The sequence below is a fragment of the Humibacter ginsengisoli genome, assembly GCF_054780095.1.
The window spans coordinates 226,753-281,371 of sequence record NZ_BAAGWZ010000012.1; the positions used below are offsets into that span (position 1 = coordinate 226,753).

57 protein-coding genes and 2 tRNA genes (2 of these 59 running past the window's edge) are annotated in these 54,619 nt (G+C 66.0%); 32 read left to right on the forward strand and 27 right to left on the reverse strand.

Annotated features, from left to right (window positions below):
* Nucleotides 1–400 carry the start of an alkaline phosphatase family protein gene (locus tag ACYVI5_RS18100; protein WP_460581474.1) on the reverse strand. Its footprint begins 1,277 nt before the window's first position, so the window shows 400 of its 1,677 coding nt (coding positions 1–400); it begins with the start codon at nt 398–400; its stop codon lies beyond the left edge, outside the window.
* Nucleotides 401–584: 184 nt separating this feature from the next.
* Here ACYVI5_RS18100 and ACYVI5_RS18105 point away from each other — a divergent pair, with 184 nt between their 5' ends.
* Nucleotides 585–1,100 carry a P-loop nucleotide/nucleoside kinase family protein gene (locus ACYVI5_RS18105; protein ID WP_460581475.1) on the forward strand — a complete coding sequence of 172 codons (516 nt, stop codon included), beginning with the start codon at nt 585–587 and terminating at the stop codon, nt 1,098–1,100.
* Between the two features lie 103 nt (nt 1,101–1,203).
* On the opposite strand, the gene ACYVI5_RS18110 is transcribed toward ACYVI5_RS18105, so the two are convergent.
* Nucleotides 1,204–1,674, reverse strand: coding sequence for a hypothetical protein (locus tag ACYVI5_RS18110; RefSeq protein WP_460581476.1), 471 nt, complete (start codon nt 1,672–1,674; stop codon nt 1,204–1,206).
* Nucleotides 1,675–1,845: 171 nt separating this feature from the next.
* On the opposite strand from ACYVI5_RS18110, the gene ACYVI5_RS18115 reads away from it, so the two are divergent.
* Nucleotides 1,846–2,205, forward strand: coding sequence for a hypothetical protein (locus ACYVI5_RS18115; protein ID WP_460537318.1), 360 nt, complete (start codon nt 1,846–1,848; stop codon nt 2,203–2,205).
* A gap of 24 nt (nt 2,206–2,229) precedes the next feature.
* On the opposite strand, the gene ACYVI5_RS18120 is transcribed toward ACYVI5_RS18115, so the two are convergent.
* Nucleotides 2,230–3,099, reverse strand: a complete 870-nt coding sequence (locus ACYVI5_RS18120) for a LysR family transcriptional regulator (protein WP_460537316.1) — start codon at nt 3,097–3,099, stop codon at nt 2,230–2,232.
* Between the two features lie 92 nt (nt 3,100–3,191).
* Between ACYVI5_RS18120 and ACYVI5_RS18125 the strand changes: the two genes are divergently transcribed.
* A complete protein-coding gene (locus ACYVI5_RS18125) occupies nt 3,192–4,406 on the forward strand; it encodes an MFS transporter (protein WP_460581477.1) in 1,215 nt (404 codons plus the stop codon).
* Between the two features lie 45 nt (nt 4,407–4,451).
* On the opposite strand, the gene ACYVI5_RS18130 is transcribed toward ACYVI5_RS18125, so the two are convergent.
* Nucleotides 4,452–5,381 carry an NADP-dependent oxidoreductase gene (locus ACYVI5_RS18130; RefSeq protein ID WP_460581478.1) on the reverse strand — a complete coding sequence of 310 codons (930 nt, stop codon included), beginning with the start codon at nt 5,379–5,381 and terminating at the stop codon, nt 4,452–4,454.
* Nucleotides 5,382–5,469: 88 nt separating this feature from the next.
* Between ACYVI5_RS18130 and ACYVI5_RS18135 the strand changes: the two genes are divergently transcribed.
* The 4 genes from ACYVI5_RS18135 to ACYVI5_RS18150 all read left to right on the forward strand — a co-directional run bounded on the left by ACYVI5_RS18135 (nt 5,470) and on the right by ACYVI5_RS18150 (nt 9,151).
* Complete coding sequence (locus ACYVI5_RS18135) at nt 5,470–5,964, forward strand: MarR family winged helix-turn-helix transcriptional regulator (RefSeq protein WP_460581479.1); 495 nt, start codon at nt 5,470–5,472, stop codon at nt 5,962–5,964.
* A 48-nt stretch (nt 5,965–6,012) separates the two neighbouring features.
* On the forward strand, nt 6,013–7,191 hold the full coding sequence (locus ACYVI5_RS18140; protein ID WP_460581480.1) for an NAD(P)/FAD-dependent oxidoreductase: 1,179 nt from the start codon (nt 6,013–6,015) through the stop codon (nt 7,189–7,191).
* Nucleotides 7,188–8,174 carry a sigma-70 family RNA polymerase sigma factor family protein gene (gene sigJ / locus ACYVI5_RS18145; protein WP_460581481.1) on the forward strand — a complete coding sequence of 329 codons (987 nt, stop codon included), beginning with the start codon at nt 7,188–7,190 and terminating at the stop codon, nt 8,172–8,174. The genes ACYVI5_RS18140 and sigJ overlap by 4 nt, the downstream gene beginning before the upstream one ends.
* Nucleotides 8,175–8,281: 107 nt before the next feature.
* Nucleotides 8,282–9,151, forward strand: a complete 870-nt coding sequence (locus tag ACYVI5_RS18150) for an SDR family oxidoreductase (protein WP_460581482.1) — start codon at nt 8,282–8,284, stop codon at nt 9,149–9,151.
* Between the two features lie 117 nt (nt 9,152–9,268).
* On the opposite strand, the gene ACYVI5_RS18155 is transcribed toward ACYVI5_RS18150, so the two are convergent.
* From ACYVI5_RS18155 to ACYVI5_RS18165, 3 genes are read right to left on the reverse strand one after another with little or no spacing between them, the layout of a single operon-like run.
* Nucleotides 9,269–9,880 carry a cation diffusion facilitator family transporter gene (locus ACYVI5_RS18155; RefSeq protein ID WP_460581483.1) on the reverse strand — a complete coding sequence of 204 codons (612 nt, stop codon included), beginning with the start codon at nt 9,878–9,880 and terminating at the stop codon, nt 9,269–9,271.
* Complete coding sequence (locus ACYVI5_RS18160; RefSeq protein WP_460581484.1) at nt 9,877–10,296, reverse strand: hypothetical protein; 420 nt, start codon at nt 10,294–10,296, stop codon at nt 9,877–9,879. Before ACYVI5_RS18160 ends, ACYVI5_RS18155 begins: the two co-directional genes overlap by 4 nt.
* Nucleotides 10,297–10,355: 59 nt before the next feature.
* Nucleotides 10,356–11,021 carry a cation diffusion facilitator family transporter gene (locus tag ACYVI5_RS18165; RefSeq protein ID WP_460581485.1) on the reverse strand — a complete coding sequence of 222 codons (666 nt, stop codon included), beginning with the start codon at nt 11,019–11,021 and terminating at the stop codon, nt 10,356–10,358.
* A gap of 301 nt (nt 11,022–11,322) precedes the next feature.
* On the opposite strand from ACYVI5_RS18165, the gene ACYVI5_RS18170 reads away from it, so the two are divergent.
* Together ACYVI5_RS18170 and ACYVI5_RS18175 are read left to right on the forward strand one after the other, a co-directional pair.
* The gene (locus ACYVI5_RS18170; RefSeq protein WP_460581486.1) at nt 11,323–12,006 is read left to right on the forward strand and encodes a response regulator transcription factor; all 684 of its coding nucleotides are present in this window, start codon (nt 11,323–11,325) and stop codon (nt 12,004–12,006) included.
* Nucleotides 11,999–13,087 (forward strand): sensor histidine kinase, encoded by a 1,089-nt coding sequence (locus tag ACYVI5_RS18175; protein WP_460581487.1) that lies wholly within the window; start codon nt 11,999–12,001, stop codon nt 13,085–13,087. The genes ACYVI5_RS18170 and ACYVI5_RS18175 overlap by 8 nt, the downstream gene beginning before the upstream one ends.
* Here ACYVI5_RS18175 and vanX read toward each other — a convergent pair.
* From vanX to ACYVI5_RS18190, 3 genes are read right to left on the reverse strand one after another with little or no spacing between them, the layout of a single operon-like run.
* Nucleotides 13,080–13,688 carry a M15 family metallopeptidase gene (gene vanX, locus ACYVI5_RS18180; protein WP_460581488.1) on the reverse strand — a complete coding sequence of 203 codons (609 nt, stop codon included), beginning with the start codon at nt 13,686–13,688 and terminating at the stop codon, nt 13,080–13,082. The two genes, ACYVI5_RS18175 and vanX, sit on opposite strands and share 8 nt — an antisense overlap.
* Nucleotides 13,685–14,725, reverse strand: a complete 1,041-nt coding sequence (vanA, locus tag ACYVI5_RS18185; RefSeq protein WP_460581489.1) for a D-alanine--D-alanine ligase family protein — start codon at nt 14,723–14,725, stop codon at nt 13,685–13,687. Before vanA ends, vanX begins: the two co-directional genes overlap by 4 nt.
* The gene (locus ACYVI5_RS18190) at nt 14,722–15,678 is read right to left on the reverse strand and encodes a Rossmann-fold NAD(P)-binding domain-containing protein (RefSeq protein WP_460581490.1); all 957 of its coding nucleotides are present in this window, start codon (nt 15,676–15,678) and stop codon (nt 14,722–14,724) included. Before ACYVI5_RS18190 ends, vanA begins: the two co-directional genes overlap by 4 nt.
* Nucleotides 15,679–16,344: 666 nt before the next feature.
* On the opposite strand from ACYVI5_RS18190, the gene ACYVI5_RS18195 reads away from it, so the two are divergent.
* Nucleotides 16,345–17,298 carry a threonine aldolase family protein gene (locus ACYVI5_RS18195; RefSeq protein ID WP_460581491.1) on the forward strand — a complete coding sequence of 318 codons (954 nt, stop codon included), beginning with the start codon at nt 16,345–16,347 and terminating at the stop codon, nt 17,296–17,298.
* 49 nt (nt 17,299–17,347) lie between these two features.
* Here the strand turns inward: ACYVI5_RS18195 and dnaB are convergent, their stop codons facing one another.
* The 5 genes from dnaB to rpsF all read right to left on the reverse strand — a co-directional run bounded on the left by dnaB (nt 17,348) and on the right by rpsF (nt 20,919).
* Nucleotides 17,348–18,721: a replicative DNA helicase gene (gene dnaB, locus ACYVI5_RS18200; protein ID WP_460536487.1), complete on the reverse strand. Its 1,374-nt coding sequence runs from the start codon at nt 18,719–18,721 to the stop codon at nt 17,348–17,350.
* 554 nt (nt 18,722–19,275) lie between these two features.
* On the reverse strand, nt 19,276–19,728 hold the full coding sequence (gene rplI / locus ACYVI5_RS18205) for a bL9 family ribosomal protein (RefSeq protein ID WP_460536484.1): 453 nt from the start codon (nt 19,726–19,728) through the stop codon (nt 19,276–19,278).
* A gap of 9 nt (nt 19,729–19,737) precedes the next feature.
* Nucleotides 19,738–20,001 carry a 30S ribosomal protein S18 gene (gene rpsR / locus ACYVI5_RS18210; RefSeq protein WP_170025587.1) on the reverse strand — a complete coding sequence of 88 codons (264 nt, stop codon included), beginning with the start codon at nt 19,999–20,001 and terminating at the stop codon, nt 19,738–19,740.
* Between the two features lie 56 nt (nt 20,002–20,057).
* Nucleotides 20,058–20,552 (reverse strand): single-stranded DNA-binding protein, encoded by a 495-nt coding sequence (locus tag ACYVI5_RS18215; RefSeq protein ID WP_460536482.1) that lies wholly within the window; start codon nt 20,550–20,552, stop codon nt 20,058–20,060.
* A gap of 4 nt (nt 20,553–20,556) precedes the next feature.
* Nucleotides 20,557–20,919: a 30S ribosomal protein S6 gene (gene rpsF / locus ACYVI5_RS18220; protein WP_440295106.1), complete on the reverse strand. Its 363-nt coding sequence runs from the start codon at nt 20,917–20,919 to the stop codon at nt 20,557–20,559.
* A 167-nt stretch (nt 20,920–21,086) separates the two neighbouring features.
* On the opposite strand from rpsF, the gene ACYVI5_RS18225 reads away from it, so the two are divergent.
* Nucleotides 21,087–22,298 (forward strand): glycosyltransferase, encoded by a 1,212-nt coding sequence (locus ACYVI5_RS18225; RefSeq protein ID WP_460581492.1) that lies wholly within the window; start codon nt 21,087–21,089, stop codon nt 22,296–22,298.
* Entirely contained in the window at nt 22,295–23,098 is an 804-nt protein-coding gene (locus tag ACYVI5_RS18230; protein WP_460581493.1) for a PIG-L deacetylase family protein, read from the forward strand. The genes ACYVI5_RS18225 and ACYVI5_RS18230 overlap by 4 nt, the downstream gene beginning before the upstream one ends.
* 38 nt (nt 23,099–23,136) lie before the next feature.
* On the opposite strand, the gene ACYVI5_RS18235 is transcribed toward ACYVI5_RS18230, so the two are convergent.
* Nucleotides 23,137–24,561, reverse strand: coding sequence for a CCA tRNA nucleotidyltransferase (locus ACYVI5_RS18235; RefSeq protein WP_460581494.1), 1,425 nt, complete (start codon nt 24,559–24,561; stop codon nt 23,137–23,139).
* Nucleotides 24,562–24,796: 235 nt separating this feature from the next.
* Between ACYVI5_RS18235 and ACYVI5_RS18240 the strand changes: the two genes are divergently transcribed.
* From ACYVI5_RS18240 to ACYVI5_RS18265, 6 genes are all read left to right on the forward strand, one after another.
* The gene (locus tag ACYVI5_RS18240; protein WP_460581495.1) at nt 24,797–27,106 is read left to right on the forward strand and encodes a DUF6049 family protein; all 2,310 of its coding nucleotides are present in this window, start codon (nt 24,797–24,799) and stop codon (nt 27,104–27,106) included.
* The gene (gene murJ, locus ACYVI5_RS18245; protein WP_460581496.1) at nt 27,099–28,712 is read left to right on the forward strand and encodes a murein biosynthesis integral membrane protein MurJ; all 1,614 of its coding nucleotides are present in this window, start codon (nt 27,099–27,101) and stop codon (nt 28,710–28,712) included. Before ACYVI5_RS18240 ends, murJ begins: the two co-directional genes overlap by 8 nt.
* Before the next feature lie 86 nt (nt 28,713–28,798).
* A complete protein-coding gene (trxB, locus tag ACYVI5_RS18250; RefSeq protein ID WP_460536470.1) occupies nt 28,799–29,755 on the forward strand; it encodes an NAD(P)/FAD-dependent oxidoreductase in 957 nt (318 codons plus the stop codon).
* A 73-nt stretch (nt 29,756–29,828) separates the two neighbouring features.
* The gene (gene trxA, locus ACYVI5_RS18255) at nt 29,829–30,155 is read left to right on the forward strand and encodes a thioredoxin family protein (RefSeq protein WP_460536468.1); all 327 of its coding nucleotides are present in this window, start codon (nt 29,829–29,831) and stop codon (nt 30,153–30,155) included.
* A gap of 133 nt (nt 30,156–30,288) precedes the next feature.
* Nucleotides 30,289–31,608, forward strand: a complete 1,320-nt coding sequence (locus ACYVI5_RS18260) for an aminotransferase-like domain-containing protein (RefSeq protein WP_460581497.1) — start codon at nt 30,289–30,291, stop codon at nt 31,606–31,608.
* A 57-nt stretch (nt 31,609–31,665) separates the two neighbouring features.
* Complete coding sequence (locus ACYVI5_RS18265; RefSeq protein ID WP_460581498.1) at nt 31,666–32,637, forward strand: D-alanine--D-alanine ligase family protein; 972 nt, start codon at nt 31,666–31,668, stop codon at nt 32,635–32,637.
* A 205-nt stretch (nt 32,638–32,842) separates the two neighbouring features.
* On the opposite strand, the gene ACYVI5_RS18270 is transcribed toward ACYVI5_RS18265, so the two are convergent.
* From ACYVI5_RS18270 to rpmH, 9 genes are all read right to left on the reverse strand, one after another.
* Nucleotides 32,843–33,499, reverse strand: a complete 657-nt coding sequence (locus ACYVI5_RS18270) for a pyridoxine/pyridoxamine 5'-phosphate oxidase (protein WP_460581499.1) — start codon at nt 33,497–33,499, stop codon at nt 32,843–32,845.
* A gap of 172 nt (nt 33,500–33,671) precedes the next feature.
* The gene (locus ACYVI5_RS18275; RefSeq protein ID WP_460581500.1) at nt 33,672–34,625 is read right to left on the reverse strand and encodes a ParB/RepB/Spo0J family partition protein; all 954 of its coding nucleotides are present in this window, start codon (nt 34,623–34,625) and stop codon (nt 33,672–33,674) included.
* 91 nt (nt 34,626–34,716) lie between these two features.
* Nucleotides 34,717–35,634, reverse strand: a complete 918-nt coding sequence (locus ACYVI5_RS18280; protein WP_460581501.1) for a ParA family protein — start codon at nt 35,632–35,634, stop codon at nt 34,717–34,719.
* A gap of 92 nt (nt 35,635–35,726) precedes the next feature.
* Nucleotides 35,727–36,359 (reverse strand): 16S rRNA (guanine(527)-N(7))-methyltransferase RsmG, encoded by a 633-nt coding sequence (rsmG, locus tag ACYVI5_RS18285; RefSeq protein WP_460581502.1) that lies wholly within the window; start codon nt 36,357–36,359, stop codon nt 35,727–35,729.
* A 42-nt stretch (nt 36,360–36,401) separates the two neighbouring features.
* Entirely contained in the window at nt 36,402–36,989 is a 588-nt protein-coding gene (locus ACYVI5_RS18290; protein WP_460581503.1) for a Jag family protein, read from the reverse strand.
* Nucleotides 36,990–36,994: 5 nt separating this feature from the next.
* Nucleotides 36,995–37,978 carry a membrane protein insertase YidC gene (gene yidC, locus ACYVI5_RS18295; RefSeq protein WP_460536450.1) on the reverse strand — a complete coding sequence of 328 codons (984 nt, stop codon included), beginning with the start codon at nt 37,976–37,978 and terminating at the stop codon, nt 36,995–36,997.
* Between the two features lie 8 nt (nt 37,979–37,986).
* The gene (gene yidD, locus ACYVI5_RS18300; protein WP_460536448.1) at nt 37,987–38,286 is read right to left on the reverse strand and encodes a membrane protein insertion efficiency factor YidD; all 300 of its coding nucleotides are present in this window, start codon (nt 38,284–38,286) and stop codon (nt 37,987–37,989) included.
* A complete protein-coding gene (gene rnpA, locus ACYVI5_RS18305) occupies nt 38,286–38,645 on the reverse strand; it encodes a ribonuclease P protein component (protein ID WP_460581504.1) in 360 nt (119 codons plus the stop codon). The genes yidD and rnpA overlap by 1 nt, the downstream gene beginning before the upstream one ends.
* Before the next feature lie 30 nt (nt 38,646–38,675).
* Entirely contained in the window at nt 38,676–38,813 is a 138-nt protein-coding gene (gene rpmH, locus ACYVI5_RS18310; RefSeq protein WP_026940492.1) for a 50S ribosomal protein L34, read from the reverse strand.
* Nucleotides 38,814–39,283: 470 nt separating this feature from the next.
* On the opposite strand from rpmH, the gene dnaA reads away from it, so the two are divergent.
* From dnaA to ACYVI5_RS18370, 12 genes are all read left to right on the forward strand, one after another.
* A complete protein-coding gene (gene dnaA, locus ACYVI5_RS18315; RefSeq protein WP_460536444.1) occupies nt 39,284–40,723 on the forward strand; it encodes a chromosomal replication initiator protein DnaA in 1,440 nt (479 codons plus the stop codon).
* A 384-nt stretch (nt 40,724–41,107) separates the two neighbouring features.
* Nucleotides 41,108–42,253, forward strand: coding sequence for a DNA polymerase III subunit beta (gene dnaN, locus ACYVI5_RS18320; protein ID WP_460536442.1), 1,146 nt, complete (start codon nt 41,108–41,110; stop codon nt 42,251–42,253).
* A 44-nt stretch (nt 42,254–42,297) separates the two neighbouring features.
* On the forward strand, nt 42,298–43,185 hold the full coding sequence (gene gnd, locus ACYVI5_RS18325) for an NADP(+)-dependent, decarboxylating phosphogluconate dehydrogenase (protein ID WP_460581505.1): 888 nt from the start codon (nt 42,298–42,300) through the stop codon (nt 43,183–43,185).
* 55 nt (nt 43,186–43,240) lie between these two features.
* Nucleotides 43,241–44,452, forward strand: coding sequence for a DNA replication/repair protein RecF (gene recF, locus ACYVI5_RS18330; protein ID WP_460581506.1), 1,212 nt, complete (start codon nt 43,241–43,243; stop codon nt 44,450–44,452).
* A complete protein-coding gene (locus tag ACYVI5_RS18335) occupies nt 44,449–44,931 on the forward strand; it encodes a DciA family protein (RefSeq protein WP_460581507.1) in 483 nt (160 codons plus the stop codon). Before recF ends, ACYVI5_RS18335 begins: the two co-directional genes overlap by 4 nt.
* Nucleotides 44,932–45,054: 123 nt before the next feature.
* On the forward strand, nt 45,055–47,046 hold the full coding sequence (gyrB, locus tag ACYVI5_RS18340; protein ID WP_460581508.1) for a DNA topoisomerase (ATP-hydrolyzing) subunit B: 1,992 nt from the start codon (nt 45,055–45,057) through the stop codon (nt 47,044–47,046).
* A gap of 101 nt (nt 47,047–47,147) precedes the next feature.
* Nucleotides 47,148–49,799, forward strand: a complete 2,652-nt coding sequence (gene gyrA, locus ACYVI5_RS18345) for a DNA gyrase subunit A (RefSeq protein WP_460581509.1) — start codon at nt 47,148–47,150, stop codon at nt 49,797–49,799.
* Nucleotides 49,792–50,205: a DUF3566 domain-containing protein gene (locus tag ACYVI5_RS18350; RefSeq protein ID WP_460536429.1), complete on the forward strand. Its 414-nt coding sequence runs from the start codon at nt 49,792–49,794 to the stop codon at nt 50,203–50,205. The genes gyrA and ACYVI5_RS18350 overlap by 8 nt, the downstream gene beginning before the upstream one ends.
* Before the next feature lie 156 nt (nt 50,206–50,361).
* Nucleotides 50,362–50,438 (forward strand) — tRNA-Ile (locus ACYVI5_RS18355).
* Nucleotides 50,439–50,449: 11 nt separating this feature from the next.
* Nucleotides 50,450–50,522 (forward strand) — tRNA-Ala (locus ACYVI5_RS18360).
* Nucleotides 50,523–50,734: 212 nt separating this feature from the next.
* Nucleotides 50,735–52,285 carry a Rossmann-fold NAD(P)-binding domain-containing protein gene (locus tag ACYVI5_RS18365; protein WP_460581510.1) on the forward strand — a complete coding sequence of 517 codons (1,551 nt, stop codon included), beginning with the start codon at nt 50,735–50,737 and terminating at the stop codon, nt 52,283–52,285.
* Between the two features lie 15 nt (nt 52,286–52,300).
* Nucleotides 52,301–52,909 carry a PadR family transcriptional regulator gene (locus ACYVI5_RS18370; protein WP_460581511.1) on the forward strand — a complete coding sequence of 203 codons (609 nt, stop codon included), beginning with the start codon at nt 52,301–52,303 and terminating at the stop codon, nt 52,907–52,909.
* An 8-nt stretch (nt 52,910–52,917) separates the two neighbouring features.
* Here ACYVI5_RS18370 and ACYVI5_RS18375 read toward each other — a convergent pair whose 3' ends face one another.
* Entirely contained in the window at nt 52,918–53,169 is a 252-nt protein-coding gene (locus ACYVI5_RS18375) for a hypothetical protein (protein WP_460581512.1), read from the reverse strand.
* A 56-nt stretch (nt 53,170–53,225) separates the two neighbouring features.
* On the opposite strand from ACYVI5_RS18375, the gene ACYVI5_RS18380 reads away from it, so the two are divergent.
* A complete protein-coding gene (locus tag ACYVI5_RS18380) occupies nt 53,226–53,645 on the forward strand; it encodes an NUDIX hydrolase (RefSeq protein ID WP_460581513.1) in 420 nt (139 codons plus the stop codon).
* 7 nt (nt 53,646–53,652) lie between these two features.
* Here ACYVI5_RS18380 and ACYVI5_RS18385 read toward each other — a convergent pair whose 3' ends face one another.
* The gene (locus tag ACYVI5_RS18385) at nt 53,653–54,162 is read right to left on the reverse strand and encodes a DNA helicase (RefSeq protein WP_460536294.1); all 510 of its coding nucleotides are present in this window, start codon (nt 54,160–54,162) and stop codon (nt 53,653–53,655) included.
* Between the two features lie 118 nt (nt 54,163–54,280).
* Between ACYVI5_RS18385 and ACYVI5_RS18390 the strand changes: the two genes are divergently transcribed.
* A protein-coding gene (locus ACYVI5_RS18390; RefSeq protein ID WP_460581514.1) for a peptidylprolyl isomerase crosses the window boundary here: on the forward strand, nt 54,281–54,619 show its 5' portion. 201 nt of this gene lie beyond the right edge of the window; the window shows 339 of its 540 coding nt (coding positions 1–339); its start codon is at nt 54,281–54,283; its stop codon lies beyond the right edge, outside the window.

Sequence of the window (54,619 nt, forward strand, 5' to 3'; positions counted from 1 at the left end):
CGCCGTCGATGTCGGCAGTCGCGTTTGCAGCGCCGTGCGGTCCGCCTGAGTTCACGTCCGCCGAGTCGTGGAACGGCTTGTCGCAGGCGCCCGTCGCGGGATCGGGCGCGCAGACGGTAGGCGTTCCGTTCGACATCGGGATGCCGTCGGCGCCGGGAAACGTGCCGAAGTAACTGTCGAACGACCGGTTCTCCTGCATGATGACGACGACGTGTTTGATCTTCGAGATGCCCGCTTCCATGCCGGTTCCCACAGTTCCGGACGGCTGCGCGGTGGATGCCTGCGAGACGCCGAGCGCGTGGACCGCGGCGAAGTCCGACCGCACTCCGAAGGCGACCCCCAGCGTGACCGCCACGACCGCCAGGATCGTGACGACCCCTGCCGCGGTGATGGACATCATCCGGTGCGACCGGATCCACGATCCGAGCCGAGACCGCCGAGAACGAGCCGGACCTGTCATGCGTCCACGATCATCCCGCCGCGGCATCCGCGGGTCAGAGTTTCGTAAAGAGAGCGTTAGCGCTTCCTGATACGCCGCCGGCGGGGTGCGACCGACGGCCCGATGTGACCGAGGACGATAATGGGTGGCCGTGACTGATGTGCTCGTGCTGCACGGCTCACCCGGCTCGGGGAAGAGCACCCTCGCGCGGGCGCTCTCCGAAGCGCTTCGGGCGGCGGATGTCGCGCACGGCGTCATCGATATCGACGAACTGAGCCTCGTGCACCCGTACCCGGGCCGATGGTTCCCGCGCGAGAACCTTCGTGCCATCTGGCCGAACTACGTCGACGCCGCACCCGACATGAAGCTGATCATCCCGATGGTGTTCAACGACGAGGAGGAGGTCGAGCTCGTTCAAGCGGCCATGCCCGGGGCGAGGCTGCTGATCTGCGAAACGACCGCACCCCTCGCCGTGCTGAAGGAGCGAGTGACCGAACGCGAGCCCACCGAAGAGTGGGCGACAGCGCTGCGCCAATGGGTCGACGTCTACCATGCCCGGTCCGATCACGACCGCATCCGGCACTTCCAGGTGGTTACCTATCCTGCGACGGTCGACGAGTCCGTGCACGAGATCCTGGAACGAACGGGCTGGATGCCCTGAGCCGGGCGCAGGCGGGGTTCTCTAGAAGCCGCACGTGTGCCGTGTGTCTCAGCTCCGGCGAGTCGGGAGTCCGCACCCGCATCTTCTGAGACACCTGCGACGCTCACCTGAGGACTCGGGTCACGGCCTGTCTGGATCCGAGGCTGGTGGGCGAGGTCGCCGCACGGATGTACTCGATGCCTTCTGGCCAACGAGCGATGTGCTGGCCATGTGTCGCCTCGTCGTAGCCGATGTAGGTCACCCCTTCGATTTCGACGCGGAACAGGGCGAACCTCCCCACGACCGGCTGCCAGCCGAGTTGCTCGCCCGCGGCGGATGCATAGCGTTCCTGCACCGATATCTTGTGCTCCTGGATCGCTCTGCCGACGATCTTGATCTCGACTCCCGGCTCCGGGCCCGTGACGATGCTGTTCAACACGATTCGTTCATCGCGGGCCAGGTCCAGCGCCTTCTTGGACTTGAGCATCATCGACAGCCACAGGTCATCGTCCATGATCAAAGGTTCCACACCGCTGATCCGCGCGATGCCAGCACGTCGGACGGTGCCGATGAAAAGGACGCCGGGCTCGATCAACTTCTGGTTCGCGATTGCGCCGAGCGCCGGTTGCGCCGAAACGAGGTCCGACCATCTCATGCGCGTGACTCTAACGATCCCGCCCGACAGCCTGATGGCGGCCGCTGTGCTCCTCGTCGTACACGGCGGTACGGTGGAGACCCTTACGAGACCTGCAAGTAGCAGCTCCTGATGAGCGTTTCCACGGCACCGATCAAGGCCACGATCACGATCGACGAGCTCGCTCGCGTCGACATCCGCGTCGGCACCATCACTGCGGTCGACGACGTCCCCGCCTCCAACAAACTGGTACGGCTCACGGTCGACCTCGGCGACCATCGGCGCAGCATCCTCGTCGGCGTGAAACAAGAACGCGAGGACCCGACGGAGATCGTCGGCCGGCAAGCACTCGTCGTAGTCAACCTCGCCCCGCGCCGGATGGCCGGCGAGTTGTCGGAGGGGATGCTGTTCGACATCGGGTACTCCGACGGCATCACACCGGTGCTCGCCACACCCGAGGTTCCGGTGCCGAACGGAACCCGGGCGGGCTGAGCACACGTCGCACGTGGCCCGCCGTCAGTAGGCAGCGATCAATCGTTCGACCAGGGCACGGGCCGCCTCACTCGGCGACGTTCGCGTCACGACGCTGAACTCCCAGTCGATGCGTTCTGCCAGGGAGACGACGACCGCGTCAGTGCCCGGCGGTATGAGCAGTTCCGGCAGAAGCGCGACACCGAGTCCAGCGGCGACGAAGACCGGTATTGCCGCAGTCTCGGTCGCTTCGATCGCGACATCCCGACTCACGCCGAGGCCGTTCAGGGCGCCGTCCAGGATGTCACGGTTGCCGAACCCGACAGGCGCGTCCACGAATCGTTCCTTCGCGAGGTCTGCCAGGCTGATCGTCTTCTGCCTTGCGAGATCGTGCCCGGGCGGCAGCAGCGCTACATACCTGGTGATGGCCAATCGGTGCGTGGCGAGGCCGGTGGCCGCGGAGGCCGGCAGCCCGAACAAGCTGAGGTCGAGGCGACCACGCAGCACGTCATTCGCGAGTTCCCTCGAACCGGTGGGGGACGAGCGAAGACGCAGGTCGACGAGCGGATGTTCGCGGTGGAACTCTCGGACCACCCGGGGCAGTGCGAGGTAGCTGACGTTCGAGAACACTCCGATACGCAGCTCACCGCGTAGTTCCCCGCGAGGGTCGGCAGCGGTGCGGGCGCGCGCCTCGGCGTCGGCGATGCCGCGCAAGGCCGGCAGCACCGATTCGCCCGCCGGGGTGAGGCGCACACCCCGCTGGTCGCGCTCGAACAGCACGGTGCCGAGGTCCCTTTCGAGTGCTTGAACACCCGCCGAGACCGTGGACTGCACGGCGAATACCCGTTGGGCTGCGCGTGTGAAGCTCAGTTCGTCCGCCACCGCTATCGCGTACTCCACCTGCCGAGTGTCCATGGGAGCAGCATAGGGAGTGAATCGTCGTTATCGATGGCAACCATCGTTTACGTTCGTTGGACACGATGACGCCGATCGGCGAATGTTGTGTCATGACATCGACGACCACGAGACCCACGCCGGCTTCGGCGGGCAGGCGTGTTCCGCATGCTGCAGGGTTCTGGATCATCGCGCTCACCTTTCTCACCGAGATGGCGTTCTGCGCCCTGCCGACCCCGCTCTACGCGATCTACCAGCGGAAGGATGACTTCCCCACCGTCGTCCTGACCGTCATCTTCGCGGTGTATGCGGTCGGAGTCATGCTGAGCCTGTATCTCGCAGGCCACGTCTCCGACTGGATCGGACGGCGACGGATCATCCTCGCCTCCCTGCTCCTGAACCTGCTGGCCGCACTGCTGTTCCTCGTGTGGAACGACGTCGCTGGCCTCATCGTGGCGCGCTTCATCTGCGGCCTCGGAATCGGCATCCTCGCGGCCGCAGCGACCGCGCACCTCGACGAGTTGGGAACCGTGGCCCGCCAGGCGAGCGGGCGTGCAGCGCTCGTCGCCACGTTCGCGAACCTCGGCGGCATCGGCCTCGGCCCCTTGGTGGGCGGACTCATCGCCTCGTGGTCGTCGGCACCGCTGGTCGTTCCGTTCGTAATCTTCGCCGCGCTTTTCACCGCGGAAGGCATTCTCGTCGCCTTCGTTCCCGAGACGGTCGAGCGCCGTGCGGTGCGTCCCTCGTACCGGCCTCAGCGCATCGCCATACCTGCCGGACGTCGTGGCGCGTTCTGGGCTGCGGCCACAGCTGCGTTCGCCGTTTTCACGGTGTTCGGCACGTTCATGGCACTCTCGCCGACGTTCCTCGTCAGCATCCTCCACCAGCGCTCTTACCTGCTGGCGGGCCTGGCGCCCTTCGTCGTGTTCATGGCCGCAGCGACGGCGCAGATCGTCACCGCGCGCCTCGGGGTCCCCGCTCAGCTCCGACTCGCCATCGCACTGGCCGTGTTCGGGCTCGCGAGTGTGGCCGTGAGCGCCGTCGTTGCTTCGCTCGCCGTGTTCCTCATCGGCGGCGGGGTCGCGGGCGCGGGCATCGGCATCCTGTTCCGGTGCGCGCTCGTCACCGCCGCAGCAGCAGCCGAGCCGGGACGCCGAGGCGAAGCACTTGCGGGTATCTTCCTCGTCGCCTACGCGGGATTGACCCTGCCGCCCTTGCTCACGGCCGTCGCTCTCGGATTCTGGCCGGCGGTTGCCGTGCTCGTCGGCCTCATGTCGCTCGGCGCGCTTCTCGTCGCCGTCTCCGGCGCCATGATGGCGGCGCGGTGAGGCGTCACCGAGATGCCCGGCCGGCAACCCAGCCCCCGGAACGGCTCAGGGGAGGACGATGACCTTCCCTGCGACGAGACCGGCGGCGGCCTCTGCGTGGAGCGCGGGCAGCTCCGTCAAAGGGATCCGTCGCGTGACCTCGACGACGAGTGCGCCGGCGTCGACGAGGGATACCAGTTCGGCGAGGCGCTCTCGGTTCGGGCGAACGAACACCGTCGACGCGCGCACCCCTCGGGCTTCGTCGCCGGGGGTGGCCAAGGGCGGGATCGTGTTGACAACCACACCGCCGTCGCGTACGGCGGCCACATACGCGGTGAGCTGTTCGGGCTCGATCGACGCGAGGTTCAACAACACGTCGACCTGCTCATCGACGGCAGCGAGCAGGTCGGTGTCGGTGTGATCGATGATCTCGTCCGCTCCCGCGGCGCGGACGAGATCGATGCTGCGCGGACTGGCCGTCGCAATGACGTAGACACCTGCCCGCTTGGCGAGCTGGATAGCGTACTTGCCCACCGCACCACCGGCGCCGACGATCAGCACTCGCTGGCCCGGCTCGAGCCCTCCGTCGTCGAAGAGCGCCTGCCACGCGGTCAATGCCACGGACGGCAGCGCCGCGGCATCCGCTAGCGGGATGCTCGTAGGCGCGGCGACGACCGCTTCGGCAGGAGCGATGACGTAATCGGCCGCACCGCCGTTGCGCTCCAGCGGCAGGAACCCGATCACGGCGTCACCGATTGCCACCTCGTCCACGCCCTCACCGACAGCGTCGACCGTGCCGGACACGTCATAGCCGGGGACGTGCGGCAACTCGATCGGGACGGGCATGGCTCCGGCCCGCATACCGGCGTCCGCCGGGTTGAACGCTGACGCTGCGACCCGCAGCCGCACCTGCCCTGCACCCGGGTTCGGCTGTTCGACATCGTCGTACCGGAGAACCTCAGGTCCGCCGACTTCGTGGAACTGCACTGCCTTCATAGTCTCACTCCTCGCCTTTGTACTTCGAATTCGAAGCAGTTCGACGATAACACTGCTTCGACTTCGAAGCAACTAGTAGAATCGGAACATGAGCGCTACGCCCGACGCCCTCACTCCGACGCAGCTGCGCGCGTACTTCGCACTCACCGAGGTCGGCAATCTGCTGCGCCCAGCGGTCGAGAAGCAGCTTCGCGACGACGGCAGCCTCAGTTCTGTGCAGTTCCAGCTCTTGGCGAGGCTGGGCGACTCTCCGGGGGGTCACGAACGGATGACCGACCTCGCGGACGGCGTCGTCTACAGTCGCAGTGGTTTGACATACCAGGCGCAACTGCTCGAGCAGCGCGGTCTCATCACCCGTTCTTCCTCCCCTGAAGACGAGCGCAGCACCGTCGTCACGATTACTGACGCCGGCCGCAACCTGTTGAGTTCCGTGTTCCCCGGCCACGTCGAAACGGTGCACGAACTCCTGTTCGCGCCCCTCACGGACGAAGACGCCGGCGACCTAGCCCGCATCCTCGGGCGCGTCAGCGAGCACCTCCGCGCAGCCCCGCCACGCTCAGCCGCCCGTCGTCGAGGAAAGTGACGACGCTCGGCGATGTCCCAATCCGCCCCGCCGTCTCGTCGTACTGGTATGGGAAAGCATCGGATCATCGTTCTGGGCGGCGGCTACACCGGCATCGTGGTCGCCGGGCAACTGGCGCGGCGAGTGCGGGCCGACGAGGCATCCGTCACCCTCGTGACGAGCAACGAAACGCGTGACGAGCGGATGCGCTGGCATCAGCTGGCGACCGGGCAGCGGTATGCACTGCTGCCGGTTGCGGATGCCTTGAAAGGCTCGAGCGCAAAGCTCAGGGTTGCTCAGGTGGAACGCATCGACCTCGAGCGGCGCTGCGTCGTCACGGAGAGCGCCACGCTCGAATACGACTCGCTCGTCATCGCCCTCGGCAGCGTCATCGACTTCCGCGGGGTGCCGGGGGCGCACGAGAATGCGCACGGTCTCACCGGCGTCGCTCACATCCGCGAAACGGCGCAGGCGCTCGACGCGCTGCCCGACGGCGCGCCCGTGGTGGTCGTCGGCGGTGGATTGACGGGCATCGAGTTGGCGACCGAGGTCGCCGAAACGCACCCGGGGCTCCGCGTCTCGATCGCGAGCTCGCGCGCCCCTGGCGACTGGCTGAGCCCGTCCGGCCGACGGCACCTCGAGCATGCCTTCGACCGATTGGCGATAGAGCGGTTCCTCGGACGCGTGGCACGCATCGAGCCCGACGCGGTCGTCTTCGATGACGGTCGCGAGGTCCCGTCGGCGCTCACGTTGTGGGCGGGCGGGTTTCGAGCGAATCCGCTTGTCGAGGCATCCGGACTCGATGTCGACGAGCTCGGCCGCGCGTACGTCGATGCGACGTTCCACGCCGTCGGCCACCCTGAGGTGCGGGTCGTCGGCGATGCGGCGCGTCTGCCCGGACCCGACGGGGTGCCGCTGAAGATGGGTTGCCGCACCGGCGCCTTCATGGCGATCACCGCGCCGAAGAAGATGGCAGCGGAACTCGCCGGTGAGGATGCATCCGCATTCTCCGGCCGCTATTTCGCCGAGTGCATCAGCCTCGGACGACACGATGCTCTGCTGCAATGGCTGACGGCGGAGGGAAGGGCGATCGACCGCATCGTCACCGGCCGCGCCGCCAGGTTCATGAAGGAATACGTGCACCGAGGCAACCTGTTCGTGGCCCGGCATCCCGGACCGTATCTGCCGATGCGGCGAACGCACGTGCTGGTCCCGTCGAACGGCCACCGCGAGAAGATCGAGGCATGACCGAACTGGAGTCGCTGCGTCGTGTCGCGTTCGGTGCGGCCTACCGCATGCTCGGCTCCGTCACCGACGCAGACGACATCGCCCAGTCGGCCATCGAGCGGATGCTTCGCCTCACCGACGCAGACCGGCCCGCGAACCAGGAGGCGTGGCTCACCACGGTGGCGACACGGCTCGCGATCGACCAGCTGCGCTCTGCGCGTGCCCGTCGCGAGAACTACGTGGGCGAGTGGCTACCGGAACCCATCGTCGGCGAACTCCCGAACGCGTCGCGCGACGCGTCGGAGCATGCGGAACTCGCCGAAGAGTTGTCCTTCGCGTTCCTCGTGCTGCTCGAGACACTGACACCGACCGAACGTGCCGCGTTCCTGCTCCACGACGTGCTCGACTACTCGTACGACGAGGTCGCCTCGGTGCTCGGCCGCTCCTCCGATGGCGCGGCACGCAAGCTGGTGTCGCGAGCGCGGGCTCGAGTGTCGGGGCGCGTGCCCCGCTATCCCGCGTCAGCGGCGGAGCACGAGGAGCTCGTCTCGCACTTCATCGCGGCGGTGGAGTCGGGTGCGGTGGGCGAGTTCGTCTCGCTGCTCACGGATGATGTCGTCGCTATCAGCGACGGTGGCGGAAAGGTTCCGCCCGGCTTCGCCATCACCCGGCCAGTGCAGGGGTTCGACGCGGTGTCCAAGATGCTGGCATCGTTCGGTCGGAGGGCGGTGTTCCCCGTCCACGTCGAGCCGCATCCCGTCAACGGCGGGCCCGGTGTCGTCATCGTCGCCGATATCCCCGTCGGAGGTGGTGTGCTCGCGGTCATGTCGCTCGAGCTGCGCGACGGAAGGATCGCCGCCATCCACGGCGTCGTGAACCCCGAGAAGCTGCAGCACCTCGTTCCCTCACTGGGACGACTGGCCGACTTCGACGCGGTGCGCGACGCCGAAAAGGCTGGGCACGCGCAAAACGTGCATCACGCCCGGCGCCCTTACGGGCACTAGAACCACATCGCTCAGGATGCGTCCGCGCCGACGATGTCGTCCTTAGATCGGGAAGTAATGCGTCGGCGAGCGGGTTCTGACCAGTGACCGATCGAAAGGAACCTCGCATGACCATCGTCATCACCGGTGCAACCGGGCACCTCGGCCACCTCGTCATCGAATCGCTACTCGAGCGCGGAGTCCCCGCATCGCAGATCCGGGCGACGGGCCGCAACACCGAGCGCTTGGCTTCGTTCTCCGCCCGCGGCATCGAGACCGTCTTGGCCGACTTCGACCGCCCCGAGACCCTGGTGCCGGCATTCACGGGTGCGGAGGCGGTGCTGCTCGTCTCGGGTTCGGAGGTCGGCAAGCGCGTCGACCAGCACCGCAATGCGATCGACGCCGCGCGCAAGGCGGGAGTCGGCCGCGTCGTGTACACGAGCGCGCCGCATGCGACGGACAGCGACCTCGTACTCGCACCCGAGCACGCGGAGACAGAACGGCTTCTGGCGGCCTCCGGCCTGCCTGTGACCATCCTGCGCAACAACTGGTACACGGAAAACTACGCCGGCACGCTCGAAAGCGCGGCGGCCACGGGCGAGATCATCGGCAGCGCCGGAACCGGACGAGTCGCCAGCGCTTCGCGTCGCGATTTCGCCGATGCGGCCGCGGTCGTGCTGACAACCCCCGGTCATGACGGCGCTGTCTACGAGCTGAGCGGCGACGTCGCGTGGACGTTCCACGACCTCGCCCGGGCCGCCGGATCGCTGCTGGGTCGCGAGGTTCGCTACCGGGATGTAACGCCCGAGGAGCACGCGGCCATCCTGACCGCAGCGGGTCTCGACGACGGCACGGCGGGATTCGTGGTCGCGCTCGACGGCAATATCCGCGACGGAGCCCTCGCCGATGTCACCTCCACGCTCAGGGACCTCATCGGCCGGCCGACCACCCCGCTTGCGGAGGGCTTGGCCGCGACTCGCGAAGAGAACGCCGCGTAACCGGATCACTCGGCGCTCTCCGGCCGCATCCGGCGACACCGGATGCCTTCACCATCGAATGACGTTCGGTCGCGAGAATCCGTGGTCGGTCGCCGGTGGATCCACCACGCGCCGAGGTCATAGGTCTGGTTCGGTCCGCGTCGTGCGGTAGATGTCGATGGCTTCGCGGACCGCGTAGTACACGATGACGAGGGAGGCGGCGGAGTCCGCCCACCACCATCCGAGCACGGTGTTCAGAAGCACACCGAGAAGGACGGCGCAGGCCAGAAGTCCGTCGATCATCGTCACGTGCCCTTCGGTGCGCAGCACGGGATTGTTCAGAGCACGACCTGTTCGGGTCTTCAGCCCGGCGAGTGTGAACATGCATATTGCGGTGATGGCAGTCCAGACGATGCCGGCGATGCTGGCGCCGGGCCGGTGCCCGGTGAGGAGAGCGATCGCGGTCTGCACCAGGAGGTAGACCGCCAGTGCGATGAACGCTGCACCGATCAGTCGCAGCGCGATTCGCTGCCGTTGCTCGCCGGTGCCGGACAGTTCCCACAGCACGACGATGCTCGCGCCAATCTCGATGAGAGAGTCCAGACCGAACCCGGCCAGAGCGACCGAACCCGACGTGATCGCCAGAACGGCCAGCACGACGACGCCGACGACGTTCCACGCCAGCGTGATCCCCTCCAGGACGAACCCGGTTCGGAGAAGTCGGGCGTGAGCGTGCCTGGTCCCTGTCATCGATCTTTCTGTCGTGTTACGAGAGCCGCTGTCCGGCGCCCGGCATGGGTTCCTGGCGGGAAGACGCTCCGGATCGGGAGCAGAAGACCGATCAGTGAGAGGGCAATGAATGCGTACTGGTGGACGTGGTCGGTGCCGGGCGGCAGGTGGAAGATCAGGTGGGCCGCCCAGAAGACGGGGTAGAACCAGATCGCCCACCACGCCCATTTCTCGCGCCGTCGGTAGGGGATCAGTGTGAGCAGGCCGCCGTATAGGCCGAGCCCGATGCAAGCCAGCCCGTCTGCGGTGTAAAGCAACTGGCCGGCGCCCGATGGGACGGCGATCACGATCACGCCGAACACGAGGATGCCGAGGCTGACGACCGCCAGGCAGATCCAGCCGATCCGTAGGAGAACGATGTCGGTTTTCTGACTCATCACCGCGGAGTCGGTCCACGGCATCCTGTTCCCCCTCTGCGTGGGTGTCCCCGGTGCTGTTAGTCGTCGTCGAAGTCGACGTCTTCGCCGCGCAAGGCCGCCACGGCCTTGATCAATAGTCGCACCGCGGCGATCGCGATGACAGCGGAGATGATCAACGCCAGCACCGGGTCCAGCCAGTACAGGCCCTCCGTGGCCAGGATGATGACCCCGGCGATCGCGACGCCTGCGGCCGCGGAGGCGTCCGCGAGGGCATCCAGCAGAACGGAACGCATGTGCAGATCCTCGGAGGCGGCCGAGGCGCCGAGCACCCAGGCTCCGGCCAACATGACCAGGATCGTGATCACGGCCACGATCACCACCGGCAGCCCCTCCACAGGCGACGAACCGGCCAGCAGCCGCGCCGCCGCCTCGATCACCACTGAGACCGTGACCGCCAGCAGCAGCACTGAGTTGATCAATGCCGCAATGGCGATCGGCCGGTGCGCCTGCGGGTGGTCCGGGTCGCGATCGCGCAGCGTAACCGCGATCAATCCGATGACCAGCCCGAAGCAATCACCCACCGTATCGCCGGCCGCGGCGAGCACACTCACCGAGTTCGCGGCAATGCCGACCACGACCAGGGCGAGGATCAGTGCGCCGTTCAGTCCCAGCACGATCGACAGCCGCCGGCGCTGACTCCACCGCGATGTCCTACCCCGGCTTTCCAGCCCCGCGTTCCGCACCTGGCGATCATAGGCAATGCGGTATTTCCGTGTCCGGATCGCGCTGAGGAGCCGAGGCTTCTAGGGCTTCCTCGAGGCGTTCGCCGGCCACGAGACGGTCGACGATGCACCCGAGGTCGCGCGCGGAATCGCACAGTCCCTCGGGCGCAGCCTCACCTAACAAGCCCACGCCATCGCCCGACACCTACATGTCGGTTCCAAGCCGCGATGAGCTCGAAGGATCGCTCCCACATCGGCGGATTTCAGCGGGTGTGAAGCTTTGATATGCCGGCGATACGTCGGGGCTGGGAGCATTGAGATCGTGCGTGTGCTGATTGTCGAGGACGAGCCTTATCTGGGTGAGGCTGTTCGAGACGGCCTGCGACTGGAGGCGATCGCCGCTGATGTCGCGGCGGACGGGGAGGCGGCGCTGGAGTTGCTGAGCGTCAACACTTACGACATAGCGGTGCTCGACCGTGACATCCCGGGGCCTTCCGGCGACGAGATCGCGAGGCAGATCGTCGGTTCCGGAAGCGGCATGCCGATTTTGATGCTGACCGCCGCTGACCGGCTCGATGACAAGGCGTCCGGGTTCGAGCTCGGCGCCGACGATTACTTGACCAAGCCGTTCGAGTTTCGTGAGCTGGTCCTGCGTCTGCGAGCGCTGGACCGGCGGCGGGCGCATAGTCGGCCGCCCGTGCTTGAGCTTGGCGGGCTGCGCCTGGATCCATTTCGCCGCGAGGTGTACCGGGACGGGCGATACGTGGCATTGACCCGGAAACAGTTCGCGGTGCTCGAAGTGCTCGTCAGCGCCGAGGGTGGTGTTGTGAGCGCGGAGGAACTGCTCGAACGCGCCTGGGATGTGAATGCGGACCCGTTCACGAACGCGGTACGCATCACGGTCTCCGCGCTGCGGAAGCGCCTGGGCGAACCGGGGATCATCGCGACCGAGCCCGGCGTTGGCTATCGCATCGACGCGGGGCAGGAGCGCGGTTCGCATGGCTAGACGGGCAGGGCTGAGCATCCGCCTCAAGCTCACCTTCAGCTACGCCGGATTCCTGATGGTGGCCGGTGCTCTCCTGCTGGGGACCGTCTGGGTTTTCCTCCTGCGATATGTACCGAACCACCAGTTCGTGTTCCCGGCTGGTTTCGACTTGCCTGTTGGCCCGACGCGGGCGGATCTGCAGCGCGCCTTCGTGCCGCGAGCGGCGGAGGCGATGGGTTTCCTGCTCGTCTTCGGGCTGGTAGGCGGTTGGTTCCTGGCCGGCCGGATGCTGGCCCCGCTGGCCCGGATCACGAACGCGACCCGCAAGGTCGGGAAGGGGGTGCTGTCGCACCGCATCGAGTTGGAGGGCCGCAACGACGAGTTCCGAGAGCTCGCCGACAGTTTCGATGCGATGCTCGCCCGGTTGGAGGCGAACGACGCCCAGCAGCGCAGGTTCGCGGCCAATGCCTCGCACGAGTTGCGAACACCCCTGGCGATCACGAAGACGCTGCTGGAGGTGGCCCGCGAGGATCCGGAGACCGACGCTTCTGAACTCATCCGGCGGCTTCAAGCTGTCAACACTCGGGCGATCGCTCTCACCGAGGCGCTCCTGTTGCTCAGCCGAAGCGATCAGCGCTCGTTCGCACGAGAACCGGTCGACCTTTCGCTCCTCGCCGAGGAGGCGGTAGAGACGCTGCTGCCCCTCGCGGAGAAGCACGGTGTGACCATGCAGAGTTCCTGCACGGCGGCGACGACAACTGGGTCGCACGCCCTGCTGCTGCAGCTGACGACGAACCTGGTGCATAACGCCGTCGTTCACAACCTCCCCGAGCGCGGTCTCGTGAGGATCGCGACCTCAGTAGAGGCAGGCGTCGTCGTTCTCTCGGTGGAGAACACGGGCGCCTTCCTCACGCCGGAGCTTGTCTCCACCCTCACCGAGCCGTTTCGGCGCGGTACCGAGCGCATCCATAGCGATCAGGCCGGCGTTGGTTTGGGTCTGGCGATCGTGAAGAGTATCGCCACGGCGCACGAGGGCACACTGGCCCTTGCACCGCTCTCTGGTGGCGGCCTGCGGGTAACCGTCCGCCTGCCCGCTAGGTGATCGGGAAGTCGAAGTAGGTGTCCGGGTGCGGCTCGGTCTGCAACGTGTAGTGCCACCATTCCTCGGCGTATGCGGTGAAGCCGGCCGCCTCCATGATGGACCGTAGGCGCCGCCGGTTGCCGTCCGCAGGCTCGAGAATGCCGGCTGCACCGTGGTGGGAGATCGTATCCATCAGATCATGGTCGCCGCCCATGTCTACAAGTTCGCCGGTGGTGAGGCGATACAGCGTCAGATCGACGGTGCTGCCCCGGCTGTGGCCGGAGCGGGCAGCGACGTAGCCCAACCGGAACATCTGCGCCCGATCGATGCGGGGGTAATGCCGAGATTTCCTCAGCCCGTCCTCCGGCTGCTTCGACCAGCTCAGGAAATCGTCCACCGCGCGCTGTGGGCGGTAGGCATCCCAGAGCAACAACCCGAATCCCTGCCCGGCCGCCGTGTCGCGGGCGCGGGCGAGCGCGGCGCACAACGCGATCGTGCCGATCATGCGGTTCGCGTGATATCCGGCGACAGGTCGGCCGGTGAAATTGTCCCAGGTTGCGTACTTGGCGTCCCAGCGGATACCCGGAACCTGCTCGTCCACGTAGACGAAGTCATCGCTCACTGCCGCTCCTTCAACGCGAACGCGATAAGCCGGTCGATGACCTCCGACAGGGTTATCCCGGTGGCGGCCATCATGCGGGGGTAGCGGCTGTAGGAGGTCATGCCGGGGAAGGTGTTGACCTCGTTGAGCACGACCTCTCCTTCGGCGGTGAGGAAGAGGTCGATGCGGGCCAGTCCCCGGCAGCCGAGCGCCCGGAAGACTGTTCGCGCGGTCTGCTGGACGCGGTCCCGCTCCGCTTCGGAGATCTCCGCAGGTACGAGGATGGTCGCATTCTCCGAATGCACCTCGGGAGCTTCCTCCTGATGGATCCGGAAGAATCCGTGCGACAGCCGGATCTGATCCACCTCCCCGACCACCAAGCCGGACTCGTCTTCGAGCACCGCGCACCCGACTTCGGTGCCCACCACCGCACGCTCGATCAGTACTTTCGAGTCGTAGTACCGCGCAGCATCCACCGCGTCCGGCAGATCCTCCTGACGATCGACCCGGCTGACACCGAACGATGATCCGGAGCGTGCCGGTTTGACAAAGACCGGGTAGCTCACCCGCGCCGCATCAGCTGGACCGTTGCCTGTGACGGTCCAGAAATCAGGAGTCGCGATCCCCGCGTTGCGGACGATCAGATAGGTCAGCGACTTGTCCATCGCCAACGCTGAACTCGCCACGCCGCAACCGACGTACGGAATGCCGGAGAGTTCCAGCAACCCCTGGATGACGCCATCCTCACCGTGACGGCCGTGCAGTACCGGAACGGCTACGTCCACGCGCACCGTCTCCCACAGTCCGTCGCGTTCGACCAGAATGCCGTGCACGCTGGTGTCCGGCGACAACACCAGCCGTCGATGATCCACGTGCTCCCAGTCCTGAGCGGGGCTATCAGACAGCAGCCTCCACTCACCGGCTTTCGTGATTCCGATAAACAGCGGCTCGTACTTGGCAAGGTTCAGGTTGCGGGCGACCTCCCGCGCGGACTTCACCGAGACGGGATGCTCCTCCGAGACCCCGCCGAAAATGACCGCGATCGTCAACCTGCTCATGCGTGCGTCCTTTCGAATTCCAGACAGTTGAGGAGGGTGTTCTGAACCGTGTCGAACAGAGCCTGTTCCGTGTAGTAAGCCGTGTGCGGGGTCAGGACCACGTTCGGCAGTCGCTGCAGACGTGGAACCAGAGGATTCCTGATCGGGGTGTCGCGGTGGTCGACGTAGAAGACGCCCTCCTCACCCTCCAGCACGTCCAAGGCTGCGCCGCCCAGGTGCCCACCCTCGATCGCCACCAGCAACGCCTCGGTGTCCACCAGTCCGCCCCGGCCGGTGTTGACAATCAGGGCGCCGGCCTTCATGCGACCGATCCGCTTTCCATTGACTAAGTGCCTTGTCTCGGAAGTCAGAGGCGTATGGAGCGTGACGATGTCGCTCCGGCTGAACAGTTCGTCCAGTCCGACGTATTCCACCCGGGTCTTCATACGATGGTCGTAGGCCAGCACCGCGCAGCCGAAGCCGCGGAGCCGTTCGATCACAGCCGTACCGATGCGGCCCGTACCGATCACGCCCACCGTCAGGTCCTGGAGTTCGCGTCCCCGCGGCCCCTGCACCCGGAAGTCACCAACCTCGACACCCAAGAGGACGGATCGGGCCCGCCGCAGAGCCATCAGCATCAGCATCAGCGTGTAATCCGCCACCCCACCCGGCGAGTACGTAACCCCCTCCACCCGGATGCCCAGGCGCTGTGCGAAGTCGACATCCAGATGGTTCCGGCCCGTGCTACGGGTGGAGATGTACTGGACGCCAACCCCTCTGAGCGCACGCAGCGTCGAGTTCGAGATCGGCGCCCGATGCCCGACACTCACACACCGACTCCCGCGAGCCAATGCCGCATTCGCCTCCGACACCGGCGCCTCAATGACCCTCACCACCACACCCCGGCGCTCTGCCGTGGCCCGGAAGAGGTTCGCTTCCTCGGCCCCGCACCCATATGCGGTGATGCCGGCCACGGACTCGCCAGCGCCCGATCCAACACCGGCACACACTTCCGGTCCGACCCGTGTGCTTGTACTCACACCCCAAGCCAAAACCAGAGGCTGTTGCAGGCGCGTATTCGATTTTCAATACACCGACAACATGCACTGGCGATCTCTGCCGGATCTTCGTACTGGTGGGCACGGTCCGCGGCATTCACTGACACTGGCAGCGCCGAGCCTTGCGCTAGTGTGAGCGCACCTTCCCCGCGCGGGGACTCCTTTGAGACAAGCGTGTCTGACGTTCCCCCACCGCCTGCACCGCGGCTGCTCGAGCACTGCTCGGGGCTGAACCTAGATCGCTTCCATAAATGGGACCGTTACCGACATCAGAATCGATTGCTAGCCTGACCGTCGTGCCTTCCGCGGATCTGCTCCTCCATCCGCGCACCCGGCGCATCTACGCCAGCATCCCGCTCCTTGGCGACAGGACCGCCAACCAAGCCGGGCACAGCAAAGCACCAGCTAATGCTTAACACATCGGACGACTTATCGCCGCGCCAGCGGCTCTGGAACGCGTCGCGCAGCGCCCGTCGGCTGCTGTCGGGCGAGCGTCCGGTCACGCCTGCAGAACGGCTAACTGCCTTGGCGCGGTCGGCAAACGGTTCCCTCATCGAGCCCGTAGACCTCTATAACACCGGGATGGTCGAGCGTGTCGAGGAACGTGTCGCCACCCTTCTCGGCAAGGCAGCTGCAGCATGGTTCCCCACCGGCATCATGGCTCAGCAGTCAGCCTTCCGTGTTTGGGCCGCGCGAACCGAAACCAACCGGGTCGCGGTGCACCCGCTCCATCACACGCAGCTGAACGAAGAGGATGCATTTACAGCGCTGAGCGGCCTTGAACCCGTCGATCTCACGGGTGAACTGCGCCAGCCCACCGCCGATGACCTTCACAACTGCTCCGGCCCACTGGCCGCTGTCGTCGCAGAGCTTCCGATGCAGGAACTTGGTTACGTCCTACCCACTTGGGAGGAATACGTTCAATTCTCTGCAGAGGCACGCGAACGCGCGATTCCCTTACACGTCGACGGTGCACGAATCTGGGAAGCACAACACCACTTCGCTCGGCCGCTCACCGAGATCGCGGCGCACGCTTCGTCCATCTACGTCTCCATGTATAAGGGGATCGGTGGGCTCGGTGGGGCGCTCATAGCAGCGGACGCCGACGTGATCGAGGAAGTACGGCTCTGGCGCACCCGATACGGCGGCAACCTCTTCCAGCAGTTCCCCTCAATCATCGCCGCCCTCGACGGGCTCGACACACGCCTCGACCGAATGCCCATGTGGACTCAGCACGCGAAGATCATCGCGGACGGACTGGCTGACCTCCCCGGCCTAACGGTCACACCGAACCCACCGCACATCAACGAGTTCTGGGTGTACGCCGATCGTCGAGCCGACCTGCTCAACAGTGCTGTGCTTGAACACCTCGAACAGAGTGGAGAACGGTGGTTGCACGGGTGGTGGACCGATAGCAGCGGGCGTAGCGTCGCCGAAGTCACCGTACGCGACGAAGCCATGGCCTGGACGGCAATCGACGTTGCGAAAGCCGGCCACAGAATCCTCGACCACGCCAACCGCATGAGCCCGGGGTGAGCCAGCTATCCCGGAATCGGCCATCCCCCCGCGAACCCACAGCCAACTACTACATCGGCGCCATGTCGGCGAACCGCGAGAAGTGCCCCTGGAACGCGACCGTCACCGTGCGAGTCGGCCCATTGCGGTGCTTCGCAACGATCAGGTCGGCCTCACCGGCGCGGGGGTTGTCCTTCTCGTAGGCGCTCTCCCGGTGCAACAGGATCACCACATCGGCATCCTGCTCGATCGATCCGGACTCACGCAGGTCGGCCAGAGCGGGCAGCTTGTCTGCGCGCTGCTCGGGGCCACGGTTCAGCTGTGACAGCGCCACCACCGGCACCTGCAGTTCCTTGGCGAGCAGCTTCAGTGCACGAGAGAACTCGCTGACCTCCTGCTGCCGGTTCTCGACGCGCTTGCCGCTCGTCATCAGCTGCAGGTAGTCGATGACCACCATCTTGAGCCCGACCCGCTGCTTGAGCCTGCGGCACTTCGCGCGGATCTCGACCAGCGTCATGTTCGGGCTGTCGTCGATGTACAGCGGTGCGTCGTTGATCCGTCCACGCGTGGCGGCGATGGTCGTCCAGTCGCGCTGGTCGACCGTGCCCTTGCGCATGTTCTGCAGCGGAACGGATGCCTCGGCCGACAGGAGACGCATCGCGATCTCGCTGCGCCCCATCTCGAGCGAGAAGAAGATCGTCGGCAGGTCGTGCTTGATCGCGGCCGCCCTGGCGAAGTCCAGCGCGAGCGTGGACTTTCCGAGCGCGGGACGCGCCGCGACGATGACCATCTGTCCCGGATGCAGGCCATTCGTCAGCTCATCCAGGTCGGCGAAACCGGTCGGCACGCCGGTCATGCTGCCGTCCTTGTGCTTCGCCGCCTCGATCTCGTCGATGGCGGCGGTGACTGCATCCGTCAGCGGGATGTAGTCCTCGCTGTCGTTGGAGCCGGTCACCGAGTAGATCTCGGCCTGAGCCTCGTTGACGAGGTCGAGCACCTCGCCCTCGCCGTTGTAACCCATCTGCGTGATGCGCGTTCCGGCCTCGACGAGACGGCGCAGCAGCGCGCGCTCGGCGACGATCTCGGCGTAGTAGCCCGCGTTCGCGGCGGTCGGCACCAGGCTGGTGAGCGTGTGCAGGTACTCGGGGCCACCGGCGCGGCTGAGGTCACCGGTCTTGGTCAGCTCGTCGGTGACCGCGATGACATCCGTCGGCTCCCCGCGCGAGTACAACGACAGGATCGCCTCGTAGATCACCTCGTGCTTGGGAATGTAGAAGTCGCCGCCGCGCACGGTCTCGACGACGTCGGCCACCGCATCCTTGCTCAGCAGCATGCCGCCGAGGGCACTCTGCTCGGCGAGCAGGTCGTGAGGAGGGGTGCGCTCGGTGGAGCGGCTCTCGGATGCTGGCCGGCCATCTGCCAGACCCAGGTGTGCGATCGACACCCAGACCTCCTCCCTCATGACCGGCGTCTCCGACGGTGTTCCTGTTGCGGTGTGCGCTCCCCGTGTCGCTCGCCTTCTGCGGGCACGACGCGGCTGCGGTGGCTTCCGGCCGTGCTCTTACACGGTCTCAGCCACCCCCGACAAAGACCACGATTCGCGTTCTGGCCACACACCGCGGTGCAACGCTGACCAACACTAGGGAGGGCGGATCATCCACCACAACTTGCCCTGTGGATAACTTTGTGGAGAGTCTGGGCGAAACGCCGGGGGCGATGTGCAGAAGGTGTGAGTACATCTGGGGATAACTCACTGAATCACACGAGGATGTCTGCACTGATCAGCACAAAAGTTATCCCAGCCCTGTGTGGGAAAACTTGTTGGATGCCTGTGGCGACGACACTCCGCGACACTCCCGAGGTGTGGACAAACATTGCGGAAGAAGCGATCGGATGGTAGCTCCGATCCACGCTTGGCAAGCCCTCAAAAGGGTGCCGACGCAGACGAAACGGGCCGCATCCCACGAGGAGGATGCGGCCCGTTCTCGGCTCGGACGACTACTTGGCGGCGACCACCTGGAGGGTGATCGTGGCGTTGATGTCGTCGCGCAGCTTGATCGTGGCCTCGTGCTGCCCGACCGTCTTGATCGGTGCGCCGATCTCGATCTTGCGCTTGTCGACGGCGCCGATGCCGGCCGCCTCGACCGCTGAGGCGATGTCGGCCGTCTTCACGGAGCCGAAGAGACGACCCTCGGCGCCGGCCTTGACGGTCAGCCTTACCTTGGTGGCCTCGAGCTTCAGCTTGAGGTCCTGGGCCTCTTCGATGGTCGCGTGCTCGCGTGCGGCCCGCGCGGACTTGATCTGCTCGACCTGCTTCTCGCCGCCGCGGGTCCACGCGATCGCGAAGCCCTGCGGAATGAGGTAATTGCGGGCGTACCCGTTCTTGACCTCGACGACGTCACCGGCCGAACCGAGGCCGGAGACCTCGTGCGTCAGAATCAGTTTCGACATGGGTGACTCCTAACGGCCCGAGCCTGCGTAGGGCAGCAGGGCCATCTCGCGGGCGTTCTTCACGGCCTTCGCGATGAGGCGCTGCTCCTGTACGGAGACACCGGTGATGCGGCGGGCGCGGATCTTGCCGCGCTCCGAGATGAACTTGCGCAGGGTGGCGACATCCTTGTAATCGATGACGCCGACGCGGACGGTCTTCGCCGGAGCGGCGTTCTTTCCGTCCTTACCCTTGCGGATCGGCTTGCGGCGGTCGCCGCTCGACTTTCCAGCCATGGTCTTTCCTTACTTGTGAGCGGATGCCGTGAGTCAGGCATCCGCAGAAGCGATTGTTAGAACGGGGTCTCGTCGTTGTAGCTGCCCGGCGCGTTCCACACGTCGGAGCTCGAGTCGGACCCCTGCGGGGTGGATGGCGCCCACTGGTCGTCGCTGGGCGCACCGCCGATGCGGCCGCCTCCCGACGACTGAGCGCGCGTGACGGACGCGGTGGCGTAGCGCAGCGACGGCCCGATCTCGTCGATCTCGAGCTCGATCGAGGTGCGCCGCTCGCCTTCCTTCGTCTCGTACGACCGCTGCTTGAGACGCCCGGTCGCGATGACCCGCGAGCCCTTGGTCAGCGATCCCGCCACGTGCTCGGCGAAGTCGCGCCAGACGCTCGCGCGCAGGAACAGGGCCTCGCCGTCCTTCCACTCGTTCGCCGCACGGTCGAAGGTGCGGGGAGTGGATGCGATGGTGAAGTTGGCAACGGCCAGCCCGTTCTGCGTGTAGCGCAGCTCCGGGTCGGCGGTGAGGTTGCCCACCACGGTGATGATGGTCTCGCCAGCCATGGCCTTAGGCGCTCGCCTTGTCGGCCTTGCGGGCCGCCTTCTCGTCGGCACGCTTCTGCGCGGCGGCGACCTGGGCGATGGCTTCCTCGGCACGCAGCACCTTGGTGCGCATGACGGCCTCCGAGAGGTTCAGCTGGCGGTCGAGCTCCTGCGTGGAATCCGAGTTCGCCGTGAAGTCGACGACGGCGTAGATGCCCTCGGACTTCTTGTTGATCTCGTACGCCAGGCGGCGCTTACCCCAGATGTCGACCTTGTCGATGGTTCCACCATCCGTGCGGATCACGTTGAGGAACTTGTCAAGGCTGGGAGCAACGGTGCGCTCATCGATCTCCGGATCGAGGATGACCATCAACTCGTACTGATGCATGACTAACCCACCTCCTCTGGACTAGAACGGCTGCAGGCTCTCTGCAGCAGGAGGGTATGTGCATCGTCGTCGTGCTCACGGGCGGATGCCTGCGGCCGGACAACCTGGTAAGCATACCGGATGCCGGTCCCGTCGGCGAATCCGCGCCACGTACCTACGCTGGAGACATGGCCGAACGACCCTTGCACATCGCAGTGGTGGCGCTGCACACGTCGCCTTTCGCTGCTCCCGGGTCTGGCGACGTCGGCGGCATGAACGTGCTCGTGCGGGCGACGGCCGAGCGCATGGCCTCCGAGGGCCACAGCGTAGAGGTCATCACGCGGCGCTTCACGCCCGACCTGCCCGCGGTGAGCACCCGTCCGTCGGGCGTGGTGCTGCGGCTCATCGATGCCGGGCCCGCCGCACTCCGGCCGAAGGGCGAGCAGGAGGCATTCGTCGCCGCATTCCGCGTCGGCCTCGATGACGTCGACGACGTCGACGTCGTGCATTCGCACCATTGGCTGGCCGGAATGGCCGGGCTGCCGTTCGCGCGCGACCGTTGCGTGCCGCACGTGCAGAGCTTTCACAGCATTGCGGCGCATCCGTCCACGCAGCTCGCCGAGGGGGAGCGGCCGGAATCGCCCGGACGCCTCACCGGTGAGGCGCAGCTGGCACGGGAGTCGGATGCCGTCGTCGCGGTCAGCCATGCCGAGCAGCGCACGATCGTGGGCCGGCTCCGCGCGAGCCCCGACAGGGTGCACGTCGTGCTGCCCGGAGTGGATGCCACGCTGTTCCACCGCGGCTCCCGCCGCACTGAGCCTCGTCCGTACGTCGTGACCGCTGCACGCATCGAGCCGCTCAAGGGGCTCGACCTCGCCATCCGCACCATCGCCGCGCTTCCGGATGCCCGGCGGCCCGATCTCGTGATCGCCGGCGGTCCCACAGACGGCTATGAGCGGCACGTCGACGAACTTCGAGCGCTGGCCGCCGAGCTCGATGTGACCGAGCGCGTGCGATTCGCCGGACCGCTGGCGCGCGAGGATCTCGCCGAACTGTTCGCGCACGCCTCCGCGGTGCTCGTTCCGTCGCACTCCGAGACGTACGGACTCGTCGCCCTCGAGGCGCAGGCGAGCGGCATTCCTGTGCTGGCGTCGGCGTCCGGCGGCCTGGTCGAGGCGGTCAACCGGCAGGCGGTGCTGCTGTCGTCGCGGGATCCGCGGGAGTGGGCGCAGCGGCTCGGCGCGCTCCTCGACGACCGCCCCTTGTGGGAGGCGCAGTCGGCGGCGGGCATCCGTTTCGCGGCGGAGCGCTCCTGGGATCGCACCGCACACGAGACGGTGCGGGTGTACCGCGAGCTCCTCGGGCACGCCGACCACGCATCGTGGCGGAACTGCGCATGAGCCAGCTGGAAGAGCCCGGGCCCCCGGCCGACAGTTCGGATGCGGCCGACCCGTTCGAGGGCGCGCGCTCGGTGCTGTTCGTGCACGCGCATCCCGACGACGAGACGCTCTCCTCCGGCGGCGTGATCCTCCGGCTGGTCGAGCGTGGGGTGCGAGTGACCTTGCTCACCGCGACCCGCGGCGAGCGCGGCGGCATCGTGCCCGAGTTGCGGGAGCGGGTGGGCGACGACCCCGACGTGCTCACGGGGATCCGGCTGGACGAGCTGAGGCGGGCCGTGCACGCGCTGGGAATCGCGGATGCATACTTCCTGGGCGAACCTCCCGCCCGCGCCGACGGTCTTCCGCCGCGCCGCTACAGCGACTCCGGGATGCGATGGGTCACCCCGACGGTTGCCGGTCCGGTCGACGACGCGCCCGCGGAAGCCCTCACGTTGGCACCCGAGCCGGAGGTGGTGGCCGACGTGCTCGCTCTCATCCGTCACTCGCGGCCGGATGTCGTCGTGAGCTACGACGACCAGGGCGGGTACGGGCATCCGGACCACCGGTGCATTCGCCGAGCGGCGCTGCTGGCCAGCGGTGCCGCCGACGTGCCGTTCGTCGAACTCGTGGCTCCCGACGCGCCCGGTGCGTTCGTTGTCGACGTCTCAGACCGGCTGGATGCCGTCGCGGATGCCCTGCGTGCGCACGCCACGCAGCTCACGGTCGACGGGGACCACGTGGTGCACTGCGGCGGTCAGCGCGAGCCGATCGCCACGGTCGTCGGTGTGCGGCTGGTGCCGTCCACAACCTCGTCACCGTGACGGACGGCGCTCTCTCGCCGAATGCGTGATCGCCGCCGTCAGTTCCCGCGTGCCCACTCCCGCAGGCGCCGCTCGGCCTCCTCGGCACCCAGCGGGCCCTCGTCGAGCCGCAGGTCGAGCAGAAACTTCATCGCCTTGCCCACCTCCGGCCCGGGCTTCAGGTCGAGGATGCGCATCACGTCGGTGCCGTCGAGGTCGGGGCGTACCGCTTCCAGTTCTTCCTGGGCCTGCAGCTGGGCGATGCGGTCCTCGAGGTCGTCGTACGCGAATCCGAGCCGGTCGGCCTTGCGGCGATTTCTCGTGGTGACGTCGGCCCTGGTGAGCTCGTGCAGTCGCTCGAGCTGGTCGCCCGCGTCACGCACGTAACGGCGCACCGCCGAGTCGGTCCATGCGCCGTCGGCGTAACCGAAGAACCGCAGGTGCAACTCGATGAGCCGGCTGACGGCATCCACCGTCTCGTTGTCGAACCGCAGCGCCCGCAGCCGTTTGCGCGCGAGCTTCGCACCGACCACATCGTGGTGGTGAAAGCTCACTACCCCGCCCGGCTCGAGCCGACGCGTGGCCGGTTTGCCGATGTCGTGCAGCAGCGCGGCCAGGCGCAGCACGAGGTCGGGCGCCTCGCCCGGATGCCGCTCCCGTTCGTACCCGATCGCCTGCTCGATCACGGTGAGCGTGTGGCGGTACACGTCTTTGTGGTGGTGGTGCTCGTCTATTTCCAGGCGTAGCGCGGGCAGTTCGGGGAGGATGCGGTCGGCCAGCCCCGTCTGCACCAGCAGTTCGAGCCCCGGTCTCGGGTCGTCGCTCGTCAAAAGCTTCACCAGCTCGTCACGGATGCGCTCGGCACTGACGATCTCGATGCGGTCGGCCATCTCGCCCATGGCCGCCACCGTGTCGTCGCTCACCGAGAACCCGAGCTGGGAGGCGAACCGGGCGGCGCGCAGCATGCGCAGCGGATCATCGCCGAACGACACCTCAGGCGAGATCGGTGTGCGCAGAACCCCGGCCAGCAGGTCGTCCACGCCGTTGGACGGGTCGACCATCACGACCTGCGGCACCCGCAGCGCGAGCGCGTTCACCGTGAAGTCGCGGCGCACCAGGTCGCCCTCGAGGGTGTCGCCGAACTCGACCTCCGGCTTGCGGGTCGCCCCGTCATAGCTGTCGGCACGGTACGTCGTGATCTCGACGGTGTCGTCACCGAGCCGCGCGCCCACCGTGCCGAACCTGCGGCCGATGTCCCACCAGGCATCCGCCAGCGGCTTCACGATCTCGATGGTGTGCTCGGGGCGGGCATCCGTGGTGAAGTCCAGGTCATGCACCGCGCGGCCGAGCATGGCGTCGCGCACCGGTCCGCCGACGAGGGCCAGTTCGTGGCCGGCATCGGCGAATGCTCGGGCGAGACGCGAAACGACGGGCGACTCGGCGGTTTCGCGCAGGCGCGCGAGGGACTCGGCGACGCTCTGCATAGTGCCGACAAGTCTAGGGTGTGTCTGAACATCCTCATCCGACCTGTGGATCGCGCCGCGCACCCTGGCAGCCCGCCTGAACGGCTGCCCGGCCGGTCCCGGTTTCCGGCACTGGGGCGCTCAGTACAATTGCGGGCATGCTCCCCGTCGACCCCTGCGCTGCCGCATGCGGTTGAGCAGCGGCGCCGTCGGGTCGCGTGGCGGTAGGAGCGAGCACCGGCGAACCCGAAGCCGCATGAAGGCGGTCGGAGGCGCCCTGCTGGGGGCACTCAGCGTCCTCGTGACAACGAGCGGGATGCTCGTGCCGGCATCCGCCCAGGCGCACGAACCGGCCAAGACGCCGTCCGCTGTTGCGGCCAGCGGCCAGGCTCCGACGGTGTCGCTCTACGCCGGGAATGCCGGAACGGAGTCGCCAGGACAGTCCGTCACCGTCACGATCGGCATCGACAACGCCTCCGCCGATGTCATCGGGCCGGGCACTGCGACCATCTCGATCACCGAGAAGCCCATCGCATCTCGTCAGGGTCTGGATGCCTGGCTCAAGCAGGATTCCGATCACGACGCCTCAACGCGCGCCATCCAGACGGTGGCCACCCAGGCCGTCACCGCCGGCACGAGTCAGCGTGTCGCCACGGTCACGATCCCGGAACAGGCGGTCGGACTGGGCGGCGACACGGCCGTGTACGGGCTCACGGCGACCGTGACAGAGGGCTCGGGCACGGTGGGGACCGGTTACTCGACCCTCACCTACCAGGGCACCGGCGCACAGCACCAGGTCGGCCTCGCCGTGGCCATGCCCATCACGGTGCCCCCGACCTCGACCGGACTCATCGCCGCCGACGATCTCGCCACCTACACCGCCCCCGACGGTCTGCTCACCCGGCAGCTCGAGCTCGCGCGCGATCATCCGTCGGTCGCCATCGCCATCGACCCGATGATCATCGCGTCTATCCGTGTTCTCGGAACGTCGGCGCCTCAGAGCGCGCAGAACTGGGTCAACGACCTGAGCTCGCTCACCAACGACTCCTTCCCGCTTCAATACGGCGATGCGGACGTCGCTACGCAGCTGCAGTCCGGCGTTACCTCGCTGCTCACGCCGACGTCGTTCGGCTACGCCATGAATCCCAGCAACTTCCCCGGCCAGCTGACCGTCGGCGAGACCCCGCAGCCGACGCCAACACCGACGGCCACCAACCCGTTCGTGACGCCGACGCCGACGGCCACTCCCAAGCAGCCGAACGTTCCCACCACGGCCGAGCTGCTCTCGTGGCCGTACACGTTCAGCGGCATCGCCTGGCCGGCCGACGACAGCCTGCGCACCAGCGACCTCGACGCACTGGCAGCCGACGGATACAAGTCGACGATCGTGTCCGGCTCCAACACGAATCAGTCCTCGCTCTCGGTCACCCCGAACGCGCCGCTGCCGGTGAAGGGAGGAACCGCGCTCGTCACCGATCAGGGCGTCAGCGACGCACTGCGCAACGTGGTCTCTGCCGTCGGTACGGATCAGGAGAACGCCGCACTGGCATCCGTCTCGGCCCAGCTCGCCGAGATCAGCAAGCAGGGCTCCAGCGGCACGATCATCCTGGCCGGGCTCGACCGCGACTGGCCGGCGAACGAGGGGGAGGCGAGCCGCGCCCTGACCTCGGTGTTCACGCTGCCCTGGGTCACCGCGTCGTCGCTTCGGGATGCACTCACCGCACCGGTCTCCGAGGGCCTCAAGCTCGATGACGTCACGCAGGACCCGGCCAGAACGGCCTCCGTCAACCAGCTCACGAGCGCCGCAGGCAACATGGATGCCTTCGCCACCGTTCTCGCCGACCCGACCACCCTGACCGGCCAGACCCGCAATGAGCTGCTGTCACTGCTGTCGGTGGGATGGCGCCAGCCCGACAACAACTGGCCGGGTGCCGTGGCCGGCTTCGTCAAACAGGCGAGCGACACGGTGGGATCGGTCAAGATCGACCCGACCGGAAAGATCACGGTGGCGAGCGCCCAGAGCCTCATCCCGGTCACCGTGACCAACGCTCTGACCCTGCCGAACGGGGTGAAGCCATCGGTCAACATCGTGCTGCGCGCGACTCCCTCCAACAACCGGCTCGAGGTCGACTCCGACACCGCGAAGACGATTCCGGCGGATGCCAGCGCGAAGGTGCTCGTGCCGGTCAAGGCGAAGCTCGGCAACGGCAACGTCAAGCTCGGCCTGCAGCTGTACAGCCCGACCGGTCTGCCGATCGGCGCCCCGCAGACAGCCGCGATCGACGTGCACGCGGACTGGGAGGGCCTCGGTGCGCTCATTCTCGGCATCGCGTTCGTGCTCTTCTTCGGCTTCGGCCTGACCCGCAGCATCGTGCGCAGGGTGAACGAGCGCCGCAAGGGGCGGGCGCAGACGGATGCCTCGGAGGAGCAGACAAGCGACGATCCCGAGAAACCGGCAGAGCCGGTTACGGATGCCGCCGACTCTGCCCTGCAGTGCGACGAGCCTCTTCCGCCGGCCGAGCCCGCCGAAAGCGAACCCACCGACGAAGGGGGACCACGTGGCTAGCGTCGGACGCGCGAGTGCCATGCTCGCCTCCGGCACGATGGTCTCCCGCGTGCTGGGCTTCGTGCGGTCGTGGGTGCTGATCCAGGCGATCGGCGTCATCGCCGTCGGCGCGAACGCGTACGCCACGGCGACGCAGGTGCCGAACAGCATCTACGCGATCATCGCGCAGGGCATCCTCAGCGCGGTTCTCGTGCCGCAGATCGTGCGTGCGTCCGTTCACGCGGACGGCGGCAAGGCTTACATCAACAAGCTCGTCACCCTGGGCATCCTGATCTTCGCCGCGGTCGCGGTCGTCGCCACACTCCTTGCGCCGTTCCTGGTGCAGTTGTTCGGCACGCGCGGCTCCTATGCAGGGCTGGCGACCCTGTTCGCATACTGGTCGCTGCCGCAGATCTTCTTCCTCGGCCTGTACACGCTGCTCGGCGAGGTGCTCAACGCGCGCAAGTCGTTCGGCCCGTTCACGTGGGCGCCGGTGTTCAACAACGTGGTCAGCATCGCGACGCTGGTCGTGTTCATCCTCATGTTCGGTTCCGAAGCACAGCACCCGCGCCCGCACGCGGCGAATTGGACCCCCGGCATGATCGCGGTGCTCGGTGGCGGCGCCACCCTCGGCATCGCGGTACAGGCGCTCGTGCTGTTCTTCTTCTGGCGCAAGGTGGGCCTGACGTTCCGCTTCGACTTCCGCTGGCGGGGTGTCAATCTCGGAAGTGCGGGAAAGGCGGCCGCGTGGACGCTCGCCATGCTCGTGCTCACCCAGCTGGCCGGTCTCATCGAGACGAACGTCGCCAACACCGTGGGCGCCGGCGGCCGCTACGCATCCGTCGCCGCCATGACCCAGTCCTGGCTCATCTTCATGCTGCCGCACTCGATCATCGCGGTCTCCATCGTGACGGCGTTCTACACCCGGATGGCCGAGCACGCCCGCGAGGGGAACGTCGCCTCGTTCCGCACCGACTTCTCCACCGCAACCCGCTCGATTGCAGCCCTGATCAGCTTTTTCTCTGTCGCCATCATTATCGCCGCCTACCCGATCGCGCGGGTCTTCACCTCCGGCGACTATGCAGCAATGGGCAACGTGCTGATCGGGTATGCGGCCGGCCTCGTGCCGTTCTGCATCCTGTTCGTCATCCAGCGCGCCTTCTACTCGATGGGCGACACACGCACCCCGTTCCTGTTCACACTCGCCCAGGTCGTGGTCGTCATCGCCGGCGTGCTGCTCTGCCTGTTGGTTGCGCCTCAGGTGCGCGCCATGTCCATCGCATTCGCGGTGTCGCTCGCCGGCACCGTTCAGGCCATCATCGCGGCCGTGCTCCTGCGACGACGGATGCACGGAGTCGACGGGCGACGCATCCTCCGCGGTCTGTGGCGATTCCTGCTTTCGGCCGTGGTCGCGGGTGTGGTCGGGATGCTCGTGCTCGCTCTCCTCGGGGCGTACACCCGCGGCTTCGCCGTGGCGGGCATCCTCCCCGCCATGCTCTCGATCGCTGCGGCCGGGGTGGTCATGCTGGCCGTTTACTCCGGGATGCTGCGCCTTCTGCGCACCGAGGAGTTCGCGAACGCGTGGAACCTGCTGCGGCGCCGCCTGCCGGGTCGCTCACTGCGCTGATCCGCCCGGGTCGGCGGCCGCTCCGCTGGCTGGAATACCATCCGCCTACACTGTGTTGCACAGCACAGCAAGACGAGGAGCTTTACGTGCGGCAGATCATCATCATCGGTTCCGGCCCAGCCGGTTACACCGCGGCCATCTATGCGGCGCGTGCCAACCTCGAGCCGCTCGTGATCGCCAGTTCCGTCGAGGCCGGTGGCGAGCTGATGAACACCACCGAGGTGGAGAACTTCCCCGGGTTCCCGGACGGCATCATGGGCCCCGACCTGATGGCCAAGCTTCAGGTGCAGGCCGAGAAGTTCGGCGCTGAGGTGCTCTACGACGACGTGGTGTCGCTCGAGCTCGACGGCGAGGTGAAGAAGGTGCACCTCGGCAGTGGCGAGACGCACGAAGCCCGGTCGGTGATCTTCGCGACCGGTTCCGCCTACCGCAAGCTCGGGCTCGCCGAGGAGGAGCACCTCTCCGGCCACGGCCTGTCGTGGTGCGCCACCTGTGACGGATTCTTCTTCCGTGAGAAGACCATCGCGGTGGTCGGCGGCGGCGACTCCGCCATCGAGGAGGCCACCTTCCTGACCCGGTTCGCGTCGAAGGTGTACGTGATCCACCGTCGCGACCAGTTGCGGGCATCCAAGATCATGCAGAACCGTGCGTTCGAGAACGACAAGATCGAGTTCGTCTGGAACAGCGAGGTCGTCTCGATCAACGGTGAAAGCGCCGTCACCGGGGTGACCCTGCGCGACACCGTCACGGGGGAGGAGCGCGACCTCGCGCTCGACGGGCTGTTCGTCGCGATCGGCAACGACCCCCGCACGCACCTCGTGCATGGCCAGCTCGACCTCACCCCCGCCGGCACCATCGCCGTCGACGGTCGTAGCTCGAAGACCAACCTGCCCGGCGTTTTCGCCGCAGGCGACGTGATCGACCCGACCTACCGGCAGGCCGTCACCGCCGCGGGCAGCGGAACTGTCGCCGCCCTCGACGCTGAGCACTACCTGGCGGCACTCGACCAAACGGAACGCGAGGCGCTCACCCTCGCCACCTGACGCAAGGCCCCCGGGCCGAACGCGAGCACTCCACCGCCACGTGCGGCGGAACCGAACCGATAGAAGGAGAACAATGTCCAGCGCCAAGTCCGTCACGGATGCCACGTTCCAGCAGGACGTGCTCGATTCCGACAAGACCGTGCTCGTCGACTTCTGGGCCGAGTGGTGCGGACCGTGTCGCGCGGTCTCACCGATCCTCGACCAGATCGCCGCGGAGCACGGCGACAAGCTCGAGATCGTCAAGTTGAACGTGGACGAGAACCCTCAGACCGCTTTCAAGTACCAGATCACCTCGATCCCTGCGCTGAAGGTCTACCAGGGCGGTGAGGTCGTCAAGACCGTCATCGGCGCCAAGCCGAAGCCTGCCCTCGAAGCCGACCTGGCCGCCTACATCAAGTAGGCCGGTCGGCGCACCCTGAACGCCCGCCCGGCACTCGCCGGGCGGGCGTTCTGCATTTCCGCCCCTTACGCCCGAAGGCGACCCCCGTCGGGCATCCCATAACATGGAACGCACGCTCAGAACGGAATGACACGTGATTCACAACGGCGGCTCGCACTCTGCGGGCAACAATCTCGACCCCTGGTTCTCGTCGTACGCGCAGCGCACGGCCGGTCTTGCCGCCAGTGAGGTTCGAGCTCTGTTCGCCGTTGCCTCCCGGCCCGAGGTGGTCTCGCTGGCGGGCGGCATGCCGTACGTGTCGGCTCTTCCCGAAGACCTCGTCGTCGGTGCGATGGAGCGGGTCATGCGGGAGCAAGGACCGGTCGCGCTTCAGTACGGATCGGGCCAGGGCGTTCCCCTGCTGCGCGAGCAGATCACCGAGGTGATGGCTCTCGAGGGCATCAGTGCGAGCGCCGACGATGTGATCGTCACGACCGGCTCTCAGCACGGCCTCGAGCTGTTCGCGAAGTTGTTCCTCGACCCGGGCGACCTCGTACTCGCCGAAGGTCCGAGCTACGTGACCGCGCTCGTGATCTTCAAGTCCTATCAGGCAGAGGTCGATCACGTTCCCTCCGACGAGTACGGACTGATTCCGGATGCCCTGCGCCAGCACATCGCCAACGCGCGCGCCGTCGGTCGGCGCATCAAATTCCTGTACACGATCCCCACCTTCCACAACCCGGCCGGCGTCACTCTGACGTGGGAGCGGCGCCTGGAGATCCTCGAGATCTGCCGTGAGAACGGCATCCTCGTGCTCGAGGACAACCCGTACGGGCTGCTCTACTTCGAGCAGAAGCCGCCGGCCGCGATGCGCTCCATCGACGAAGACGGCGTGGTCTATCTCGGCACATTCTCCAAGACGCTGGCGCCGGGCTTCCGCGTCGGATGGGCGCTCGCGCCGCACGCGATCCGGGAGAAGCTCATCCTCGCCAACGAGGCAGCCGTGCTCAGCCCCAGCTCGTTCACGCAGCTGGTGATCTCGCAGTACCTCAGCGAGGCGAACTGGCGCGGGCAGATCGACACCTTCCGCGGCGTGTACCGGGAGCGCAAGCAGGCGATGATCTCCGCTCTGGAGGAACACCTGCCGGAGCTCAGCTGGACGAACCCGAACGGCGGCTTCTACGTTTGGCTCACACTCCCGGAGTCGCTGGATTCCAAGGCGATGCTGCCCCGCGCGGTCACCGAACTCGTCGCCTACACTCCCGGCACGGCGTTCTACGCCGACGGCGACGGAGCCCAGAACATGCGTCTGTCGTTCTGCTACCCGACACCGGAAGCCATCCGAGTCGGCGTGCGCCGGCTGGCGAACGTGATCAACGGGGAGCTCGACCTGCTCGACACCTTCGCCGGAACGGGATCGTTACGTGCCCAACGCGCAGCCGCCGACACGTTCCCGCCCTCCGACCTCCGCTAGGGCACCGCCGCCGACCCCGTAACCGACCGACATCACCGAACCGCCTGAAGGGTCGCCATGACCGACTTCGAACGACTGAATGTGCTCGTCCTCGCGGGCGGACTCTCCCATGAACGCGACGTTTCGCTGCGCTCGGGCCGCCGTGTCGCAGACGGGCTCTCCGCCCATGGTCACCGCGTCACCGTTCGCGAGCCCGACGGCGAACTGCTCTCCGCTATCCGCACGCTCGAGCCGGATGTCGTGTGGCCCGCCCTGCACGGCGCCAGCGGTGAGAACGGTGCGCTTCGCGCGCTGCTCCAGACCGCCAGGGTCCCGTTCGTGGGAGCGGATGCCGAAGCCGCCCGCCTCGCGTGGCTCAAGCCGGTCGCGAAGACGCTGGTCTCCCGTGCCGGGGTGCAGACACCAGCATCCGTCACGCTGCCAACGGAGACATTCCGAGAACTCGGCGCTGTGAGCGTGCTCGAGGCGCTGGGCGACGCACTCACTGCGCCTCTCGTCGTCAAGCCCGCAGAGGGCGGCTCTGCGCAAGGCGTCACATACGTGGATGACACGGCCGACCTGCCGCGCGCGCTGGTGAACGCGTACACCTACAACGACGTGGCACTCATCGAACGCCGCGTGGTCGGTATCGAGGTGGCAGTGACGGTGCTCGACACCGGCGCCGGCCCGGTCGCTCTTCCTGCCGTGGAGATCGTGCCGCGGAACGGTGCCTACACCTTCGAGGCGCGGTACAACGCGGGGGAGACGAGCTTCTACACGCCGGCGCGGCTGACGGATGCCGCCGCGGACCGGGTGACCGAGGTCGCGATCACCGCACACGAGGCTCTCGGCCTGCGGCACCTGTCGCGCGTCGACCTGATCGTGGATCCGGATGGCGTCCCCTGGTTCCTGGAGGCGAACGTGCTGCCCGGGCTCACCGAGACGTCGCTCGTCCCACTTGCCATCGAGGCAGCCGGCTTCGACCTCGGCGCCGTCTACGTCGGACTCGCCGAGCAAGCGATCCGCGAGGCGTCGGCACTCGCCGACTGACGCGGGCCGCCCGTGTTTCACGTGAAACATGCAGCTCTTCGCTTTGCGCCGTTAGCCCGCGACAAGAACGGCGAGCCTCACGGGATGTTTCACATGAAACTTCGAGCCCCGTCCAGAGGCTCTTGCACCATGTTTCACGTGAAACATCCGATCCACCGACTTCCCGTCGAAGTGCGCGCCGCGAGCTGCGCGCCGAGCTCCGCCATCACGGCCAGAGGCGTTCGCTGTGCCAGGCGTCCGCTCCACGGAGATACCGAAGTCGCAAGTGATCCCGGGTCGGGGCACCCTGCCAGAACTCCACGGTGGTCGGGAAGACCCGCCACAATGTCCAGGTGGGGGACACTAGCGTCGGGTCGGCCTCGATCCGGGCGCGCTCTGCCGTGATCAGCTCGACGTGATGAGCCGGATCGGCCATCGGCAGGCTCTGCCGGCCCGTGAGTGCTACTGCTCGGGCGTCGGGATGCCTGGCCAGAAAGTCCCTCGCCGCCTCTTCCCTTGATCCCTGGATCGCCGTACCGCGAATTCTCACGGCGCGGGCGACCGATGACCAATAGACGGTCAGCGCACACCGCGGGTCCGCCAGAAGGTGGCGACTCTTCGCGGATTCGGCGCCGGTGGCGAGCTCCAGGCCGAAGTCCTCGGTCACATCCTTCAGCATCACGACCCGGGCATCCGGTGCCCCGATCTCGTCCACGGTCGAGAGCGTGACAGCCAGCGGTTCCGTCACACCGGCGTCGAGTGCCTGGATCAACCACTCGACGAAGAGCTCCCGAGGATGTTTCGGCGCTCTGCTGGGATCCCACGAAGGTGCCGTCCCGGTGACCGACGGAGTCGAACGAAGACGATCGCGCAGAGTACTCATCGCCCCGATCCTGCCACCTTCTGCTCAGATGACCTCCCGACGATGCCCGCAGTCACCGGGTACTGTCCGGCGCGGGGTCAGGCGGTCGCCAGCCACCTGCCACCGCCGATGTCCGCGGGCAAGCGTAAGCGCCGAAGCCTTCAGCGATAAGAAGCCACGGCCACGAGCACGCTCAGCCGGCGAACGGACCCTCGCCGATCTCGCCGAGAATGCGGTTGAGGTCCTGCACCGAGGCGAACTCGATGGTGATCTGACCCTTCCGGGCACCGAGCGCCACCTTCACGCGGGTGTTCAGGCGGTCCCCGAGGCGATCGGCGATCTCGTCCAGGTTCGACTGCCGCTTGCCCGCCGCGGGGCGGGGCTTCACCTGCTTCGGCTTCGCGCTCACCAGCGCTTCGGCTGCGCGTACCGAGAGGTCTTCGTTGACGATCTTGTCTGCGATGCGCTGCATGGCATCCGTGTCGCCTGCGGCGAGGATGGCGCGTGCGTGTCCGGCGCTCAGCACGCCCGCCGCCACCCGTTGCTGCACCGGCGACGGCAGCTTCAGCAGCCGGATCGTGTTCGTGATCTGCGGGCGCGAGCGACCGATGCGGGTTGCAAGCTCGTCCTGCGTGATGCCGAAGTCGGCCAGCAGCTGCTGGTACGCAGACGCCTCTTCAAGCGGATTCAGCTGCGAGCGGTGCAGGTTCTCCAGAAGGGCGTCCCGCAGCATGTCTTCGTCGGCGGTGTCTTTCACCACCGCCGGAATGGTGGCGAGCCCCAGTGTCTTCGTCGCGCGCAGGCGCCGCTCGCCCATGATGAGCTCGTATTTGCCGGGCAGACCCGACAGCGGCCGCACCACGACGGGCTGAAGCACACCTACCTCGCGGATGCTTGCGACGAGTTCGTCCATGGCATCCTGGTCGAACTCGGTACGAGGCTGCTGCGCATTGGGAACTATGTCGTCGGGGGAGAGGTTCGCCAACCGGGCGCCGGGCACGGCCAGCAGGCTGCTCGCCGCTGCCTCCCCTTCACCGGATGCCCCGCGGTCGTGGAAGAACACGTCCACCGGTCGCTTCGTGTCCGTGTCTGCTGTGGGGATCAGCGCGCCGATTCCGCGGCCCAAACCCGTGCGCTTCACTGCCATCGTGCTGTGCTTCCTCTTGCCTGCCGCTTCGCGGCCTCTGTCGTCTGCGTTCTTGCTGATTGTGGTCCGAGCGGCCGTCGCCGGTCGCTCGTCAACGCGGTGCGCCGCGCTTGGCGATCTCCGCCGCCGCCTCGAGGTACGAGAGCGCGCCCGGTGAACCCGCGTCGTAGCTGATCACGCTCTGGCCATAGCTCGGCGCCTCCGAGATGCGCACCGACCGCGGTATGACCGCCTGCAGCACCTGCTTCGGAAAGTGGTCGCGCACCTCGTCCGCGACCTGATGCGCGAGATTCGTCCGAGAGTCGAACATCGTGAGCAGGATCGTCGATACATGCAGCTTGGGGTTGAGGTGCTTCTCGATCATGGAGATGTTCTTCAGGAGCTGGCTCAAGCCCTCCAGTGCGTAGTACTCGCACTGGATCGGGATCAGTACCTCGGTCGCCGCAACGAATGCGTTGATCGTGAGCAGCCCGAGCGAGGGCGGACAGTCGATCAGGACGTAGTCGATGCCCTCGGGAATCTCGTCCAAGAATCTCTGCAACGCTCTCGAGAGTCTTTGCTCACGAGCCACCATGGACACCAGTTCGATCTCCGCCCCCGCCAGATCGATGGTTGCCGGAACACAGAACAGATCGCGTTGGTCGGGGGAGGCCTGGACCACATCCGCCATCTCCGCGTCGTTCACCACGACGTCGTAGACGCTCGGCGTTCCCTCCCGATGCTCCACACCGAGCGCGGTAGACGCGTTGCCCTGAGGGTCCAAGTCGATGACGAGCACCCGTGCGCCCGATCTGGCAAGTGCCGCGGCCAGGTTCACCACGGTGGTCGTCTTCCCGACCCCGCCCTTCTGGTTCGAGATCGTGAAGATCCTCGTTCGCGACGGCAGCGGCAGAGTCGTCTGCTCGATGGCTTGACGCCGGCGGCTGAGGTCGGCGATTTCGCTCGCGAGCGGAGTCGACATATCCACGGGCGCGGTTTCCTCCGTGTGTTCTTCATGCGGATGTTTCATGTGAAACATCCTTTGCCTTGCTGTGGACGAGGCCGCGAGTGCCGGACTGCGAGGGACGCACTCCGCGACCTGTCACCACGGTGCCGCCAGAGCTATCTCACTGTAGCCCGGATGACTCTGGTGACTTCGTCGACGATCCCAGAGCCGAGAATCTCCACAGTCACGTCGTGGATGCGGAAACGCCGGAGCTCTTTCGTCGCCGCCGATACTTCTGCCTCGGCGTTCGCACCCTTCATGAGCACGAGTTCACCGCCATCGCGCACCAGGGGAGCGGTCAACGGGATCAGTTTGCGGAAGGCGCTGACCGCCCGAGCTGTCACCTGGTCCAGTGGCGATTCCAGACGGGCATCCTCGGCGCGGGCTCGGAGCACCTCGACGTTCGTCAGGCCGAGCGCATCCTTCTGTTCCTGCAACCAGGCGATACGGCGTTCCATCGGCTCGATCAGAACGAAGCGCACATCGGGTCGCGCAATAGCCAGCACGATCCCTGGAAGCCCTGCACCGCTGCCGACGTCGCCGACTGTTCCGCCTGTCTGCAACAACGGGGCGACGACGGCGCAGTTCAGCACGTGACGGGTCCATAGACGCGGCGGCTCCAGCGGGCCGATCAGACCGCGTTCCTCACCCTCGCGAGCGAGCGACTCGGTGAAAACGCGAGCCAATCCGATGCGGTCGCCGAACAGTTCGATCGCAGACGCGGGCTCTCGCTCGACGTCAGCGTGCATGTTCCACGTGAAACGTCAGAAGGGTGAGATCCACTGGCCGACCTACGAGCGCGTGATGACCGTGTGGCGCTCGGATGCCTCGCCTACGGAGTGGGACGAGAAACCGCGGTCCGCCACCACGTCGTGCACGATCTTGCGCTCGTACGACGACATCGGCGGCAGTGCCGCCTGTGCGGCGCCCTGATCCAGCCGATCGATCGCTCGATCGACGAGCACGGCCAGTTCCTGCTTGCGTGCGTCGCGGGAACCACCGATGTCCAGGATCAGACGCGAGAAAGCGCCGGTCTTCGACTGCACGGCGAGGCGGGCCAGTTCCTGCAGCGCGCTGACGGTCTCTGCGCGGCTCAGCAGACGAAGTGCCTGCGGATCCTCGGCGGAAACCGAGACGTAGGGACGTTCGTTCTGCACGTCGATGTCGATATCGCCATCGAGATCGCAGATGTCCAGGAGCGCCTCGATGTAGTCCGCGGCGGCGTCGCCCTGGGCATCCAGGCTCTGGTCGTCCTGTGCGGCGGAGACGGTCGCGTCTGCCGACTGCGTGCGCGCGGCATCCTCGCCATCCACTGACCGCTGCTCGGCACCCTCGATCACGGATGCCTCGTCACCGTGAACGGACGTCTCGTCTGTCATGCTCACTATTTCTTTCCCCCGGCCTTCTTGGCTCGGCTCTTGCTCATGGGTTGCTGCCGCTGCGTCGTGATCGGTTTCGCCGGAACCTCGTCGACGATCAGCACGGGAGCACCCTCCGGCGTCTTCAGCTTGCCCCTTCGTGCCAGTCTCGCCTCGCGCGCCTTCTCGGCCTCACTGCCCGGAGTCGGCATGTTCCGGATGACCAGCCACTGCTGGCCCATGGTCCAGATGTTCGACGTGAGCCAGTAGAACATGACGCCCAGCGGGAACGCGACACCGGAGAACAGGAAGACGAACGGGAGCAGGTAGAGCAGGATGCGCTGCTGCCGGAACTGCGGGCTGGCCTTCGTCTCCGGCGACATGTTCTTCGAGACGATCTGAAGCTGTGTGGTGAACTGCGAGGCCACCATCAGGATGACCATGGTCGCCGCGATCAGCATGACCGAAAGGCTGTAGTCCTTGCCGGCGACCATCAGCGTCCATTGCGACCCGAATGACGCGTTCAGCGGAGCACCGAGGAATTTCGCGTCCTGGAACGACTTGAGCAGATTCGCGCCGCTCAGCAGACCCACGCTGTCGTGCCCGCTCTGCGCATCGTTGAGCACGTGGAAGAGGCTGAAGAACACGGGCATCTGCAGCAACAGGGGAAGGCAGGAGCTCAGCGGGTTCGTGCCCGTGCGCTTGTAGAGCTCCATGGTCTCCCGAGACATCGCCTCGCGAGAGAGCTGGTCCTTCTTGCCCTTGTACTTGTCCTGGATCTTCTTCAGTTGCGGCGCCACCTCGAGCATGCGCCGCTGGTTCTTGATCTGGCGCACGAAGATCGGGATCAGTGCGGCACGGATGACGGCGGTCAAGCCGACGATAGACAGCACCCAAGTGACGCCACCGGCCGGGTCGAGCCCGATCGCGGTCCACAGCATGTGCCAGCCGATCAGAAGCAGCTGAACCAGCCACTCGATCGGCCAGAGGATCGTATAGATGAAGTCCACTTACTCGGTCATCCTTTTGCGTGGCCGCGTGCCACCACGAACCCGAAGGGCGTGACGGAGTAGCGGGGGGTCTTCTTGCGGGGAATGTCGTCGACGCCGCCGGCGGCCCAGGGGTGGCATCGTGCGATGCGCGCTATCCCGAGGGCGGTTCCGACGATCACGCCGTGCTCCTGAATGGCGCCCAGCGCGTAGGCCGAGCATGACGGGTAGTAGCGGCACACGTCTCCGTACAGGGGCGAGATCACGGCCCGATAGGCGCGCAGAAGCAGCACAGCGACGTTCCTCGGAAGAAGGAGAACGGTCGTCATCACGGCATGCATCGGGCGCCTACTTTGTCGACGGCTCGGCGGATCTCACTTTGCAGCGTAATCCAGGATGCCTGCGCGCAGGCTGGCAGAGCCCGCACCACGATCTCGTGACCCGGCGCCAGCTCCGGGAGCAGCTCGCGACACACGGCCTTGAGCCTGCGTCGTACCGTGTTGCGCACGACAGCTCCGCCGACCGCCTTGCTCACGATGAACCCGAAACGCACCGGACTCACGTCTTCAGCAGGCCCCACCGCCGTGCGCACGTAGACGATCGTGTTCGGCCCGTGCACTCGCGCTCCCTTACGGACGGTCAGACGATAGTCGGTCCCGCTCCGGATCCGGTTCGCCTTGGCGAGCACCGCACTGAGTCGACTACGTGAAAGGGACGACTACGCGGAAAGCTCGGTGCGGCCCTTGCGACGACGGTTCGCGAGGATCGCGCGACCGGCACGCGTGCGCATGCGCAGACGGAAACCGTGCACCTTGGCGCGACGGCGGTTGTTCGGCTGGAACGTTCTCTTGCTCATCAGACAGGTCTCTCGATCGATGTTTCGGTTCTCTTCGTGAGGCAGGCCTGCAGAGACACGTCTCGCGGCGCCGGAAGGAAGGAAGCTGTGCCGCGCGCTGCAGCGTGCGGTCAACCCATTAACGGTACGGGGTGGCATCCACAAGGTCAAACCGGACGCCGGTGAACCGTTGATTATCCATACCGAGAGGACTAAGCCTGGAGAGGCACGCCGAGAACGGCGCACATCCGGCTCGCACGATGATTTGAGCGTGCGGGCCCGATTCGTTAGCGTGACATGCGAAGTTATCCCCAGGTTGTGAGTCGACCGCTGCCGAAGCCGCGGACGAGCACGCAGAATGCCCTTACGGCATTGGGGATAACGGTGTGGATAAGAGCGGCCGGACCTGCTGCTTCGGCCGAAGAAGATTCACGACGGGGTGGATCGGACTTGCCGTTGCCGGTGGTCCGTGGGAGTGATCTAGGGGAACTATGGCTGACGGCGATCCGTCATTGACGAACGCATGGCGATCCGTGTTGTCGACGCTCGAAGCGGATGATCGGGTCACCCCGCAGCTGTACGGATTCCTCAGCCTCGTCGAGCCCAAGGGCATCATGGCCGGAACCTTCTACCTCGAGGTGCCGAACGAGTTCACGCGGGGAATGATCGAGCAGCGTTGCCGGGTTCCGTTGCTGAACTCCATCGGCCGGCTCGACGACACGCTTGCTGTGTCGAACTTCGCGATCGTCGTCAACCCGAACATCACGCACGACTCTCCCCAGCTCGAGCCCGAGCGACTCGAGTCCAGCTATATCGAATCCAGCTATATCGACACGCCGGCAACGGTCAGCCAACCGTCGGCTCCGGTCACCGATATCAGTGCCGCGCCGCGCAATCCAGACTCCCGGCTCAACCCGAAGTACAGCTTCGACAACTTCGTCATCGGCCAGTCCAACCGGTTCGCGCACGCGGCGGCCGTCGCGGTCGCCGAGGCACCGGCCAAGGCGTACAACCCGCTCTTCATCTACGGCGACTCGGGCCTGGGCAAGACCCACTTGCTGCACGCGATCGGGCACTACGCGATGAGCCTCTACCCGGGCATCCGGGTGCGCTACGTCAGTTCCGAGGAGTTCACGAACGACTTCATCAACTCCATCGCGAATAACCGCGGCTCGTCGTTCCAGGCCCGGTATCGCAACATCGACATCCTTCTGATCGACGACATCCAGTTTCTGCAACGAGCCGTCGAGACCCAGGAGGCGTTCTTCCACACCTTCAACACGCTGCACGACCACAACAAGCAGGTGGTCATCACGAGCGACTTGCCGCCGAAGCATCTCACCGGCTTCGAAGACCGGATGCTCACCCGCTTCGAGTGGGGCCTGATCACCGACGTGCAGGCACCGGACCTCGAGACCCGCATCGCGATCCTGCGCAAGAAGGCGCAGAGCGAGCGCATTCTCGTGCCCGACGACATCCTCGAGTTCATGGCGACCAAGGTGTCGAGCAACATCCGCGAGCTCGAGGGCACGCTCATCCGCGTCACCGCATTCGCGAGCCTGAACAAAACGCCGGTCGACATGAACCTGGTGCAGACGGTGCTGAAAGACCTCATCACGCTCGACGACGACAATGTGGTCGCGCCAGCCGACATCATCACCGCCACCGCCGACTACTTCAAGCTGAGCGTTGACGACCTCTATGGTTCGTCCCGGTCGCAGGCGATCGCCACCGCACGCCAGATCGCGATGTACCTGTGCCGCGAACTCACGAACCTGTCTCTTCCGAAGATCGGCCAGCTGTTCGGCAACCGCGATCACACGACCGTGATGTATGCGAACAAGAAGATCAGTGAGCTCATGAAGGAGCGCCGCTCGATCTACAACCAGGTCACCGAGCTGACCGCCCGCATCAAGCAGAACCACCGGTAGCCGGATGACGAATATTCACACTGTGGATAACCCTGGGGATAGTTAACGAATAACAGGCTTGCCGGTGTGAGCGGATGCGAGACGCTTGTGAAATCCTTGTCATTCCGCGGCCTCCCATGACCCCGCACCCGGTGGCCTCCTCAACAGCCCATGGACAACTCACACCGATGTAGTTCCCACTGTCCGCCTCAGATCCACCGAGTTATCCACAGTTTCCACAGCGGTTAAGCCGATTAAGAGAACAACTTCTTTAAGCAGTCGGCCGACAACCTCAACGAACCGCACGATCTCGCGTGGTTGCAGCCGATCGCTGGTCGGCACTGCCCGCTTGCCTCGCAGTAGCATGGAGCGGCACGCGCCCATCGGACGACAGGGGAGACGACGTTGAGGTTTCAAGCCAACCGCGATGTGCTGAGCGAAGCGGTCTCGTTCACCGTCAAACTTCTGCCCCAGCGCACCACCCTGCCGATTCTGAGCGGAATCCTGATCAGCACGACGGATGACGGCATCTCGCTCTCTGCGTTCGACTACGAGGTCTCGGCGCACACCGAGATCTCCGCTGCCGTCGAAGAACCGGGAACGGTTCTCGTCTCCGGTCGCCTGCTCGCGGAGATCGCCTCCAAGCTTCCGAACGCCCCTGTCACGTTCGCCACGGAAGAGAACCGCATCGTCGTCAGCTGCGGGACCGCCAACTTCACACTGCTGTCCATGCCGGTCGAGGAATATCCCACGTTGCCGCAGATCTCCGGCGAATCCGGGGTCGTGCCGGCCGACGACTTCTCCCAGGCCGTTGCGCAGGTTGCTGTGGCCGCATCCCGCGACGACGTCACACCCGTGATCACCGGCGTGCAGCTCGAGATCACCGAGAACCGGCTCAGTCTGGTGGCGACCGACCGTTATCGCGTGGCCGTGCGCGAGATCGACTGGGAGGGATCGATCGGCCAGTCCGAGCCCTCCACGGCGCTCGTTCCGGCTCGCACGCTGCAGGAGATCGGCAAGACGTTCGGCCACAACGGAAACATCGACGTGACTCTCGTGGCGAAAGACGACCGCGAGCTCATCGCGTTCACCGCCGAGAAGAAGACCGTGACATCCCTGCTCATCAAGGGCAACTTCCCTCCTGTGAAGCGGCTCTTTCCGGAGAGCGTCGACAACTACGCCGTCATCAACACCGCCGACCTGATCGAGGCGACCCGTCGCGTCTCCCTCGTTCTTGAGCGGGAAGCGGCCCTCCGGTTCTCGTTCAGCACTGACGGGCTGACGCTCGAGGCGATCGGATCGGAGCAGGCACAGGCATCCGAGAGCATCGACGCTCTCCTCACCGGCGATGACACCGTGGTCTCGCTGAAGCCCCAGTTCCTGCTCGACGGTCTGGGCGCGGTGCACTCGGAGTACGTGCGCATCTCGTTCACGAAGACCGACAACCCGAACAAGCCGGGTCCCGTGCTCATTACGAGCCAGACCAGCAAGGAACAGGCGGGAAGCGACAGCTACCGGTATCTGTTGCAGCCGAACCTGCTGTTGCGCTGACCCCGTTCGGTCAGCGGTTCGACTCACACGACGAAGGGCTCCTCATGCACATCGGTCTCATCGGTCTCGGCAGGATGGGCAACAACATGCGTGCCCGGCTCGAGCGCAAGGGCATCGACGTCACCGGGTACGACACGAATCCGGATGTCTCGGATGTGGCCACCCTCGCCGATCTCGTCGCAGCGCTTCCTGCACCCCGCACCGTGTGGGTCATGGTGCCGGCCGGTGCCGTCACCGACAGCGTCGTGAACGATCTCGCAGGACTGCTCGAGGCCGGCGATCTCGTGATCGACGGGGGCAACTCGAAGTTCACCGAGGACTTCAAGCACGCCGAACTGCTCTCCAAGACCGGGGTCGACTTCGTCGATGCCGGTGTGTCCGGCGGCATCTGGGGACTCGACAACGGGTACGGCCTCATGGTCGGCGGAAGCGACACGCAGGTGCAGCGCGTCATGCCGGTGTTCGACGCGCTTCGCCCGGACGGTCCACGCGACGAGGGGTTCGTGCACGTCGGCGAGGTCGGCGCCGGCCACTACGCGAAAATGGTGCACAACGGCATCGAGTACGCGCTCATGCAGGCATATGCCGAAGGGTATGAGCTGCTCGACACCCGCAAAGACATCATCAAAGACGTCACAGGCACGTTCAAGGCGTGGCAGCGCGGAACCGTGGTGCGCTCCTGGCTGCTCGAACTGCTGGTGCGCGCGCTGGAACAGGACCCCGAGTTCGAGCACATCGAGGGCTACGTCGACGATTCCGGTGAGGGGCGCTGGACTGTCGAGGAGGCGCTGAATCACGCGGTGCCGATGCCCACGATCAGCGCGTCGATCTTCGCGCGATTCGTCTCACGGCAGGAAGACTCGCCGGCCATGAAGGCGGTGGCCGCGCTACGCAACCAGTTCGGCGGTCATGCCGTGAAGGCCGTCGACTGACTCGGTACTCTCGCCGGTTGGGCGGAGCTCAACTTACGGGAAGAGGTGGTGAGCGATGCGCGTGACGCACCTGTCGCTCACCGATTTTCGCAACTACGAATCCGCCGAGGTCGAGCTGGCGGCCGGCCCGAACTTGTTCGTCGGCAGCAACGGACAGGGCAAGACGAATCTCGTCGAGTCGCTCGTCTTCCTCTCCACCGGAGCATCGCATCGCACACCGATCGACGCGGCGATGATCCGGCAGGATTCCGCGGCGGCAGTCGTCAGGGTGCGTCTGGAACACGACGGCCGTGCGGTTCTCCTGGAGTTGCAGCTGAACCGGTCGTCGGCGAACAAGGCGATGGTGAACCGCACCTCGTCGCGGCCACGTGAGCTGGTGCGCTACCTGTCCACGGTGCTTTTCGCGCCGGAAGATCTTGCGCTGGTCAGGGGCGAACCCGCCGTGCGGCGCAGGATGCTCGACACGGTGCTCGTGCAACGTACCCCGCGGCTGGCGGGGGTTCTGGCCGACTACGACCGGGTGCTGAAGCAGCGCAACACGCTTCTCAAGTCGGCACGGGCATCCGGTGTGCGCGGGTCGGCGTTGTCGACCCTGGATGTCTGGGACGAGCGATTGGTGACGCTCGGCTCCGAGATCATCGACGAACGCTCCGCGCTGGTCGACGAGTTGCGTGAGCCGGTGCGGGACGCGTATCGGTCGGTCGCCGGCGACGACCACGATCCGCGCCTGGTGCCGCTGTTGTCGGTGGATGGCGCAACACCCGACGATGATGACGACTCTGCATCGAGGCAGGGCAACGCCGGTGGAACGATCGAACCGGGATCCACCCGCGACAGATTCGCGGCAGCCGTCGCGCGGCTGCGGCCGCGCGAGCTCGAGCGAGGCGTGACGCTGGTCGGTCCGCATCGCGACGACGTCTCGTTCCAACTCAATGGGTTACCTGCGAAGGGCTACGCCAGCCACGGCGAGTCGTGGTCGTTCGCGCTGTCGCTGCGGCTGGCATCCGCTCAGCTGCTGCGCGAGCACTCGAGCGCCGGGGATCCCGTGCTGATCCTGGACGACGTGTTCGCGGAACTGGACCAGAAACGGCGGGCGCGACTGGCGGCATCCGTGCACGATTTCGAGCAGGTGCTCGTCACCTCAGCGGTGCTCGACGACGTGCCGGATGCCTTGCGCGCCCACACCGTGCACATCGAGGCCGGCCGTGTGATCGAGTCCGAGCCGAGCGAGGCGGAGGACTCGGGCGCCCGGGAGTCGCTGAGATGAGTGAGGCATCCGACTTCTACCGGCATCTCAAGGAGTTGTTCGGAGTGGATCCAGGGCGTGGTCCGCGCCGAAGTGCCCGGACTGCGCGCACAGAACGATCGGGAAGCCAGCCGTTCGAGCCCGGCCGGGAACCGCACGGACTCGGCGGAGTCATCGACTCGCTCACCGACGAACTCGGCTGGAACTCGCCACTGGCCAAGTCGGAGCTGATCGCCGCGTGGACGGAGGTCGTTGGCGAGGAGACCGCCAAGCACTCGGATCCGGTCGAGGTGGAAGGCCACGTGCTGACGGTTCGTTGCGACTCGACGAGCTGGGCGACTCAGCTGCGGCTGATGCGCGGAGAGCTCTTACAGCACATCGAGAAGCGATACCCGGAGGCGGGTGTGGAAAGTATCCGGTTTTTGGGCCCTGACGTCCCCACCTGGAAACGCGGCCCCAGGTCCGTTCCAGGGCGCGGTCCACGCGACACCTACGGTTGAGCCGGCAAATCTGGTCACCCGCGCGATTTCATCGCTTCAGAGGGCCGTTTCGCGCCAGATCCTCGGTCCGCTCTTGGTAGAATGAGTGGTCACGAAAAATGTGCGGTCAGGAGCCCTAACCGAATGACGATGGAACCGAAGACGGCTGGAACCGACAACGACTACGGCGCGAGCCAGATTCAGGTTCTCGAAGGACTCGAGGCGGTCCGCAAGCGGCCGGGTATGTACATCGGATCCACGGGTCCGCGCGGTCTGCACCACCTTGTCACGGAGATCGTCGACAACGCCGTAGACGAGTATCTGGCAGGCTACGGCGACCACATCGACATCACGCTCACGAAGGATGGCGGCGTGCGCGTCGTCGACAACGCGCGCGGCATCCCTGTCGACATCCACCAACCCGAGGGCATCTCCACCGTTGAACTCGTTCTCACGGTGCTGCACGCCGGCGGCAAGTTCGGCGGCGGAGCCTATGCGGTCTCCGGTGGTCTGCACGGCGTCGGCTCCTCGGTCGTGAACGCCCTCTCGAGGCGCCTCGAGGTGGAGGTGAAGAACCAGGGACACGTCTGGAGACAGAGCTATCACGACGGTGTTCCGGATGCCCCGCTCGAGCAGGGTGAGGCCACGACCGAGACCGGAACGACCATTACGTTCTGGCCGAGCAGCGACACGTTCGAAACGGTGGAGTTCGACTACGAGACCCTCCGCACCCGGTTCCAGCAGTACGCGTTCCTGAACAAGGGACTGAAGATCTCGCTGTGGGACAAGCGGGAACGCGAGGCATTGGACGAAGAGGGCGAGGTCGTTCCTGAGCGCAACGACACATTCCTCTACCAGCGTGGGCTCGAGGACTACGTCGAGTACCTCAACTCGGCCAAGCGCGCCGAGGTGGTGAACGACGAGATCATCTCGTTCGAGTCCGAAGACACCGAGCGCAAGATCGCGCTCGAGGTCGCGATGCAGTGGACGACGGCCTACACCGAGAGCGTCCACACGTACGCGAACACGATCAACACGCACGAAGGCGGCACCCACGAAGAGGGTTTCCGTGCGGCGCTGACCACGCTGGTCAACAGGTACGCGCGAGACAAGGGCATCCTCAAGGAGAAGGATGACAACCTCTCCGGCGAAGACGTGCGCGAGGGGCTCACCGCGGTGGTCTCCGTCAAACTCGGCGAACCGCAGTTCGAGGGTCAGACGAAGACGAAGCTTGGCAACACCGAGGCGAAGGCATTCGTGCAGAAGGTCGTCGGCGATCAACTCGGCGATTGGTTCGACCGAAACCCGAACCAGGCGAAGGAGATCATCCGCAAGGCCATCCAGGCGGCCAGCGCCCGCATGGCGGCACGCAAGGCGCGCGACACCGCTCGGCGCAAGGGTCTGCTCGAAGGCGGCGGGATGCCGGGAAAGCTCGCGGACTGCTCCAGCCGCAACCCCGCGGAGAGCGAGATCTTCCTCGTCGAGGGCGACTCGGCCGGCGGATCGGCGAAGCAGGGACGCAATCCGGCGACCCAGGCCATCCTTCCGCTTCGCGGCAAGATCCTGAACGTCGAGAAGGCTCGGCTCGATCGTGCGCTCGCGAACGCCGAGATCCAGGCGATGATCACCGCGTTCGGCACGGGCATCGGCGAGGAGTTCAACGGCGAGAAGGCCAGGTACCACAAGATCGTGCTGATGGCGGATGCGGATGTCGACGGCCAGCACATCACGACCCTGCTGCTCACGCTGTTGTTCCGCTACATGCGGCCGCTCATCGAGCTCGGCTACGTCTACCTCGCCCAGCCGCCGCTGTTCCGGCTCAAGTGGTCGAACGCCGACCACGAGTTCGTGTACTCCGACCGCGAGAGGGATGCCCTCCTCGCCGATGGGCTTGCCGCCGGCAAGCGCATCCCGAAAGACAACGGCATCCAGCGCTACAAGGGTCTCGGCGAGATGAGCTATCAGGAGCTCTGGGAGACCACGATGAACCCGGAGACGCGCACGCTCAGGCAGGTGACCATGGAGGATGCGGCGGCGGCCGACGAGACCTTCGCCACGCTGATGGGCGAGGACGTCGAGTCGCGACGCCATTTCATCCAGAAGAACGCGAAAGACGTTCGATTCCTCGACATCTGAGTACAGCTGGTCCGCGGTAGTCACCGCTGGTCGAGTGGCCGGCGCAGGTATCGAAACAGGCGAGCGTTAGCAAACGAGTAGAAGAGACGAAGAAGAAGTAGATGGCAGACGAGATCGACGGCACTGGCAATCTCGGAAGTGGCGACGTCGACGGTAGTGCGACCGACGTCGATCCCATCGACGATGGCATCGTGCACGGCAAGATCGAGCCGGTCGAGCTGCAGTTGGAGATGCAGCGCAGCTACCTCGACTACGCGATGGCGGTCATCGTCGGCCGTGCCCTTCCCGAGGTGCGGGATGGGCTGAAGCCCGTGCACCGCCGCGTGATCTACGCGATGTACGACGGCGGATACCGTCCGGACCGCGCCTTCTCGAAGTGCTCGCGCGTCGTCGGCGACGTGATGGGCCAGTTCCACCCGCACGGCGACACCGCCATCTACGACACCCTGGTTCGCCTGGTGCAGCCATGGAGCCTGCGGTACCCGCTCGCGCTGGGACAGGGCAACTTCGGGTCGCCGGGGAACGACGGTGCGGCCGCGATGCGGTACACCGAGACGAAGATGGCACCGCTCGCGCTCGAGATGGTGCGCGACATCGACGAAGACACCGTCGACTTCACCGACAACTACGACGGTCGCACGCAGGAGCCGACCATCCTTCCGAGCCGGTTCCCGAACCTGCTGGTCAACGGTTCGGTCGGCATCGCGGTCGGCATGGCTACGAACATCCCCCCGCACAATATGCGCGAGGTGGCCGCCGGAGCGCTGTGGGCGCTGGAGCACCCGGATGCCTCGCGCGAGGAACTGCTCGAGGCGCTCATGGAGCGCATCAAGGGGCCGGACTTCCCGACCGGTGCGCAGATCCTCGGTGTGAAGGGCATCCACGACGCCTACCGCACGGGACGCGGATCGATCACGATGCGCTCGGTCGTGAACGTCGAGGAGATCCAAGGCCGCACCTGCCTCGTCGTCACCGAGCTCCCCTACCAGGTCAACCCCGACAACCTCGCGATCAAGATCGCCGAGTTCGTGAAGGACGGACGCATCGGCGGCATCGCGGACATCCGCGACGAGTCCAGCGGTCGCACCGGCCAGCGGCTGGTCATCGTGCTCAAGCGCGACGCCGTGGCGAAGGTCGTGCTGAACAACCTGTACAAGCACACGCAGCTGCAGGAGAACTTCGGCGCCAACATGCTCGCCATCGTCGACGGGGTGCCGCGCACTCTTCCGCTCGACGGGTTCGTGAGCGCGTGGGTCGATCACCAGATCGACGTGATCGTTCGGCGCACCCAGTTCCGTCTGCGCAAGGCGGAGGAGGACGCGCACATCCAGCGCGGCCTCGTGAAGGCGCTCGACGCGCTCGACGAGGTCATCGCGCTCATCCGCCGTTCGCCGAGCGCCGACGAGGCGCGTGCGGGACTGATCGAGCTGCTCGACGTCGATCAGGTGCAGGCGGATGCCATCCTCTCCATGCAGCTGCGCCGGCTCGCGGCCCTCGAACGGCAGAAGATCATCGACAACCTCGCCAAGCTCGAGGCGGAGATCGCCGATTACAAGGCGATTCTCGCGGACGACGTTCGCCAGCGATCGATCGTGTCAGAGGAGCTCACCGAGATCGCCGAGAAGTACGGTGACGAGCGGCGCACGAACATCCTCTACGGCTTCGACGGCGATATGAGCGTTGAAGACCTCATCCCCGAAGAGGAGATGGTCGTCACCGTCACCCGCGGCGGCTACATCAAGCGCACGCGCAGCGACAACTACCGCTCGCAGCATCGCGGCGGCAAGGGCGTGAAGGGAGCCCAGCTGCGCGGCGAGGATGTCGTCGACCACTTCTTCGTGACGACGACCCACCACTGGCTGCTGTTCTTCACGACCAAGGGCCGGGTCTACCGGGCGAAGACGTACGAGGTGCCCGAAGCAGGACGGGACGCGAAGGGCCAGCACGTGGCCAACCTTCTCGCCATGCAACCGGATGAAGAGATCGCAGAGATTCTCGACATCCGCGACTACTCCGCCGCGAAGTACCTGGTGCTCGCCACGCGCGACGGCCTGGTGAAGAAGACTGAGCTGAAGGAGTACGACACCAACCGCACGGGCGGGATCATCGCGATCCGGCTGCGCGAGGAGGACGAGCTCATCTCCGCCTTGCTCGTCGAGGAGGATTCCGACATCCTGCTCGTCTCGCGCAAGGGCATGTCGTTGCGATTCACGGCGACCGACGAGGCGCTTCGACCGATGGGGCGCTCGACCTCCGGTGTCATCGGCATGCACTTCCGCGGTGACGATGCGCTGCTGGATGCAGCCGTGATCGGGACCATGGGCGCGGATCGCAGCGAAACCTCAGCTTCCGCCGACGAAGGTTACGTGTTCGTCGTGACCGAGGGCGGCTACGCGAAGCGAACCGCTGTCGATCAGTACCGACGACAGGGTCGCGGTGGTCTGGGAATCAAAGTGGCAAAGCTGAGCGATGACAGAGGTGACCTCGCCGGCGCCCTGATCGTCGAGGATGAGGACGAGGTTCTCGTGGTTCTTGCCAGCGGCAAGGTGGTACGCTCTGCCGTGGCCGAGGTGCCGGCGAAGGGCCGTGACACCATGGGTGTCGTGTTCGCTCGCTTCGCCGATGACGACAGGATCATCGCCATCGCGCGGAACAGCGAGCGGAATCTGGACGCTCACGACGCCGAACCGGAAGAGGAATCGACCGGTGAGGAGGCCGAGCAGCCCGGAAAGGACAACCCCGTAGATGACTAGTGTGGCGGAACGATTGGCGAAGAAGACATCCTCGTCTCGGAAGGGGCCGGCCAAGCAGGTCAGGCTTCGCCTCGTCTACATCGACTTCTGGTCGGCGGTGAAACTGTCGTTCCTGGTGGGTCTGTGCCTGGCGATCATCTCGATCGTTGGTACGTTCCTGATCTGGATCGTGCTCGATCAGACTGGCATCTTCGACAACCTGAACAGTCTGTTCAAAGACATCTCGGGCACGAGCGGCAGTGACCTGAAGTCGATTCTCAGCCTCGGCACGGTCATGGGCTTCTCGATCGTCGTCGCGATCCTCAACCTGGTGATCACGACCGCGCTCGGTGCCGTGTGCTCGCTGCTGTACAACCTCAGCGTGAAGATCACCGGTGGCCTGCTGATCGGCTTCACCAACAACTGACTGAGGTGAGCGCAGAGCGAGCTTGCTCGCTCTGCCGAGCCGATGGAAGTTGTTGAGCAGCGAAGCTGCGAACACAACTGACCACCTCCCGCCACGATTCGCGTGATCGAAGGCGCTCAGGTAGTCTGTCATTCGGCCATTTCGATGGTCCATGTCGGGGATATAGCTCAGGCGGTTAGAGCGCTTCGCTGATAACGAAGAGGTCCGAGGTTCAAGTCCTCGTATCCCCACCAATTCTCCGCACGGGGCCTTAGCTCAGTTGGTAGAGCGCCTGCTTTGCAAGCAGGAAGTCAGGAGTTCGATTCTCCTAGGCTCCACAGTTCTGACCGTCGCTCGCCTGCGTTGGCGGCAAGGCGACGTCTGCGTGTTCCGCATCTTTGGGCGTGCGTGCGTGCTGCCAGGTCCCCGTTCATTCTCTGCCGCTGTCCGTATCGTGGTCTGGCCCCACCGGGTGCTCGTGCGACGTTCAGCCTGAAGTCGCTGCATCCGATCTAGTCATATACACACTAGTTATGTTATAACTAGAAGCATGAACGAGCAGACCAACAATGAACAGGGCGAGCCCGCCATCCACGTGCCGGTACTGATCGTGGGTGGCGGATATGCGGGCACAGCCATGGCGCTCTTCCTGGCGCAAAACGGCGTGCAGGCCCTGATGGTGGACCGCCACGACGGCGTAAGCGTGCAGGGGCGTGCCCGTGGCGTCAACCAGCGGACCATGGAGCTGTATCGCACGGTCGGCATCCACGAAGAGGTGGAGGCGCTCTCGGCGCCGTTCGCCGGCGAAGCGGGTGTCGCTCGGTGTGCATCTCTGGCCGGCCCGTGGGAGTGGCTGTACGACCCGGAGCCCGACCCGCGCTTGGCCACGATCAGCCCTTCCTCTTTCGTGATGGCGGATCAGAACACCGTGGAGCCCGTGCTCAGCCGTCGGGCGCGCGAGCTGGGCGCGATCATCGAACGCGGAACCATCGCCGAGCAGATCGAGGTGCGCGCGGATGGCGCGACGGCGACGTTGCGGAGCCTGGGGAGCGGCGCTATGCGGCGCGTGTCTTGCGACTACCTCATCGCGGCAGACGGATACGCAAGTGGCCTTCGTGAGGCGTTGGGCATTCGACGAGACGGCCCGGCCGAGGTGCGGCACTGGGTCAGCATCGTGTTCGACGCTGAGCTAGCCGACCTTGTCGAGAAGCGGGCATTGTTCTGGATTGTGCTCAACGAGCAACTCGGCTTCGCGTCGCTGACGACCACGGCTCGACCGGGCAGGTGGAGCATCGGCGTGACCTACGACCCGGCGACCACACCGCTGACGTCCTTCGACGCAGAGAAGTGCACCACGATCATCCGTGACGCGCTCGGCGACTCTGAGCGAGAGGTCGACGTGATCGACGTGACGCCATGGCAGCAGGCCGTTGGCGTGGCGGAGCGGTACCGGCAGGGATGCGCGTTCCTCGTCGGCGACGCGGCGCACGTCTGGCCGCCTGCTGGTGCGATGGGCGCGAACTCGGGCATCCAGGATGCGCACAACCTCGCCTGGAAGCTTGCCGCCGTGCTGGATGGGCGAGCGGATCAGACCCTTCTGAACACTTACGAGGAAGAGCGCCGACCTGTCGCCCTGGCGCTGGCCGACCTCACTGTCAGGCGGCAGACGGCCCGATTCGGCGGCGGAATCGACGACGACGTCGACGACATCGTGTGCACGTTCGGCCAGCGATACCGGTCGGCCGCGATCCTGGGAAACGTCGCGGCGGCGCCCTTCGCAGGCGTCGTAGCGGATGTCGCCGCGGCAGGTGCCCGCATGCCGCACCGGTGGATCGACAAGGAACGGCGCACGAGCATCCTTGACGTGACGGGCGATAGATTCGTACTCGCCGTGGCCTCTGATGCGGAAGAGTGGGAACAAAAGATGCACTCGCGCGGCATCGCGGTGCAACCGGTGGGCAGAGACGTTCTGCCGCACGACACCGTGGCGGCCCTGATCCGGCCGGACGGGTACGTCGCCTGGCTGGTGGACGAGGAACACGCGGACACCGACTCCGTGAGAAACGCCGTGGATCGCGTGTTGGGAGTTCCAGTTCGATGAGTCGAGGAGAACAGCATGGCACGTGCCGATGACGCGAGACGGCGTACCTCGGCTCTGCGGCCCTCTGTGCTGGGCCTGATCGTTCTGGCGATGCTGCTCGAAGAGCCGATGCACGTCTATCGCATGCAGAAGCTGATCAAGGATCGCGGCAAAGACAAGGTCGTGAACGTTCGGCAACGCACCAGTCTGCACCAGATCATCGCTCGGCTGGTGGACTACGGCCTGGTCGAACAGACCGACAGTCCCGCTACAGCCGAGAACTATCCCGAACGACGGGTCTACGCCATCACGGCCGACGGTCGTCACGCCGCTGTCGAGTGGTTGTCCGCTCTGATCACCGGGCTCGCCGACGAGTTCCCGCGCTTCCCGGCAGCGCTGTCGGTCCTGGCGATGGTCACCCCCGAGTCGGCGGCGCGCCTGATCGCCGAGCGTTCGTCAGCTGTCGATGCGGAACGAGAATCCCAGCGCGCCCAGTTGACCCGAGCGTCGGTCGACCGCATCTACCTCCTCGAAGACGAGTACCGACTCCGGATGCTCGATGCGGAAGCCGCCTGGCTGGCCGACGTGCGCGCCGACATCCGCAACGGCACGCTTGACTGGACGGCGCCGGCGACTGCCTCGTAGTTCACGTCTCAGGGCAGGCCGGCCAGGATCCAGTCGAACGCGGCCAGGCCGGCGCCGCCGAACAGGGCCGACCACAGCGCCATCACCCCTCCGACGCCGACTCCGACCAGAGCACCGAACCCCACACAGACACCGATGATCCCGGCGATCGCACCACCGGGCCTCACCTCGGCGGTGCTCACATCATGGGGTGTGTCGAACCCGAGCCCGACGAGGGCGTCTTCGGACGGGAGCACGGTGTTGCCGGGTGCTGGGGTCACGTAGCGATCATCGCAGGTGAGATGGCACAAAGGGACTGCCGACGTAGGGTGTCTGCATGGACATCCGGGTCGCCGCCTACGCGGTCATCGCCGACGGCTCCAGGGTGCTGCTCGCGCACTGGAATGAGCACGGGCGCAGTGGCTGGACGCTTCCGGGCGGGGGCCTCGAGTCCGGCGAAGATCCGGCGGATGCAGCCGTTCGGGAGGTGCGTGAGGAGACCGGATACGACGCGGAACTGGACGAGCTGATCGGCGTGCACTCGCACGTCATCCCGGAGGAGCAGCGAAACCCGGGTCTCGGCGCGCTCCAGGCGCTGCGGATCGTCTACAGCGCCCACGTGGTTGCGGGCTCGCTCACCAACGAGGCGGATGGCTCAACCGATGAGGCGCGCTGGTTCGGGCTCGACGAGATCCCGGCTCTGCGAAGGGTATCGCTCGTCGAGATCGGCCTTCGCTTCGCAGGGCTGATCGAGTGAGCGGAGGCTACTCCGCCACCGGCGGCTCGGTGGAGTCGTCTTCGGCGACCCACAGTTCGTCGTCTGCGCGGAAGGTCTGCCAGACGGCGTAGACGACCCCGATCACGGCGGCGGCGCCGAGAGCGAGCGCGAGATAGGTGCCGAACCCGGGACCGGACTTCGCAGGCTTGGTGAGCTCGCGCTTCGCGCCCTGCAAACGCTTCACAGCCGCCTGAACTCTGGTGTCGTGCGCGACGTCGGCAACACTGAGGGCGGTGCCGAGAACGGTGCCGACGGCCGGGACAACGGTATTGCCGATCACGTCGCCTGCGGCGCGCGTGACCGGGCGCACGTACTGGTCGTACCCCTCGCGAACGCGGGGGGCGACCTCCTCGCGGGTGTAGCTCGCGGCTTGCTGGCCGGCCTTCTGGGCCACCGAGTTCGCGCGACCCAGCACCTGCTGCTGTGCGTCCCACAGATCGAGGGCTTCAGCGCGAAGCCGGTTGAGTTCCTTCTGGCGCTTGCGTGACAGACTCACGGTTCCTCCACCCGGTCGTACTTGCGTTCCTCCATCTTGCCACCGAAACGCTCGGCGGCCAGGGGGTGGACAGAACCTGCCAGCGGACGCCAGGAACCGCTATGCAAGAATTGGGCCCATGTCGAAGCACACCGCGGTGGCCACCCTGCACACCAACTACGGCGACATCGCCGTCAACCTGTACGGCAATCACGCACCGAAGACGGTTCGCAACTTCGTCGGCCTCGCCACGGGCGAGCAGGAGTGGACCGATCCCGGCACGGGTCAAGCGCGCTCCGACAACCTCTATGACGGCGTGATCTTCCACCGCATCATCCCGGGCTTCATGATCCAGGGCGGCGACCCATTGGGTACAGGCACCGGCGGCCCCGGCTACCGGTTCGACGACGAGATCAGCCCTGACCTCGACTTCACGCAGCCGTACATGCTGGCCATGGCGAATGCAGGCATCCAGGGC

What these genes read in the sequence shown, in the direction of transcription:
- ACYVI5_RS18115 (WP_460537318.1), top strand. Translation starts at nt 1,846, where the DNA reads ATGAGCGTTTCCACGGCACCGATCAAGGCCACGATCACGATCGACGAG.
- ACYVI5_RS18120 (WP_460537316.1), bottom strand. Translation starts at nt 3,099, where the DNA reads ATGGACACTCGGCAGGTGGAGTACGCGATAGCGGTGGCGGACGAACTG.
- ACYVI5_RS18125 (WP_460581477.1), top strand. Translation starts at nt 3,192, where the DNA reads ATGACATCGACGACCACGAGACCCACGCCGGCTTCGGCGGGCAGGCGT.
- ACYVI5_RS18130 (WP_460581478.1), bottom strand. Translation starts at nt 5,381, where the DNA reads ATGAAGGCAGTGCAGTTCCACGAAGTCGGCGGACCTGAGGTTCTCCGG.
- ACYVI5_RS18135 (WP_460581479.1), top strand. Translation starts at nt 5,470, where the DNA reads ATGAGCGCTACGCCCGACGCCCTCACTCCGACGCAGCTGCGCGCGTAC.
- ACYVI5_RS18140 (WP_460581480.1), top strand. Translation starts at nt 6,013, where the DNA reads ATGGGAAAGCATCGGATCATCGTTCTGGGCGGCGGCTACACCGGCATC.
- sigJ (WP_460581481.1), top strand. Translation starts at nt 7,188, where the DNA reads ATGACCGAACTGGAGTCGCTGCGTCGTGTCGCGTTCGGTGCGGCCTAC.
- ACYVI5_RS18150 (WP_460581482.1), top strand. Translation starts at nt 8,282, where the DNA reads ATGACCATCGTCATCACCGGTGCAACCGGGCACCTCGGCCACCTCGTC.
- ACYVI5_RS18155 (WP_460581483.1), bottom strand. Translation starts at nt 9,880, where the DNA reads ATGACAGGGACCAGGCACGCTCACGCCCGACTTCTCCGAACCGGGTTC.
- ACYVI5_RS18160 (WP_460581484.1), bottom strand. Translation starts at nt 10,296, where the DNA reads ATGAGTCAGAAAACCGACATCGTTCTCCTACGGATCGGCTGGATCTGC.
- ACYVI5_RS18175 (WP_460581487.1), top strand. Translation starts at nt 11,999, where the DNA reads ATGGCTAGACGGGCAGGGCTGAGCATCCGCCTCAAGCTCACCTTCAGC.
- vanA (WP_460581489.1), bottom strand. Translation starts at nt 14,725, where the DNA reads ATGAGCAGGTTGACGATCGCGGTCATTTTCGGCGGGGTCTCGGAGGAG.
- ACYVI5_RS18195 (WP_460581491.1), top strand. Translation starts at nt 16,345, where the DNA reads ATGGTCGAGCGTGTCGAGGAACGTGTCGCCACCCTTCTCGGCAAGGCA.
- rplI (WP_460536484.1), bottom strand. Translation starts at nt 19,728, where the DNA reads ATGTCGAAACTGATTCTGACGCACGAGGTCTCCGGCCTCGGTTCGGCC.
- rpsR (WP_170025587.1), bottom strand. Translation starts at nt 20,001, where the DNA reads ATGGCTGGAAAGTCGAGCGGCGACCGCCGCAAGCCGATCCGCAAGGGT.
- ACYVI5_RS18215 (WP_460536482.1), bottom strand. Translation starts at nt 20,552, where the DNA reads ATGGCTGGCGAGACCATCATCACCGTGGTGGGCAACCTCACCGCCGAC.
- rpsF (WP_440295106.1), bottom strand. Translation starts at nt 20,919, where the DNA reads ATGCATCAGTACGAGTTGATGGTCATCCTCGATCCGGAGATCGATGAG.
- ACYVI5_RS18225 (WP_460581492.1), top strand. Translation starts at nt 21,087, where the DNA reads ATGGCCGAACGACCCTTGCACATCGCAGTGGTGGCGCTGCACACGTCG.
- ACYVI5_RS18230 (WP_460581493.1), top strand. Translation starts at nt 22,295, where the DNA reads ATGAGCCAGCTGGAAGAGCCCGGGCCCCCGGCCGACAGTTCGGATGCG.
- ACYVI5_RS18235 (WP_460581494.1), bottom strand. Translation starts at nt 24,561, where the DNA reads ATGCAGAGCGTCGCCGAGTCCCTCGCGCGCCTGCGCGAAACCGCCGAG.
- ACYVI5_RS18240 (WP_460581495.1), top strand. Translation starts at nt 24,797, where the DNA reads ATGAAGGCGGTCGGAGGCGCCCTGCTGGGGGCACTCAGCGTCCTCGTG.
- trxA (WP_460536468.1), top strand. Translation starts at nt 29,829, where the DNA reads ATGTCCAGCGCCAAGTCCGTCACGGATGCCACGTTCCAGCAGGACGTG.
- ACYVI5_RS18265 (WP_460581498.1), top strand. Translation starts at nt 31,666, where the DNA reads ATGACCGACTTCGAACGACTGAATGTGCTCGTCCTCGCGGGCGGACTC.
- ACYVI5_RS18270 (WP_460581499.1), bottom strand. Translation starts at nt 33,499, where the DNA reads ATGAGTACTCTGCGCGATCGTCTTCGTTCGACTCCGTCGGTCACCGGG.
- ACYVI5_RS18275 (WP_460581500.1), bottom strand. Translation starts at nt 34,625, where the DNA reads ATGGCAGTGAAGCGCACGGGTTTGGGCCGCGGAATCGGCGCGCTGATC.
- ACYVI5_RS18280 (WP_460581501.1), bottom strand. Translation starts at nt 35,634, where the DNA reads ATGAAACATCCGCATGAAGAACACACGGAGGAAACCGCGCCCGTGGAT.
- rsmG (WP_460581502.1), bottom strand. Translation starts at nt 36,359, where the DNA reads ATGCACGCTGACGTCGAGCGAGAGCCCGCGTCTGCGATCGAACTGTTC.
- ACYVI5_RS18290 (WP_460581503.1), bottom strand. Translation starts at nt 36,989, where the DNA reads ATGACAGACGAGACGTCCGTTCACGGTGACGAGGCATCCGTGATCGAG.
- yidD (WP_460536448.1), bottom strand. Translation starts at nt 38,286, where the DNA reads ATGACGACCGTTCTCCTTCTTCCGAGGAACGTCGCTGTGCTGCTTCTG.
- rpmH (WP_026940492.1), bottom strand. Translation starts at nt 38,813, where the DNA reads ATGAGCAAGAGAACGTTCCAGCCGAACAACCGCCGTCGCGCCAAGGTG.
- dnaA (WP_460536444.1), top strand. Translation starts at nt 39,284, where the DNA reads ATGGCTGACGGCGATCCGTCATTGACGAACGCATGGCGATCCGTGTTG.
- gnd (WP_460581505.1), top strand. Translation starts at nt 42,298, where the DNA reads ATGCACATCGGTCTCATCGGTCTCGGCAGGATGGGCAACAACATGCGT.
- recF (WP_460581506.1), top strand. Translation starts at nt 43,241, where the DNA reads ATGCGCGTGACGCACCTGTCGCTCACCGATTTTCGCAACTACGAATCC.
- ACYVI5_RS18335 (WP_460581507.1), top strand. Translation starts at nt 44,449, where the DNA reads ATGAGTGAGGCATCCGACTTCTACCGGCATCTCAAGGAGTTGTTCGGA.
- gyrB (WP_460581508.1), top strand. Translation starts at nt 45,055, where the DNA reads ATGACGATGGAACCGAAGACGGCTGGAACCGACAACGACTACGGCGCG.
- gyrA (WP_460581509.1), top strand. Translation starts at nt 47,148, where the DNA reads ATGGCAGACGAGATCGACGGCACTGGCAATCTCGGAAGTGGCGACGTC.
- ACYVI5_RS18350 (WP_460536429.1), top strand. Translation starts at nt 49,792, where the DNA reads ATGACTAGTGTGGCGGAACGATTGGCGAAGAAGACATCCTCGTCTCGG.
- ACYVI5_RS18365 (WP_460581510.1), top strand. Translation starts at nt 50,735, where the DNA reads ATGAACGAGCAGACCAACAATGAACAGGGCGAGCCCGCCATCCACGTG.
- ACYVI5_RS18370 (WP_460581511.1), top strand. Translation starts at nt 52,301, where the DNA reads ATGGCACGTGCCGATGACGCGAGACGGCGTACCTCGGCTCTGCGGCCC.
- ACYVI5_RS18380 (WP_460581513.1), top strand. Translation starts at nt 53,226, where the DNA reads ATGGACATCCGGGTCGCCGCCTACGCGGTCATCGCCGACGGCTCCAGG.